The 50,963-nt window shown below is 38.6% G+C and carries 44 protein-coding genes and 1 riboswitch; of the genes, 30 read left to right on the top strand and 14 right to left on the bottom strand.

Going from position 1 to position 50,963, the window contains the following annotated elements:
• Positions 1–270: 270 nt before the first annotated feature.
• Positions 271–358: riboswitch (cyclic di-GMP riboswitch) on the bottom strand.
• A 235-nt stretch (positions 359–593) separates the two neighbouring features.
• On the bottom strand, positions 594–1,883 hold the full coding sequence (locus tag FBQ94_RS07810) for a porin family protein (protein WP_007221153.1): 1,290 nt from the start codon (positions 1,881–1,883) through the stop codon (positions 594–596).
• Between the two features lie 400 nt (positions 1,884–2,283).
• On the opposite strand from FBQ94_RS07810, the gene FBQ94_RS07805 reads away from it, so the two are divergent.
• Positions 2,284–4,293, top strand: a complete 2,010-nt coding sequence (locus FBQ94_RS07805) for a thioredoxin-like domain-containing protein (protein WP_007221154.1) — start codon at positions 2,284–2,286, stop codon at positions 4,291–4,293.
• 65 nt (positions 4,294–4,358) lie between these two features.
• Here the strand turns inward: FBQ94_RS07805 and FBQ94_RS07800 are convergent, their stop codons facing one another.
• A complete protein-coding gene (locus FBQ94_RS07800) occupies positions 4,359–6,167 on the bottom strand; it encodes an ABC transporter ATP-binding protein (RefSeq protein ID WP_007221155.1) in 1,809 nt (602 codons plus the stop codon).
• 62 nt (positions 6,168–6,229) lie between these two features.
• Positions 6,230–7,996: an ABC transporter ATP-binding protein gene (locus tag FBQ94_RS07795; RefSeq protein ID WP_007221156.1), complete on the bottom strand. Its 1,767-nt coding sequence runs from the start codon at positions 7,994–7,996 to the stop codon at positions 6,230–6,232.
• 145 nt (positions 7,997–8,141) lie between these two features.
• On the opposite strand from FBQ94_RS07795, the gene FBQ94_RS07790 reads away from it, so the two are divergent.
• The 4 genes from FBQ94_RS07790 (at position 8,142) to FBQ94_RS07775 (ending at position 13,391) form a co-directional block, all read left to right on the top strand.
• Positions 8,142–8,882, top strand: a complete 741-nt coding sequence (locus tag FBQ94_RS07790; RefSeq protein WP_007221157.1) for a class I SAM-dependent methyltransferase — start codon at positions 8,142–8,144, stop codon at positions 8,880–8,882.
• Entirely contained in the window at positions 8,879–10,834 is a 1,956-nt protein-coding gene (locus tag FBQ94_RS07785; protein ID WP_007221158.1) for an ABC-F family ATP-binding cassette domain-containing protein, read from the top strand. Before FBQ94_RS07790 ends, FBQ94_RS07785 begins: the two co-directional genes overlap by 4 nt.
• A 314-nt stretch (positions 10,835–11,148) precedes the next feature.
• A complete protein-coding gene (locus FBQ94_RS07780) occupies positions 11,149–11,925 on the top strand; it encodes a tetratricopeptide repeat protein (protein WP_007221159.1) in 777 nt (258 codons plus the stop codon).
• 41 nt (positions 11,926–11,966) lie between these two features.
• Complete coding sequence (locus FBQ94_RS07775; protein WP_007221160.1) at positions 11,967–13,391, top strand: hypothetical protein; 1,425 nt, start codon at positions 11,967–11,969, stop codon at positions 13,389–13,391.
• Positions 13,392–13,400: 9 nt separating this feature from the next.
• Here FBQ94_RS07775 and FBQ94_RS07770 read toward each other — a convergent pair whose 3' ends face one another.
• The 3 genes from FBQ94_RS07770 to FBQ94_RS07760 all read right to left on the bottom strand — a co-directional run bounded on the left by FBQ94_RS07770 (position 13,401) and on the right by FBQ94_RS07760 (position 17,693).
• On the bottom strand, positions 13,401–14,174 hold the full coding sequence (locus FBQ94_RS07770) for a transglutaminase domain-containing protein (RefSeq protein ID WP_007221161.1): 774 nt from the start codon (positions 14,172–14,174) through the stop codon (positions 13,401–13,403).
• Positions 14,175–14,471: 297 nt separating this feature from the next.
• Positions 14,472–15,443, bottom strand: a complete 972-nt coding sequence (locus FBQ94_RS07765; protein WP_007221162.1) for an ABC transporter substrate-binding protein — start codon at positions 15,441–15,443, stop codon at positions 14,472–14,474.
• Positions 15,444–15,488: 45 nt separating this feature from the next.
• Positions 15,489–17,693, bottom strand: a complete 2,205-nt coding sequence (locus FBQ94_RS07760) for a TonB-dependent receptor plug domain-containing protein (protein ID WP_007221163.1) — start codon at positions 17,691–17,693, stop codon at positions 15,489–15,491.
• A gap of 343 nt (positions 17,694–18,036) precedes the next feature.
• On the opposite strand from FBQ94_RS07760, the gene FBQ94_RS07755 reads away from it, so the two are divergent.
• The 6 genes from FBQ94_RS07755 (at position 18,037) to FBQ94_RS07730 (ending at position 23,767) form a co-directional block, all read left to right on the top strand.
• Entirely contained in the window at positions 18,037–19,191 is a 1,155-nt protein-coding gene (locus FBQ94_RS07755) for a GNAT family N-acetyltransferase (protein WP_007221164.1), read from the top strand.
• Positions 19,169–20,026 carry a fumarate hydratase gene (locus FBQ94_RS07750; RefSeq protein ID WP_007221165.1) on the top strand — a complete coding sequence of 286 codons (858 nt, stop codon included), beginning with the start codon at positions 19,169–19,171 and terminating at the stop codon, positions 20,024–20,026. The genes FBQ94_RS07755 and FBQ94_RS07750 overlap by 23 nt, the downstream gene beginning before the upstream one ends.
• Position 20,027: 1 nt before the next feature.
• A complete protein-coding gene (locus FBQ94_RS07745; protein WP_007221166.1) occupies positions 20,028–20,585 on the top strand; it encodes a Fe-S-containing hydro-lyase in 558 nt (185 codons plus the stop codon).
• 207 nt (positions 20,586–20,792) lie between these two features.
• Positions 20,793–22,091 (top strand): BPG-independent phosphoglycerate mutase family protein, encoded by a 1,299-nt coding sequence (locus tag FBQ94_RS07740; RefSeq protein ID WP_007221167.1) that lies wholly within the window; start codon positions 20,793–20,795, stop codon positions 22,089–22,091.
• Entirely contained in the window at positions 22,078–23,193 is a 1,116-nt protein-coding gene (locus FBQ94_RS07735) for an AsmA-like C-terminal region-containing protein (RefSeq protein ID WP_007221168.1), read from the top strand. The genes FBQ94_RS07740 and FBQ94_RS07735 overlap by 14 nt, the downstream gene beginning before the upstream one ends.
• Positions 23,194–23,200: 7 nt before the next feature.
• Positions 23,201–23,767 (top strand): CvpA family protein, encoded by a 567-nt coding sequence (locus tag FBQ94_RS07730; protein WP_007221169.1) that lies wholly within the window; start codon positions 23,201–23,203, stop codon positions 23,765–23,767.
• A 169-nt stretch (positions 23,768–23,936) separates the two neighbouring features.
• On the opposite strand, the gene FBQ94_RS07725 is transcribed toward FBQ94_RS07730, so the two are convergent.
• Positions 23,937–24,404, bottom strand: coding sequence for a hypothetical protein (locus FBQ94_RS07725; RefSeq protein ID WP_007221170.1), 468 nt, complete (start codon positions 24,402–24,404; stop codon positions 23,937–23,939).
• Between the two features lie 227 nt (positions 24,405–24,631).
• Here FBQ94_RS07725 and FBQ94_RS07720 point away from each other — a divergent pair, with 227 nt between their 5' ends.
• The 3 genes from FBQ94_RS07720 to FBQ94_RS07710 are packed head-to-tail and all read left to right on the top strand — an operon-like array spanning position 24,632 to position 28,313.
• On the top strand, positions 24,632–25,021 hold the full coding sequence (locus FBQ94_RS07720) for a heme-copper oxidase family protein (protein ID WP_051006163.1): 390 nt from the start codon (positions 24,632–24,634) through the stop codon (positions 25,019–25,021).
• A 28-nt stretch (positions 25,022–25,049) separates the two neighbouring features.
• Positions 25,050–26,957, top strand: coding sequence for an acyl-CoA dehydratase activase (locus FBQ94_RS07715; RefSeq protein WP_007221172.1), 1,908 nt, complete (start codon positions 25,050–25,052; stop codon positions 26,955–26,957).
• A gap of 15 nt (positions 26,958–26,972) precedes the next feature.
• Complete coding sequence (locus tag FBQ94_RS07710) at positions 26,973–28,313, top strand: 2-hydroxyacyl-CoA dehydratase subunit D (RefSeq protein ID WP_040543600.1); 1,341 nt, start codon at positions 26,973–26,975, stop codon at positions 28,311–28,313.
• A gap of 39 nt (positions 28,314–28,352) precedes the next feature.
• Here the strand turns inward: FBQ94_RS07710 and FBQ94_RS07705 are convergent, their stop codons facing one another.
• Complete coding sequence (locus tag FBQ94_RS07705; protein WP_007221174.1) at positions 28,353–29,258, bottom strand: polysaccharide deacetylase family protein; 906 nt, start codon at positions 29,256–29,258, stop codon at positions 28,353–28,355.
• Between the two features lies 1 nt (position 29,259).
• On the bottom strand, positions 29,260–30,690 hold the full coding sequence (gene lysS, locus FBQ94_RS07700; RefSeq protein WP_007221175.1) for a lysine--tRNA ligase: 1,431 nt from the start codon (positions 30,688–30,690) through the stop codon (positions 29,260–29,262).
• Positions 30,691–30,994: 304 nt separating this feature from the next.
• Here lysS and FBQ94_RS07695 point away from each other — a divergent pair, with 304 nt between their 5' ends.
• The gene (locus FBQ94_RS07695) at positions 30,995–31,297 is read left to right on the top strand and encodes a Dabb family protein (protein ID WP_040543986.1); all 303 of its coding nucleotides are present in this window, start codon (positions 30,995–30,997) and stop codon (positions 31,295–31,297) included.
• On the opposite strand, the gene rnr is transcribed toward FBQ94_RS07695, so the two are convergent.
• Positions 31,285–33,453: a ribonuclease R gene (gene rnr, locus FBQ94_RS07690; protein WP_007221177.1), complete on the bottom strand. Its 2,169-nt coding sequence runs from the start codon at positions 33,451–33,453 to the stop codon at positions 31,285–31,287. The genes FBQ94_RS07695 and rnr overlap by 13 nt on opposite strands.
• A 122-nt stretch (positions 33,454–33,575) precedes the next feature.
• Positions 33,576–34,520, bottom strand: a complete 945-nt coding sequence (locus tag FBQ94_RS07685) for a 3'-5' exoribonuclease YhaM family protein (protein WP_007221178.1) — start codon at positions 34,518–34,520, stop codon at positions 33,576–33,578.
• A 169-nt stretch (positions 34,521–34,689) separates the two neighbouring features.
• Here FBQ94_RS07685 and FBQ94_RS07680 point away from each other — a divergent pair, with 169 nt between their 5' ends.
• The 7 genes from FBQ94_RS07680 (at position 34,690) to FBQ94_RS07650 (ending at position 42,040) form a co-directional block, all read left to right on the top strand.
• Complete coding sequence (locus tag FBQ94_RS07680) at positions 34,690–34,857, top strand: hypothetical protein (protein WP_007221179.1); 168 nt, start codon at positions 34,690–34,692, stop codon at positions 34,855–34,857.
• A 7-nt stretch (positions 34,858–34,864) separates the two neighbouring features.
• Positions 34,865–36,988, top strand: coding sequence for a glycine--tRNA ligase subunit beta (glyS, locus tag FBQ94_RS07675; protein WP_007221180.1), 2,124 nt, complete (start codon positions 34,865–34,867; stop codon positions 36,986–36,988).
• Between the two features lie 352 nt (positions 36,989–37,340).
• Positions 37,341–37,517, top strand: a complete 177-nt coding sequence (locus tag FBQ94_RS07670) for a hypothetical protein (RefSeq protein ID WP_007221182.1) — start codon at positions 37,341–37,343, stop codon at positions 37,515–37,517.
• Between the two features lie 10 nt (positions 37,518–37,527).
• Positions 37,528–39,417, top strand: coding sequence for an ATP-dependent zinc metalloprotease FtsH (gene ftsH / locus FBQ94_RS07665; RefSeq protein WP_040543602.1), 1,890 nt, complete (start codon positions 37,528–37,530; stop codon positions 39,415–39,417).
• Between the two features lie 259 nt (positions 39,418–39,676).
• On the top strand, positions 39,677–39,904 hold the full coding sequence (locus tag FBQ94_RS07660; protein ID WP_007221184.1) for a hypothetical protein: 228 nt from the start codon (positions 39,677–39,679) through the stop codon (positions 39,902–39,904).
• Positions 39,905–40,056: 152 nt separating this feature from the next.
• On the top strand, positions 40,057–41,010 hold the full coding sequence (locus FBQ94_RS07655; RefSeq protein WP_007221185.1) for a carbohydrate kinase family protein: 954 nt from the start codon (positions 40,057–40,059) through the stop codon (positions 41,008–41,010).
• A gap of 94 nt (positions 41,011–41,104) precedes the next feature.
• Positions 41,105–42,040, top strand: coding sequence for a DNA adenine methylase (locus tag FBQ94_RS07650; RefSeq protein WP_007221186.1), 936 nt, complete (start codon positions 41,105–41,107; stop codon positions 42,038–42,040).
• On the opposite strand, the gene FBQ94_RS07645 is transcribed toward FBQ94_RS07650, so the two are convergent.
• Together FBQ94_RS07645 and FBQ94_RS07640 are read right to left on the bottom strand one after the other, a co-directional pair.
• A complete protein-coding gene (locus FBQ94_RS07645; protein ID WP_007221187.1) occupies positions 42,037–42,804 on the bottom strand; it encodes a hypothetical protein in 768 nt (255 codons plus the stop codon). The two genes, FBQ94_RS07650 and FBQ94_RS07645, sit on opposite strands and share 4 nt — an antisense overlap.
• The gene (locus FBQ94_RS07640) at positions 42,797–43,033 is read right to left on the bottom strand and encodes a helix-turn-helix domain-containing protein (protein ID WP_007221188.1); all 237 of its coding nucleotides are present in this window, start codon (positions 43,031–43,033) and stop codon (positions 42,797–42,799) included. Before FBQ94_RS07640 ends, FBQ94_RS07645 begins: the two co-directional genes overlap by 8 nt.
• A 315-nt stretch (positions 43,034–43,348) precedes the next feature.
• On the opposite strand from FBQ94_RS07640, the gene ettA reads away from it, so the two are divergent.
• Positions 43,349–45,034, top strand: a complete 1,686-nt coding sequence (gene ettA / locus FBQ94_RS07635) for an energy-dependent translational throttle protein EttA (RefSeq protein WP_007221190.1) — start codon at positions 43,349–43,351, stop codon at positions 45,032–45,034.
• A gap of 21 nt (positions 45,035–45,055) precedes the next feature.
• Here ettA and FBQ94_RS07630 read toward each other — a convergent pair whose 3' ends face one another.
• On the bottom strand, positions 45,056–45,778 hold the full coding sequence (locus FBQ94_RS07630) for an LOG family protein (RefSeq protein ID WP_007221191.1): 723 nt from the start codon (positions 45,776–45,778) through the stop codon (positions 45,056–45,058).
• 862 nt (positions 45,779–46,640) lie between these two features.
• Between FBQ94_RS07630 and FBQ94_RS07625 the strand changes: the two genes are divergently transcribed.
• The 7 genes from FBQ94_RS07625 to FBQ94_RS07595 all read left to right on the top strand — a co-directional run.
• Positions 46,641–47,444: a hypothetical protein gene (locus FBQ94_RS07625; RefSeq protein WP_040543606.1), complete on the top strand. Its 804-nt coding sequence runs from the start codon at positions 46,641–46,643 to the stop codon at positions 47,442–47,444.
• A 722-nt stretch (positions 47,445–48,166) separates the two neighbouring features.
• Entirely contained in the window at positions 48,167–48,427 is a 261-nt protein-coding gene (locus tag FBQ94_RS07620; RefSeq protein WP_007221195.1) for a DUF2024 family protein, read from the top strand.
• A 34-nt stretch (positions 48,428–48,461) separates the two neighbouring features.
• Positions 48,462–49,313, top strand: a complete 852-nt coding sequence (locus FBQ94_RS07615) for an aldo/keto reductase (RefSeq protein WP_007221196.1) — start codon at positions 48,462–48,464, stop codon at positions 49,311–49,313.
• A 114-nt stretch (positions 49,314–49,427) separates the two neighbouring features.
• The gene (locus FBQ94_RS07610; RefSeq protein WP_007221197.1) at positions 49,428–49,607 is read left to right on the top strand and encodes a hypothetical protein; all 180 of its coding nucleotides are present in this window, start codon (positions 49,428–49,430) and stop codon (positions 49,605–49,607) included.
• A 209-nt stretch (positions 49,608–49,816) separates the two neighbouring features.
• Complete coding sequence (locus FBQ94_RS07605) at positions 49,817–50,299, top strand: hemerythrin domain-containing protein (RefSeq protein ID WP_285442079.1); 483 nt, start codon at positions 49,817–49,819, stop codon at positions 50,297–50,299.
• A gap of 5 nt (positions 50,300–50,304) precedes the next feature.
• Positions 50,305–50,718 carry a DsrE/DsrF/DrsH-like family protein gene (locus FBQ94_RS07600; protein WP_007221199.1) on the top strand — a complete coding sequence of 138 codons (414 nt, stop codon included), beginning with the start codon at positions 50,305–50,307 and terminating at the stop codon, positions 50,716–50,718.
• A 14-nt stretch (positions 50,719–50,732) separates the two neighbouring features.
• Positions 50,733–50,963: hemerythrin domain-containing protein (locus tag FBQ94_RS07595; protein ID WP_285442078.1), on the top strand; the 231-nt coding region annotated here is incomplete at its 3' end.

The raw sequence follows: 50,963 nt of genomic DNA, 5'->3' as shown, positions 1-50,963 counted from the left end.
TTTGCCCTTATCAGGTTCGTACTAAACAACTTTACTACAGAAGAATGCTTAAAATTACTTTATATGAGGGATTTGCTGCCTCCTTTCTTAAAGAGTTCAGGGCAAAATAAATAGTGTTTAAAATTGAAAAAATTATAGAGAGGATAAAAATGGAAAGAAAAAATGGATGCTTTTTAAATGATTTTGAGATATGGAATAGTAACATACCAGCACCTCCATATAGAATTGGGCCGCAACAAACACAGCGGCCTATGTGAAGTGCTGTATTCGCCCGGCAACCCTGCTACCATGTCCTTATGAAGGATTTAGGCCAGTGGCTTTGCGTCCCATCCTTTCGAATGGTTTGCCCTTATCAGGTTTCTAAAAATTAATTTTATTATTTCAAAACATGTAAATTGTTCAATGCAAAATTAGCAGTTCATATACCAACAAATTATATAATTACTACAAAAATAGTAATATCAGATGTACTTAGTATTTACGATATTTTTTATCTTAAAATGAATATGATATGGAGCATGTCAAAAAATTTTTAAATGAACAAAAATGTATTTTATGGTACATGAATGCACTTTAGTTATCCTGTTCTTAAATTAAAAATTTAATCCGGCGCTTAGAGATATTGTATTTTTCGTGAGGTCACCCAAATTAATAGTATTATCTCTGCGGTTATAGCCATAATCAAATTCAGCAAACCACCAATCTTGAGGATTGTATATTATATTCAAGTTAGCGCTAATGCCATTAACCTCTTCAACAATGCCCAATGCATCGTTGCGTTCAAAAAATTCGAGATTGAAATAATTAACTTCAACGGATGCCTCAAATCGATCAAGTTCCCAGGTATATCTTAGTCCAATAGCAGTAAAAAAATAGGAATTATTATCGGTAGAACGCTGTTCTTTTACACTTCTCTCCGCAAATACCTCAATTGATGAAACTGGAGTAACAAAGTATCGATTTCCTAAGATAGTCTCGAATCCTTCAAAATTTTCAAGAGTACTGTGGTTTCCATAGTTACTGGTCCTATAATGAGTTTTTAAATATAATTCATTTTTTGGAGTGATTTTCCACTCTATATCAAAAGGAATATTTTTCTTTATACTATCCCTGTTTGGGCTTGAATCGTATCGCACAATACTATAAAGAAATCCAGAAGAAATCTTAATTGGCAAAAAAGGATATTGGTACTCAACAATTGCACTTAGAGTATCAACATTCGAATCGGAATCTTCAAACTCCTCTTCTTGATAACTCACATCACGGTTGGTATAATGAATCGAGAAATCGAGATTAGGAAAAAAAACAGGAAAATCAAGATCAAAACTTGCGGTGTTCGTTATAATAGTTCTTCGGTCTACAAAGACATTAGGTCCTTGATCTTCAATTGGAATCTCATCATCAATAATAGCTCCAAAAAATCTTCTCTGTACCCCAGGGGGAATCACACTTCTTTTTATCCTGTCACTGAAACTGAGTTTGAAATCATTAGCAAAGTTGAAATCTATGGCTCCTTCTAATGATTGATTAACATGGTTGTTGTCTTGTATACGCATATACTCATAAATTGCGGCGTTGTAATCGAGGTGAACAAGTGAATAATCAGAAAGAGGTGATAAAAGTCCTATATTAAACTGGTGAAGAGTGTAAAAATCCGCTGTCTCATCTTCTGAAGTGTTGAATACATTGTCATCATAAGTTTCAATTAGCTCATATGATGGTTTTATTTCGAGCGTACCTATATGCAAGTTATTATAAAGCATATCGATTTCTTCCATAATATGGAAACCCGGCTGGTCCGGAAGTCCATCTATTTCGAGATTTTGAGAGAGCGCCTCTTCGCATAATGCGCAAGAAGGTCTAAAAAATATAAAAAAGATCATCAGAAAAACAATGCTCAATAAAACAAATTGCCTACAATAGTTAGTTTTCATGAATAATATAAGTATTTTTTTATTGATTATAGAGATGCAATTTTCCATTTTATCTGAGGATTCTATTCTAAACAGGAAAGATTTTCAAATATAATCTGGAAAATTATTTAGAGGGGGAATTAAAGAAATGAATTTTCTTGTATAAAGATTAAAGATATCGGTAGAATCGGAGAGGGGAAAATATAAAAATACCTAAGGGGATATAAAAAACTTCTCCATGAAAATTTACAGTATAAAAAATTAGGAAAAAGAACATGGAATTAGCATATTTTATTATTAGTGTAGTATCATTGATTGTAGTTTGTCTTCTATTTTATGGAAAATATCTTTTCAAGCGTAAGAGAAAAAAATGACTATAAGAAAGATACGATTTTGTGCGTGGTTTTTTTTCCGAACTACGATATTCTTTATCTTAATGTTTACCTTTTTTTATCCTGGAGGATTATCTGTGGCATCGGCACAGAGAAAAAAGATTCCTGCTCCTGAATTGACAGGCGGTACCGCCTGGCTTAATGTCGCAAGGCCACTTACCCTTGCTGATGTAAAGGGAAAGGTTGTACTCCTTGATTTTTGGACATATTGTTGTATTAACTGTATGCATATTATTCCAGATCTCAAAAAATTAGAGACAAAGTACCCAAATGAATTCGTGGTTATAGGAGTACATTCTGCAAAGTTTAAAAACGAACGGGAATCAGAGAATATCCGGCAGGCCATTCTCCGATATGAAATTGAGCATCCTGTAGTTAATGATAGCAATTTTGCAATTTGGCAGGCCTACGGAGCCAAAGCATGGCCTACGCTTGTATTAATCGACCCTGAGGGAAATGTGGTTGGGAGAGATACAGGAGAAGGGCATTATGATGTCCTGGATAAAATAATTGGGGATGTAATCTCTGAGTATCGTTCTAAAAATCTTCTGAGCGAAAAACCCTTACCTATTTTATTAGAAAAAGGCAAAAAGGGTCCAAGTCTTTTTTCCTTTCCGGGTAAGGTGTTAGCGGATGAGATATCAAATCGCTTATTTATTGCTGATTCCAATCATAATCGAATTGTTATTGCTACCTTAGATGGCAAAGTTCTTGATGTTGTTGGTAATGGTAAAATAGGCAAGGATGATGGTACCTTTACAGAAGCCAGCTTTAATCATCCGCAAGGGATGGCATTCCACCGTGATTATTTATATGTAGCAGATACCGAAAACCATCTTATTCGCAAACTAGACTTAAAGACAAAAACGGTTAAGACAATTGCCGGTACCGGTAAACAGGCAAATTTCATGGCTGCTGGTGGAATGGGTACATCATCTCCTCTTAATTCACCCTGGGATCTGGTCTTTTTAAAAGGGCAGTTATATATAGCCATGGCTGGGGCTCACCAGATATGGAAGATGAATTTGGAGACTACGGTTTTTGAGCCTTATGCTGGTAGTGGCAGAGAGGGTTGCATCGACGGTCCATTAGATACGTGTGCTCTGGCGCAACCCAGTGGCATTACCATCGCTGATAAAAAGCTTTATTTTGCCGACAGCGAGGTAAGTGCTGTTCGTTATGTAGATATGGAAAAAAAGGAGGTAAAGACGGTTATTGGACGAGATCTTTTTGTTTTTGGGGATGTGGATGGTCAAGGTGAGGAGGTACGTTTACAGCACCCCCTTGGTGTATGGAATTATAATGGACTTATTTATATTGCTGATACTTATAATCATAAAATTAAGGTATTAAACCCGCTGGACAAGACATGCCGGACAATCTTAGGAAGTGGACAGTTCGGTCACGATGATGGTAAAGATGCTCAGTTTTATGAACCTGGTGGTCTCAGCATTGCTAATAATAAATTGTACATTGCTGATACTAATAATCATGCTATCCGGGTAATGGATATAAGGACAAAAGAAGTGAATACTCTACAAGTTACGGGATTAAAGGTAGAAGTCTCAGAGAGCAAACCACTCACGATTACATTACCTTTTGCAAAGGTATTAGAATTACCGTTAAAAACCCTGAAAGCAGAATCCTGCATACAGTTAACATTAAACATCGACCTTCCTAAAGGGTATCATTTGAATCCTAATGTCCTATTAGTATATAGTATTGAAGCGGGAAATGGTGTTCAGGTAGAGCAGGGTAGCCAGGAGATAAGACTTGAAAAACCTGTATTACCTATAAAAACATCTTTTAAAACTGAGACTGAGATACAAATTACCGATTTAAAAATTTCTGCAGGTTTTTACTATTGCAGAGAAGATAATCAGGGAGCATGTTATGCTGATGCAGTGATCTGGCATTATCCACTCAAAATTGATAAAGATTCTGGCGATAGTGTGGTAACAGTAAATTATTCAGCAGTCTTACCCTAGTATTCCTTATTAGGATATAAACTGTATCCTTGCATATATTTTGAAAATTTGCAGGGGTGTAACAATTATGCATGGCTCATCAACTCTTCTCTCTTGTATATTTTGTATAATTGGCTATAGAGACCACCAAGTCGGAGTAGTTCTTCATGACTCCCTTCTTCTGCTTTTTCTCCTTTGTTTATTACGATGATCTTATCGCAGTGAAGGATAGTAGAGAGCCGGTGTGCGATGAAGATGGATGTTCTGCTTTGAGAAATTTTCTGAATAGCGTTTTGGATTAATATCTCTGATATGGGGTCCATGCTTGATGTTGCCTCATCAAAGATTAATACCCGTGGGTCGTAGATTATGATTCTGGAAAGAGAGATAAATTGGCGTTCACCTACGGAGAGATTTGCGCCTCGCTCCAGGATTTCCATATCGAGCTCCTTTGGCATCCGTTTTATAAACGGCATCAATCCCAATTCCTCGATGGTGCCTAATATCTCAGAGTCTGATATGGGTTTAAATAAAGTAATATTGTCTCGTAACGTACCTGCAAATAAAAAGACATCTTGACTTACTAATCCAATAACGTGCCGTAATCCAATTTTTTCTAATTTTCGTATATCAATCTGATCCAGACAGATTATACCCTTTTGGATCTCATAAAGCCGTGTTAATACATTTACAATAGATGTTTTTCCACTACCCGTTACACCTACCAAAGCGGCAGATTGACCTGGTTCTATTTGAAATGAGATATCCTTTAATACATAACTATGACCATTATAGCTAAACCAAACATGGTCAAATTTTATTGCTCCTTTGAAGTCACTTTTGGAAATTTCTCTGCTGGGATTCGGGATGATGTAATCGGCCTCAGATGGTTCTTTCATAAGAGAAAAGATGCGCTCCAGTGATGCCATAGCACCTTGAAAGATATTATACTTTTCCACGATATCCCTGATTGGTTCGAATAAGCTGTGAATATATGAGAGAAATGCTACCAATACTCCCAAAGTGAGAAGATTATTTGCATATCGTATAGCGCCGTACCAGAGGATTAGACCAACAGTTAATGCACTCACGATATTAATCGAGGGTTGAAATACAGCAAAATAACGAATGTATTTAACTTGTTCTTTCAAATAGTCATTGTTGATCTCATTAAATTTATCATAATTCTTTTTCTCCCGGTTAAAGAGCTGGATAACCTTCATCCCGGTAAGATTTTCATTGAGATAGGCATTGATACGTGCCAACTTGCGCCGGATTTCTCGAAATGAATTTTTCATACGGGTGCCAAACCAGAGGGCGATTATGATAATAACAGGGAGAAGGGCGAGTGTGATAAGTGCAAGTTCCGGTTTTAACATAAACATGGCCACAAAGATACCGATGATGATGCAAATATCCGCAATTACCACAATAACACCAGCCGAAAAGAGTTCTCCAACGGCTGCAATATCATTCGTTAAACGTGTAATGGTCCTTCCAACAGGATTTTTATCGAAAAAAGAAATAGGAAGTGATTGGACATGGTTAAAAAGTTCCATGCGCATATCGAGCATAACCTTTTGTCCAATGGCTTGGATATTATAACTCTGCGCTATTACCAGGAGTAATCGCACTGTTTCAATTCCTAGCAAGGCTAATGCTAGCTTGTATAGTAATAATGTGTCTCCTTTGTTTATACCATTATCAATGGCATATCCAAAAAGATAAGGGCCTAGCAAAAATAAGACAGTGGTAATCATCACCATAAGAACGGATAAAATGCCGGATACCTTATAACGCAGAATATAAGATAATAACTGTCGTATAACCGTTCTCTCGTATAATTTACCCGATAAAATATCTTCACTAAAAAACTCTTCTTTTTTCATAACCATGGTTTTACCACAAAGATGTTGAGAACACAGAGAAAGATTCTTCTTCTAGACCTGAGATGAACCTATTGGATTAATTTTTCTTCCAACGCTTCTTTGCTGTATAAGGAGGTATATAAACCGTTGATTTTAATAAGTTGCTCATGTGTTCCCTTTTCGACTATCATACCATTTTCCATAACTACAATCATATCAAAGTTTCTGATAGCAGGGAGTCTGTGCGTTACGACCAGGAGGGTTTTACCAGCAAAATATTTTTGTATATTTTTCAGTATTGCACCCTCTACTCGCGCATCCACGGCGGAAAGGCAATCATCGAGTATGATAATATCCGGATGCATAGCCAATGCACGGGCAATGGTAATACGTTGCTTTTGTCCACCTGATAGGTTAACCCCGCGTTCACCCAAATAGCTGTCAAATTGGTTCGGGAGTTGCTGAATTTCTTTCTCAATCACTGCCATTTGAGCAATTTTTTGAGCACTATAGGAAATGCTTTTCTCATCCTCTACACCAAATAATATGTTATCCACAACTCTTTCCGAAAAAAGGAATGTATCTTGTGGAACGAAGCCGATAATTTTCCGCAAGGCCTTAATATGTATCGTATTGATATCCATACCGCCGATAAAAAGACTTTTATCCGGTACCGGGATTATACGGGGAATCAGGTTTACCAATGTCGATTTTCCACTCCCTATTGGTCCCACAATAGCGATTCTTTGTCCCGCAGGAATTTTCAGGTTTACACCCTTGAGAATCCATTCCTTGTTACTATCATATTGAATATGGATATCCCTAAATTCGATTTCGCCATGAGGTATGTATGTTACATTATTTTTTGAAATAATTTCAGGCTTTTCATTCATTACCTCATCAATACGCTTCATAGAGGCGTTTCCACGCTGCAAGAGGGATAGACTCCATCCAACGGCGGTCATGGGCCAGACCATCATTGAGATATAACGCTGGAAGGCAACCAGAGTACCCAGGGTAATAACTCCTTCAATAACCATCCTCCCACCGATGAGAAGTAAAATAATAACACCCATATAGGTTGTATATTCGAATACCGGCCCCAGGAGAGACTGAGGAATAGCGAGCTTAAGGTTTTTCTTCATAAAATTCTTACCTAGTTTCAAGAGGGTTTTTTCTTCCTGTTGAGACATATTAAAGGATTTTACAATACGGATACCTGATATGTTCTCTTGCACCTTTTCACTAATTCTCGAAAACTGTTCCTGGACACTCCGAAATCGTTTATCGATAACATCCTTAATTTTATATGCAATGAAGGGTATTAATGGCATTAATAAAAATGTATAGAAAGATAATTTGGGAGACAAATACAGAATAATCGGTGGTATTACAAAAAAATAAAATATTGCATCCAGCCCTACCAATAATCCGGGGCCTACAGCCATACGAACGGCGCTCATGTCATTCGTAGCCCTTGACATAAGATCACCTGTTTTATATTTTTGGAAAAATTTTTCGGAAAGTGTTTCGATATGCCCAAAGAAGGCCATGCGGAGATCGTAATCACAACGAAAGGATGTTCCAATAAAATACATTCTCCAGACATACCGACATATTCCCTGAAAGAAGCTCAACAGGATGTATAAGGCGGAAAGGATTACAATCTTTGTAAGACTTACCTCTTTAGAAAGGATATCAAGTGCCTTTTTTATAATAAGTGGCGGGAAGATGTTAATTATATCTACAGCGATAAGCGATAGAGTTCCTATAATAAAATAGCGTTTATACTTTTTTACAAACACCCTATAGATAAGGTTCTTTTCCCAAAATTCCCGAAACTTCTTTATCAGCATATTGGATTGATAGTCTTTTAGAAAACACAAAAATTCTAAAATTATCTCTGTATTTTTATGAATTTATTTATAAAATATTTACATTATCATATATATCCTGAATTGTATATAATTAATTATTAAATAAAAAACCAGGAGTATTTAGATGAAAAAAAATATGTTAAGAGAAACGGTTTATGCTTTTAATAATACCGATATTGTTGCCACCTATGATTTTGATATGGATGTGTGGCATCCTAATCGTACAAAAATGGCGTTGGTTGTATGTGAGATACTGCCTTTTTATACGAACGATAATTTGAGGATATTAGACCTTGGTGTAGGAACGGGTTATCTTACTCACAAGATTATTGAAACATTTCCCAATGCAAGGGTTGTTGCGGTAGATGCTGCTGAACTTATGATAGAGAAGGCTAAATTAAGGCTAAAAGATCACCTCAAACAAATAACGTTTCAAACCTCTACTTTTCAGGAGTTGCCAGATAAAGAAGCTACTCTTTCTCCTCTGGATGTTGTAGTCTCCTCTTTTGCTCTTCATCATTTATATAAAGAAGAAAAACTTATACTATTCAAGTATATACATTCAATATTAAAACCAAATGGCTGGTTTATAAATTGTGACATCTTTAAGGCAACTGATACGGTACTTGAAGATCGATTCCGGTATTTACACCGTTTGGGAATACAACAAAGGATAAAAAGGATTAAACATCAAGAGAAGTCTATTGATCAAATCTCTTCAGAATTGATAGAAAAGGAGAAAAAGGACGGAGACCATCCTTTATTTCTTATGGAGGACATGGAGCTTCTGAAAAAGGCTGGATTTCGTACAACAGAGTGCTTCTGGAAAGAATACCGGGAAGCAGTGTATGGTGGTATAAAATGATTCGCCTGAACACTGTCAACCTGGTTTTTGGTAGTAAGGTTATTTTAGATACCGTTTCTCTGCACATTCAGAGAAATGATAGAATTGGTCTCATTGGCCCTAATGGTACAGGGAAATCGACCCTGTTCAAAATTGTTTGTAGATGTATCGAACCTAGTGCAGGCACGATTATTTTTGCAAAAAATACCAGCATTGGCTATCTGCCTCAGGAGGGTTTTGTCTTTAAGAAAAAAACTATTTTTGAAGAAGCGAGTTCCGCCTTTGAAGACATCCTTTCCTTGAAAAATCAGATTAATAAAATTCATACTCAATTGGAGGATTCTTCTCTGCAGGATGAAGATCGCCAAGCGCTCCTTGATCACTATGTACACCTGCAACATCAACTCGAGGTTGTCAATGGTGCCAAGGTTAATGCAGAGACAGGCAAGGTCTTAAAAGGTATGGGTTTTAAAGAAGCAGATTTTGAAAGGAGTATCAATACCTTTAGCGGTGGATGGCAGATGCGAGTAGCTCTCTCGAAACTATTACTCCAGGAGCCCAATCTACTCCTCTTAGATGAACCAACAAACCATTTAGATATCGATTCTATCCTTTGGCTGGAAGAATACCTGAAAGAATTTAAAGGAGGATTGATTATCATATCACACGATCGGGCCTTTCTGGACAGGAATGTTAGTAAGATTTGGGAGTTAGAAAAGGGAGATATTTCTGAATACTATGGTAATTATTCCTTTTATGAAGCTGAGAAAGAAAAGCGTAAAGAGTTGCAGATTGCACGATATACCAATCAGCAGAAAAGGATTAAAGAGGTTGAGCGATTTATAGAAAGGTTCAGGGCTAAGAATACTAAGGCTTCTCAGGTGCAAAGCCGGATACATATGCTTGAAAAGATGGAGAGAGAAGAACTGCCCGAAGATACGGTAGAACAAGTAAAATTTAGATTTCGTACATCGAAACAAAGTGGTGTAACAGTACTTGATGTTAAAGATGTCTCACACATATATGACGGACGTTTCATCTTTCAGGATATTTGTTTTTCGATTGAAAGAGGGGAGAAGGTAGCTCTTGTAGGACAAAACGGATCAGGAAAATCTACGCTGTCACGTATCATAGCAGGTATTGAACAGCCATACTCCGGGACTATCAAGATGGGGCATAATGTCCTTTCTGAGTATTTTGCCCAGGAGCATGCGGAAAAATTAAACAACAATAATACCTTATTACAAGAAATCGAATCTGTTGCTCCCTTTTCCATGATTCCTCATGTTCGGCACATATTAGGTGCTTTTCTCTTTTCGGGCGATGATGTTTTCAAGACAGTTAATGTCTTAAGCGGTGGTGAGAAGTCCCGTTTATCCCTTGCCAAGATGCTTCTAAAATCTGCAAATTTTTTAATCCTGGACGAGCCGACCAATCATATTGATATTACTACCAAGAAGATTCTCAAGGATGCATTGTTGGATTATACAGGAAGTGTGTTGATTGTATCCCATGATAGAGACTTTTTGGATGGTTTAGTCTCCAAGGTTTATGAATTGCGAAATGGCAAGATTCATATTCATTTAGGAAGTTTTAAGGATTTTCTTGAAAAGAAGGCGTCTGCATTGCATATGGAAATTGCAGAGACTGAGATGAGGGATACATCCTCTTCAAAATCAGAGGATTGTGGTTCTCAAAAACAACAGTACTTGCAAAAAAAGGAGCAAAATGCCAGAAAACGTAAGCTCACAAAGGAGGTCCAAACCGTTGAAGAACATATTGCTCTTCTTGAGGTGCAAAAAAAGGAATTCGATCATGTTTTTTCAGATGTAACATTATACAATGATAAAGAAAGGTCTGTAGAAATCAATAAACAGTATAAAGTTCTCACGGAGGAATTGAACTCCCTTTATAAGAGATGGGAGATAGCTCATACTGAATTAGAATCTCTCCATAATAAATATATTATATGAATTCAAACCATATGGTTCAAAATCAAAAATGATTGAACCTGCGAACTGCAATCAAAGGCGATTGAAGAAATCCTGTATACCATATGGCTTTATTTAATTTGATTTTATAGAGCGATTTTTATAAGATTTTAAAATATTGTGTTGATTTTTAATTTCTCATAGGGTAATAACTCATACGTTATCTTATGTATCATAACATTACTCCTTCGTCTTCTATGTTTACAAGCTACGTATATAAATACTTTTCTAAGATATTGTTTATTCTCTTGATAGTTTCTGCTTTCTTTTTTTGCCAAATCACATCAGCCGTTACTATGCAGGGAAATATTTATAAAACCTCCAAAAAAAAGTACAGCGCAAAAAAGTGGATTAAAAATGGGCAATCAAAATATAAACAAGCTAAATATGAACTTGCTGTTAAGGCATTCAATAAGTCCGTTGCCTGTTATCCTGATTATTTTGAGGCATGGGATGGCTTAGGAAGTGCATTATATTGTTTAGGCAATTATGATATGGCTATTCAAGCTTATGATAAGGCATTAACTATCAAACCTGACAATTATACAACATGGGTAAATAAAGGGATCGCTTTATATAAAAAAGGCAATCATGAAGAGGCCTTAAAATTATACAACAAGGCTATTGAATCAGATCCTAAACTTTCAAGCGCCTGGTATAATAAGGGTGTCATCTTCATTGCATTAGGTAGGAATACGGAGGCAATGTGGGCGTTTGAGAAGGCCATTGCGATTAGTCCTCAGGATGATCTGGCATGGCATGGGAAGGGTTATCTTTTAATTCTCTTGGAGAGATACGAAGAGGCTCTTCAGCTCTTTACGAAAGCAGCTCAGGGAAATCCAAATAGGGGATGGGCTTGGAATAATATGGGTATTACCCTCGATAAATTACATATGTATGATGAAGCAATCAAGGCATTTGATAAGGCAATCGATATTAATCCGAAAAGTGCAAGGGCATGGCATAATAAGGCTAATACACTGTATAGTCAGGGGAAATATGAAGAATCTATGAGAACTTATAATAAAGCAGTGGCGCTGGACCCGCTTCTCTATGCAAATAGTAAAAATTAGTTATTTTTGGAATAGAATAAAAGGTTAGGAGTATTTTTCAGGTGAAGATTGTAAGAAAAACATTTCAAATAATATCTACGTATACAGTACTCGGTTTTTTAACTACGGTGAGTTTACAGCAAATTAGCATAGCTGCATGGTCATCTTTTGCAAAAGAAAATACTGCTATTTGTATGGCGCCAGGTCAGCAAAGTCTTCCACAGATCGTAAGCGATGGTGCTGGTGGAGCAATTATTACCTGGGAAGATGCCCGAGACGTGCACTTTGATATTTATGCCCAGCGGATCGACGCTCATGGAAATGTTTTATGGAATAAGGATGGTGTTCCTGTTTGTACTGTACCAGAAAACCAAAACCGGCCAAAAATTATTAGTGATGGTGCTGGGGGAGCTATTATTACCTGGCATGATGTGCGAAGTGGCAGCGGCAACTATGATATTTACGCTCAGCGTATTGACGCAGATGGTAAACCCCAATGGGCATCCAATGGTATGCCGATTTGTACCGAAGTAAATGCGCAAAATAGTCCCTGTATTGTAATGGATGGCGCAGGCGGGACTATCATTATCTGGCAGGATTTTCGGACTAACTATGCAGACCTCTATGCTCAGCGTATTCGTAAAGACGGAGAATTATTGTGGAAAGAGAATGGGGTGCTTATCTGCGGATCTTCAGGAGCGCAAAGCGCACCAATAGCGGTGGATGATACTACGGGAGGTGCTATTGTAATATGGCAGGATTTCAGAAGAAGTTATGCAGATATCTATGCACAACGAGTTGATGGAGGTGGTAACATATTATGGGACAGAGGTGGAGTGCCTCTCTGTACTGCATCAGGGCACGAGAGTTTCCAGGTTGTTATCAATAATGGAGCTGAGGGTGCAATTATAGCATGGGTTGACACCCGTAATGGAAATAACGATATCTTTGCACAGCAGATTGACGGAAATGGCGCCGTATACTGGCAAACGAATGGTATTCCCCTGTGTATTGCAAAGGGTAACCAAAATTATCCTGTAATTACTGGTGACGGGGCAGGGGGCGCTATTCTTGCATGGTGGGATATGCGAAGTGGTGTATTCGATATCTATGCGCAACGTATTGAACTTACTGGCAATATCCCTTGGATGGAAAATGGTATTCCCATATGTGTTGAATCCGGTATCCAGAACAATGTGAGTATAACTAGTAACGGTTCTGGTGGCGCAATAGTAACCTGGAATGACAACCGTGCTGATATGTTTGATGTATACGCTCAGCAAATCGATTCAAAAGGGCTTGCACAGTGGAGCGGAAAAGGGGTCCCGTGTAGTACAGCATCCGATACTCAATGTTTTCCCGTCCTTGTTCGTGATGGTGCCGGCGGTGTTATTATTACCTGGCAGGATGGCCGCAATAAGGATAAGAGTTATTGGGATATTTATGCCCAAAAGATCAATAGTCAGGGCTTTTTGGGAGATGAATAAGGGTTAGAATTATAGCCCTTTAGATAATTCATGTGTCTGTTGTCTATATCGGCTAAACATATCTTGAAGTTTTTGAAAAATTTCCTTAATAATCGTAGTATTCTTAAAGTACAAATTCCAGGAAAGTTCTTCACCTTCAAAGGATTCTGTAAATCGGGGAATCATTTCATCTACTACATGGCTTATCTGACTGTGCCTTAATAATAACGTCGGTATACGCTCTTCTGCCTCATGTATTGTCTCTGCCGGAATAATTCCATTCCATTCCTTGGAGAAACCCTCGACAATGTAAAGCTTGCCATGCTTATCAAACAACTGATACCATACATGGGCAAAAGAGATGGAATTTCCTTTATCTACCACCCATCCCCATACAATATCCCCATCTATAGCTAACTCGGAGAGTTTGGAAAAGAACAAAAAAACAGAGTCTTCACAATCACCTCGTTTACTCTGTATTGTTTCGAAAGGGGTTTGCCAATAATCTGTTTTCGGAGGTTCGGCACGGTAATCAATATCAAAGGCAATTTCCCTATAAGCCTCGTAAATTTGCTCGCCGTTATCGAAGGTATCAATACACCAATCTCTATAAAGCAGGTTCTCCGGAATGGCATTTTCCTCTTGCGGGTATGCTATGAAAGACTTTGCTGAGTAGATATCCTCAACGGGCTTATAGCCCTTTCCACTCAGAAATATATCTGCATATGAAACATCCGCAATTGCTTCTATATAATATGTTCCAGATAAAACAATGAGGGTTATAACGATTAAGAAATATTTCATAAATAAATAACATTGTCTACTTGTCTGCTGCTTAAGAGGTAAACGGAACGAGACCTGAGAAATGTTTCCCCATACCATGGGATTCATTATTCATAAATATGCGATGAGAGATGAATTTTTCATAACCATATTGAAAAATTTAGTAATTACAAAATTTTAAAGAACACAACATAATTTTACTTTGCATTCCCTATATTGTCAAACGTGAGCATCAGAATTTCTTAAAGAAGATAGCTAATCTTTCATCCATAGATGGAAGAAAAATGAGAAATATAATCTGTTTACCGCTATGTCATGCTATGGGTAAAGAATCACATCAGAGCGAGATTGCATGGACGAAAGATTTATTCCAAGTATGTCTGCCGTTTGAGTATTTAAGGTTAATGTTAACTTTTCTGGTTGTTGAACGCCCAATGAAGTAGTTTGCGGGCTGTTTAATAATGTTTGAGCTATCTCAGATGCTTGAATACCTGTATGAGTATAATCTGTCGAAACAGATATCAATGCCCCTGCCTTTACAATTGCACTTGATGTGCAGAATGTAGGTAAGTTATATTTCAGTGTCCCTTTGAGGATAGTGTCTAATGAATTTTTGGTAATTACAGTGCCATCGGGGATTATCCATAAAATATCTATTTTACGAATAATAGTGTTTAATACTGATGTTGCTTTATTTTCTGAGTCAACTTCTTTTGTAATGAGATTGAATTCAAACTTTTTTGCGATATGGGTTGCTTCCGAGATTATTTTCCCTGTTTTCGTAGGATCATAAATAACCCCTATATTCTTATGGGCGCCGAAGAACTCTTTGAGAACAGCAAATTGATCTTCTACCGATGCTTCAGAGGATATACCAGTAACATTGACTCCCTGGAGATTAAAGCGTTCGTGATTAATAACCATACAAAATATAATAGGTATGTTCGTAAATTGATCTTTTACGATCGTTGCGGCAAGAATTCCTACTGCTAAGATAAGATCGGGTTTGGATTTCTTACCCTTGATATTTTGGATAATTCTTTTACCCTCCTCTGCATCTCCGTTCAGGTTATACGTTGCCCGTATGGAGATGTTTTTCCCTTTACATCCTTCTTGAAAGCCCTTAACAGCTTCATTGTAAGCTACAATTTGTTGACTTTGAATAATAATAACCGTGTTTTCTTTTGCAATCGATGGGGAGGTATGGAATGAGATTTGGAAAAGAAGGATGATGATATACCAAAATACTATGAGTATTCGAATACTAAGGTATTTGTTATATTTTTGCATCGTTCTTTGGTATTGTTCAATAGGTAATAATTATATTCTGCCGTGCTAAAATTGATAACTCAACTCAACAAAAAATGTCCTTCCCGGCCGGGGTAAATCTTCTGGTATGGAAATAGGTCCTGGATCATTATAATCTTTATCCAGCAAGTTGAATACCGTACCCTGTATCTGCATAGTTTTGAAGAATTTTTTCCCAATGACGGAAAGATTCAGCAATGCATAAGCAGGCAGATCATCTCTGTGGTCGCCATCTTCTCTGGAACGTTTTCCGCTAACGAAGGTGTACAAGTTTGTGTTAATGTAGTTCCAATAATGCACATTTACACCAAAATTACCCTTATGCTGAGCAACAAATGGTAAATCATTTCCATTATCATCTTCTGGATTTTGAAAGGTATAATTCATAAAAATGTAATTATCTTTGTAAATATCCACCTTAGTTTCCATCTCGATACCCTGGATATGTGCATCTCCAAAATTCTCAAATTGTGAAGTCGTTGTGGTGGTACGCAAAGATATAAGATTACTGATGTCATTGTAAAAATAATTGATAGAGCTTGTAACATGTTTATTGAACCTGTAACTTAATCCAATTTCGTAGGTTTTAATAGTTTCCGGGTTTAAATCCTCATTTCCCTGAATAGCAGGTTGATTTGTAGTAAACATCTCTTGAAAACTTGGCGCTCGGAATGCTTTACCGTAAAGGACTTTTAATGATGCATCTTTCATAAATAACCATGTTATTCCAATGCGCGGACTCGTTGCACCTCCAAAATCGTTGTACTGATCATGCCGTACCCCAAGGGTAAGATTTACGGTATCAATAATGTCCCATGTATCCTGCAGATAAACTGACCATATCCTGCGTGTGGTCTCTTTTAAGAAGGGAAATGAATCTGAAAAATCCTGGATAGAAGGCAATGGCTCCAGTGTTAATGGATGAAAGTTACTAAAAAAATGAACATTCGTTTGGTTAATTAAACGATATTCCAGACCCAGAGTAATAATATTGCCATCGAACAACTCATAATCAAATGGAATCTCTGTGCCAACAATCTTTTCAATTACCTTGCCGTTACCGATAAGTCCGTCAGGATAAAGAGTATCGGGCACACCGTCTCCATTCCTATCTAGAGTTCCACCCTCTGGCAATGATTCGATAAAGAGATTATCGTCAAATTGATCGTAATAAACTCTGGGCTTCATGGTAAATTTTTCCTCGAAAGTTTTCCTATACCCTGCTTCGGCAAAGACATAGTTTGTTTCCATATCAGATTCGTCAGTTAAGGCAAATTGAGGACCAATAAAAGGCCCTTTGTTTTTATTTATGTACAATCCCTCAACATAAAAATCTTTGTAAACTGCTTTAAGGTTTAAATCATATTCCCGCCTCCAGTCATCAACCCTTCCCGGTGCCTGTGAGGCTGGCGGGAAATTGAAGGGTGGGGGCATAGGAGAACTGATGTTATCGTTTATTGTTTGACTATCGCTTGTAACAATACCATCAAAACCATTGGTTTCCCTATAACGAACCGATCCGGAGATGCTGACTTTCCCATAGAGTTTTCCAAATACAATATTTCCTTCTTTGGTATCGAAACTTCCGTAACCACTGCTAACTATTACACCATCAACATCTTTTGCATCGAAGGTAATAATATTTATTACTGCCAAAAATGCATTTTCACCATACATGGCAGAACCCGGCCCTCGGATGATTTCTATCCTTTTTATATTTTCCACAGGAAAATCATCAAAGAGGGTAAAAGCTCCACCGGAGAAAGGATTATTCACCAGATGTCCATTGAGCATAACCCTTACTTTCTCTGAGCCTGTAAGACCTCGTACGGCAGGAGACACAGCTCCAAAGGCTTCGTCCTTTAAAAGTTCAAAACCAGGTATTATCCTCAAGATTTCGACGAAGGTACGGAATCCTGAGTTCTTGATCTCTTCGCCAGTAATTACAGTAATAATACTGGGTGCTTTGCTAATTTGGGTTTCATGTCTTGTTGCAATAGTTACTTCTTCATCAAATCCAAACCAGATAGCTTCCGTTTCAAGACCTTCTGCTACGGCAGTATCTATAAAAGAGATGTTTTCGCTGGCGTAAGAATTCGCCTCTGGCATTTGAGATGTTTCAGTATCTTTGGCGAGAGTTATGGAAGAATCTAAGGCAGCAAGGTTTAACAAACTCCAAAGGTTGAAGAAGAAAAACAACAATCCCTTTTTGTTGCTTAACCTCTCAGACAAGGAAAGTCTCCTACTAACCCATAAAATGTTTACTACATGGATTTTTATTAGATTTGCTATTAATTCATAACTGGAGACAATAAATGCATTTCCTAATTACCAAATTTGTTATTCTATGTCAAGTATTCTTTCACATAATGTATGAAAACGGTATTACTTCTTTCCTGTAAAAGTATTATGATGAAAATTAAGATAAACAAAGACTGAATTTATCTTACAGTAAATTTACCTTGCATTTTTATTCATGTTGGGATAATTTAAATAAATCTCATGAAATGTTTATTACCGGGATGGTAAATTACCTATTCAGTTTATAAGATTTAGCATCAGCAAGAGTACTTGGTTGATTACTGAATACCATGTAATTCGTATTCAACCAACCACCAACCTGCCTGTGCTTTGTACCTGTAATGTATTTTATCTTTACAAGCAGATTTCGATACGGAGAAATTTTTCTAATAATCAAAATTGGTCCTTTTTCTTTATGGTTTTTGTCATTGAGAATCTCAAAGAATCCGATGTAGAAACAACTATAGGCCTTTTCCATAGCAGTATAAATGAATTACATGCTGAGAGCCAGGAGGTTGAACGCCTGCACTTTAAGGATAGGTATCCTGTGGAAGAGGTTAAGAAGCGACTCAATAATAAAGACTGTATTTATCTCATTGGCAAAGAAGATGGAAAGATCGTAGGGTTTCTGTTTGCCTGGGTCTCAGAAGGTGTGGGTAATATTCATTGGATGGGCATAGGCCCGGGATATAGAAAGAAGGGATACGGGGATAAAATCTTACAGGAGACCCTGAGGCTCTTTATGGAAAGAGGTTGTTATGAGGCAAAGCTATTTACCTATCCCTCTGAGAAAGCAGCGTATCATCTTTTTCAAAAGCACGGATTTAAAGAGATAGCTTTTATTGATGATCGATTTTTTGGTGTGAATATTATTCTTATGGTGCGGAAGGTTGCCAGGGTACCAGAGGAGCATCGTTCAAAAAAGATTGTACTGGCAGGTGAGGCAGGTCAGGGAATTAAGCTTATGGCTCATGTACTGGCCAGTATTTTAGCGAAATTGGGAAAAGAGGTCTCCCTGAACCTTATCTATGATGCCACGGTACGTGGCGGCAATATTCGGGCAGAGATTGTATATTCAGATGATAAGATCGATGTTCCCTTTTTTGAAGAGGCAGATATTGGGCTTCAGCTTTCAAAAATACTCGATCCTTCAGTTAAGGCAAAACTTGTACTCATCGAATCATCTGCCTGTGATGCGGAATGTAAAAAGTGTGAACTCCGTTGTCCTGCAAGTGATCGTATTCCATTCGAGAGACTTGCCATAGAGCAATTTAACAGCCCTATCTTTGTTAATATGATTGCCCTTGGCAGGGTACTCAGCAAGATTGGTATTAATATTGAGACAGTAAACTTTGCTTCCGAATTTCCATCACAATTTTTCGATGAGAATATAAAGGCAGTACGCTATGGCTATACGTACCAGGATTAGCGCATCCGAAATAATTGAAAAGGTGGCTCAGCTTTGCATAGATGCCAACTTCAATTTAAATGGCGATGTTTCTACTGCCCTGGAAGATTCATATGAGGCGGAAGGATCTCCTGTTGCAAAAGAGATACTTGCAGAGTTATTAGAGAACGCGAGAATTGCCCGTACATGCCAGATGCCAATATGCCAGGATACCGGAGTTGCAGTTGTTTTTGTAGAATTGGGCGAGCATGTAGAGGTTACCGGGGGACGTCTTTATAATGCCATTCATGAAGGTGTCCGTAAAGGATATACGGAAGGTTTCCTGCGAAAATCGATTGTTACAGACCCTCTCAACCGAATCAATACGGGCGATAATACACCGGCTATTATCCATACAGAGCTTATACCTGAAGATTATCTAAAGATTACTCTTATGGCTAAAGGTGGCGGATGTGAGAATATGAGCCGTATTGCTATGCTAACACCATCTGATGGCAAAGAAGGTGTAATCAATTTTGTAGGAGAAACCGTAAAGATAGCACAAGCTAATCCGTGTCCACCTATTATTGTAGGTGTTGGGATTGGTGGTACATTTGATTATGCCGCCCTCTTGGCCAAGAAGGCACTATTGAGAGATCTGGGGACGAAGCATAGTGATCCTGATACTGTTGCGTTGGAACAAGAGATGTTGGGGCGGATAAACAATTTGGGCATTGGTGCACAAGGACTTGGCGGCTGGATTACGGCTATGGCTGTCCATGTGGAGCGCTACCCATGTCATATTGCAAGTTTACCGGTAGCTGTGAATATCGAATGCCATGCTCATCGGGTTAAAACCGTATTATTAGGAAAATAGTATGTCAGAGATACTGTATCTAAAAACATCTATGATAGAGAATGATATTCCCCTTCTCAGGATTGGGGATAAGGTTATGATTAGCGGAGTTATTTATACCGCCAGGGATGCAGCACATAAACGGCTTGTGGAGCTTATTGATCAGGGTAAAGAACTGCCTTTTGATGTGCGGAATCAAATTATCTATTATGTCGGCCCAAGCCCCTCCCGCCCTGGCAATCCTATTGGTTCTTGTGGTCCAACCACGAGCTACCGAATGGACGTATATACACCTCAATTATTGTCAAAAGGTCTCAAGGCAACCATAGGGAAAGGTAATCGCTCTCAGCGTGTTATTGAGGCTATGGTACATTACAAAGCTGTTTATTTTGCTGCTACAGGCGGTGCGGCTGCTTTGCTGGCAAAAGCCATAAAAAAGGCAGATGTTATTGCCTACAAAGACTTGGGTGCTGAAGCTATCATGAGACTTGAAGTTGAGAATTTTCCCGTAGTAGTTGCTAATGACATATATGGGAATGATTTGTACAAAGAAGGGGTTACAAAATATGTTAGGATATAATACGGCTATAGATACCTTAAAGAGAAACACCCCTGGTTGTTGTTCTTTTACTCTGTAGTTACATAGATCATTATGTATAGGGCGAGGCTTTAGCCTTGCTTCCCGCCTGAATGTGCACGTGGGATAACAATCCTTTGGTCTCATTTACTTTATAATTTGTGAAGTTTGTAGTTGCACGAGAGAAAGGCTATGAGGAGATTATTAGCTATGAAAAAAATTTTATATATTGTATTGGATGGACTCGGGGATGGAAAGTATCCTTGTAAAGAGCTTGATAATCGTACACCTTTGGAGGCAGCATCTACCCCTACTATGGATACGCTGGCAAAAGAAGGGCAGACCGGGGTGATGTATACGGTAGGAAAAGGCATCGCACCTGAATCTGACATTGCGGTGATTAGTATCCTGGGATATGATGCCATGAAATATTATACCGGGCGAGGCCCTTTAGAAGCGCTTGCTGCAGGAATAAAAATCAGCGATGGTGATCTTGCCTTTCGGGCAAATTTTGCTACAAGAGGAAGCGGAAGGGCTATAAAGGATCGTCGTGTCGGAAGAAATCTTTCTACAGAAGAGGCAGCGCAACTCTGTAAAGAAATTAACAAAAAAGTAAAATTGACTTCCGCTCCTTCTACCTTTCAATTAAAAAATACCCTTGAATATAGAGCTGTATTAGTCATCCGCGGTGTAAAGAAGAAGCTTTCCGGATATGTTACCAATACGGATCCTGCATATACAAAACATGGTCTCCTGGGAGTTGCAAGAGAAACGGGGAGTTTTGAGAATATTGTTGAGTATTGTACGCCGACAAAAGACTGTCCGGACACCGGGGCTGCATATCGTTCTGCATTACTGGTAAATGAATTTACCCTTAAAAGTTGTGAGGTGTTGGATCAATCCGAAATTAATAAAGAGCGTATAAAAAAGGGGTTTCTTCCCGCAAATCTTGTTCTTCTGAGAGATGCCGGTGATCACCTTCCGAAACTTCCTGCTATGAAGAGTAAATTTAAGAAGAATTTTGGATGTTTTGTAGAGATGCCGACCGAGGAGGGTATTGCGTTATTGACGGGTATGAAGATAGTTCCTCTTCCTCCTCCCACACAAGATCTGGAAAAAGATTATACTTTACGCTCCGAGATGACGATAAAACATATGAAAAAGTACGATGGGCTTTACATTCATATTAAGGGACCAGATGTGCCTGGGCATGATGGTGATGCATTGAAGAAAAAAACGGTGATTGAGACGATTGATCAGTATTACCTTGCACCCTTAATTAATCATATAGACCTTGATAAAACTATTGTTGCAATCACCGCCGACCATTCAACTCCTTGCAAACTAAAATCACACTCAGATGATCCCGTTCCTTTACTTATTTGTGGTGGGGGCATTAAACCAGATAATACAAAATCCTTTTCAGAAAAGGTTTGCAGTACAGGGAAGATTGGGAAAATACTCGGTGTTCAGCTTTTGCCATTGCTGGTCAAATATGCAAATAAGTAATGAAGGAACTTTATTAAAATGGATTGTAATCTCTTTCGGCACGGTATTTTGTATCGCTTTCATTACGATCTTAACAGTTCCGCTCGGTATTTCTGAAAGTTTTGTAAGACGAAAGGTTGCTCAGGCATTGGGAGATAGATTTGAATCTATCCATGAAGTCGGACCGATCTCCTTTCATTGGCCTAATCAAATTACTATCTCATATCTTATTATTCAAAAACAAGAGATAAAAGAAACGTCTCCCATACGATTAGAGGAGATACATGGTAAGGTAAAATTGCTCTCGCTTCTTACAAAAGAACTTTTTCTGAAGAAAATTTCTATACAGCAGATCAACTATGAAAATCAATTCCTGATAGAAGATCTCGTTACAGACAAATTTTCATTCAAAAACAATATTGTCTTTATCCATGCAAGATTGCGTGTGAATGATGGTCCTACTACGATAAAGGGAACAATTGACCTCCATGAAAAAGAACCAGTATTCGATATTTTTATTGATGCGAAGGATGTGTATATTACTCAGGATATACAGGTTGTTCGCCTCCTTCCGTTATTTACTATGAAAGAGGGTGAAATAGGCGGTATTTTGAGTTTGAGCGGTTACCTAAAAGGTAAAGGTCTGAACAAAAAAGTAGTCAATGAAGAATTGGCTGCAGATATACATATTAAAGTAAGGGATGGGTATGTCCGGGGAAATAAACTATTTTCTTCCTTATTAGGGATTGCAGGGATAAAGGATACGTATTCATTTGATTTCGTGGAAGCATCAATACGGATCAAAGATGGTAAAATATATACTCAAAAAATGGAGATGAAAGGCCCATTGATGAGCATGAATGCATCTGGTATGGCTGAGCTTGAAGGTGCGATATCGTATGATATTGCTGTTACCTTTCATAAAGAACATTTGGGTAAGGATATTGAAAAAATTGCAAGTGTGGTTTTAGGACAAAATGCATTGCCGGTAGAAATACGGGGTACAACAAAAGATCCGGAGGTTTCGGTTAAATTACCCAGGAATAATTTAGAGCATCTTCTTCATGATCTGGTGAATGATTTTTTGGCTACTTCAAAGAAGAAACAGAAAAAGGAAAAATAATTCAGGAATGAATTGGATTGATTATACAATCTTTACGCTCGTATTTTTTGCCGCTATCTTTGGGCTTTCCAATGGACCTGTTATCCAATGTATAAGGATTGTGTGTTTGCTAATCTCCTTCTTTACAGCCGTTTTCTTTTATGGTATTTTGAGTAATATCTTAAGAGGTGTTTTTGTTCCACCGACAGCAAATATGTTAAGTTACTTTATCATTTTTGGGACGGCGCTTATTATTACCTACATCATCACCGATATTATAAAGAGAGCCTTAGATGCATGGAGTATGGGAATTGGGCTCCGATTGTTTGGCGGACTATTAGGAATTATCAAAGGAATTATCTTTTGTGGTGTAATTATTTTTGGAGTCTTGTCATTTTGCAGTAAGCCAACGAGTGACACGATTGCTACATCAAAGATTGCAACTCAGATAGGGAAAGGCATGCAGACGACGGTCTCTCTCATTCCTGAGAGTATTCCAAACAAGATAAGGGGTGATGAAGAAGAGGCAAGGGGAAATAAGGCGCCAAAAGAGACGGAATCAACAAACGATGAGGATTTTAAGGTAGCGCAATAAGCAGACTATCATTGTTAGGTTCACGAGACCTTTTCATCTTGGAAGCTTCTTGTTACTCAGATAAATAAAAACTTCCAGAGTATAGTAAACTATCTCTTCAGGTTCATGCAACTATTTATTTTTTATTATCTGAGTATGGTTATGATATAGTATAAACCTCTAGCTTTACCTATCTGATCAGTTTTTTCATTATATCTCCTAATCGATAGTAAAAACCTGCTGTATGTAAACTTGATGGTAATTTGAGCACTTCATAATCGTAATGATGCATAAACTCATGAATCAGGGTATCGAGAAATGTTTTAGGGGCGACGACTGTTTGCCGTATTGCTGTCTTATTATTGATCGTAATATTTCCTGCTTTATAAGTTCCGTACGTCTTCTTCATGAGCTTACCATCTTTCAAAGAGTGATTCTGACGCTTATCGTATACGTTAAGTTGTGGAGGAGGAATTGATAAAGATTGCGATATCTCATTAAGTAATTTTTGACCCAGAACTTGCCGTTCTGCAGCGTCTGCTGAAATTAAGAGTCTTTTTGCATACATCATGGTAGTTTTATTTGGTTTGAATAACGTATCTTTTATGCTATTGGATTTTTTATAAACGGCCTTATTCTTACTTTGCTGCCAAGTCATGTGCATCTCCAAATATTTTATAAATTAAGCACAACAAGAGATATTTTTGAAATGGATATAAGTTAATAAATATCTCATATTACTCTTTTTGACATTGTATCATGATAATTTTTTGTTTGACAATCCATATTTTTAATATATTCTAATTTTTTCGATATTTTTGTGCTTGTATATTTTTAAGGTATTTATTAAGCCGGTCGGGGGTATTAAAAAGGAGCCTTTAACGTATGAGTCCGCTTTCTAAAAATTTTGTGCGTGCAAGCCTGATTTATTTTTTCATCGCGGCTATTCTTGGTATTATTATGGTCTCTATGAGAAGCTATCCAGCACAACTCCTGTTCGTCCATGTACATTTAAACCTTTTAGGGTGGATGTCGATGATGATTTATGGAGTTGGATATCATATCTTGCCTAGATTTTCAGGAACACCGCTTGCCTATCCCAAAATAGGTACTCTTCAATTCTATCTTGCAAATATCGGTCTTGTAGGCTTGGTATGTTTCCGCCCAATACATCCGGTTGCAGAAATCTTCGCTGGTCTGGTAGTGATTTCTGTAGGTTTGTTTATATTCAATATCTGGATGAGTATGATACCACCCAAGCCCGAGCCTGAATAACCACTGTAAATAAAGGAGATTTCGTAGAATGTATACGATAGGAATCGATATTGGTTCGATGTCGACGAACGGGATTTTGTTAAATGAAAAAAAAGAGATTCTTTCTTCTGTAATTATTCCAACTGGTGCCAGCAGTAAAAAAGCAGCAGATAAAACATATCATCAGATACTTACGGAAAATAAATTATCAGAAAAGGATATTGATTATATTATTGCTACAGGATACGGACGTATAAAAGTACCATTTGCTCATGAAGTTGTAACGGAGATTACCTGCCACGCCAAGGGGGCTAATTATTATTTTCCCAAGGCCCGGACTATTATTGACATCGGGGGGCAGGATAGTAAGGTTATTAAGGTTGATGCAAATGGAAACGTCCTTGATTTTGTTATGAATGATAAGTGTGCTGCAGGAACGGGCCGGTTCCTGGAGGTTATGGCCAGGACATTAGAAATAGATCTGGAAGATATGGGCGGGCTTTCACTCAACGGAAAAGAGAATGTTTCTGTTAGCAGTCTCTGTACGGTTTTTGCGGAATCTGAAGTAGTATCTCTTATTGGCGCTGACCATAAAGCAGCAGACATCTGCCGGGGATTACATATTTCTATTGCTAAACGTATCACTGCACAGGTCAAGAGAATTGGCCTGGAAGAAGAAATTGTTATGACGGGTGGAGTTGCAAAAAATATTGGTGTTGTAGCGGAGTTAGAGAGAAATCTTGGTTGTAAGATCAGGATATCGGAAGAACCTCAAATCAATGGGGCGCTTGGGGCTGCATTGATCGCCCTGGAAAAGGCACGATCAAAAGTCAGTACCTCCACATCCGTTTCCGGAAACACCTCAACGGAAATATCCATTGCGGAGTTTTCGGTAGAAGATCATAATTTGCCTAAGATTGGATATTTTTGTTCTTATACCCCGGTAGAACTTATTCGTGCTGCAGGATTTCATCCCGTCAGGATTAAGGGCGCTGAAAAGGAATCGTGTGCTGCTAATGAAGTGCTTTGTGGCAATATTTGCCCCTATATCAAAGCGGTTGTTGATCAAAAAATCAACGGTAATCTGGAAGATTTTAAAGGCATGGTATTCGTTAATTCATGTGATGGAATGCGCAGGCTCTATGATGCATGGATTCGATTGGACGAAGGGAAAAAGACATTTAACTATATCCTGGATATTCCAAAAAATACCGATGATGCCGCAGTTTATTACTATGCAAACCTGCTAAAAAATTTAAAGGAAAAGCTCGAATCGTATTTTACCTTGAAAATTCACCATGATGATATAAATCATAGTATTTCCCTGTATAATGCAGCCCGGGAAAGGGTACGGTTGTTTTTACAAAAGTACTGGAGCGGATACATCGGACAATCTGGATATGAAATATTTTCCTTATTAAAGAAGGGTGTTAACGTCCTTCCAGAGAAATTCAATGTATACCTGAATCATGTTATGAAGCAGAAAGGTGATGTTCGCGATACACGGGATATACCCCGGCTCTTTATCTGGGGTAGTATCATGGAGAACGAAAAAATTATGAAGGTCATTGAAGATGCTGGCGCCAAGGTCGTTGCCGAGGATTTATGTAACGGCAGCAGATACTTTGATGCCCAAATTAGCATGGGCAATGACCCCATTTTCTCTATTGCCAAAAGATACATCACGCGCGCTCCATGTTCCCGTATGGTAAACATCTTCGAGAGAATTAACAATGTATTAGCGATAATGCAGGAAAAATCGATTCATGGGGCAATTTACCATACCCTGAAGTTTTGCGATCATAATCTCTTGGATTATCCGGTGATTAAAAAGACATTCCACGAGAAAAATATTCCGCTCCTTCATCTTAATTGTGATTATACTGCAAGCAGTGAAGGGCAAATCAAGACACGTGTCGAGGCATTTCTCGAACAATTAACCAGCACTCCTAAGTAAAGAGTAAGTGAAACTATGATATCAATTCGTAAATTTAAAGTATTAATAGACCCGTTTCTACGCCGTATTTCTCCCATATTATTTAAAGAACTTTTACGGTTTCTTATGATATATCATTTCTTTTATCGGGGAAATAAGAAGAAGGGGCTAATCTCTCTGAATGTTCAGACCCGTGTCGGCGTGAAGCATCTTTATAACACATTTACCCACCCAAAGCGAACGATCTGGACGACAATGTTTGTCCCTTCAGAAATTCTTTTCGCTATGGGGCTGTATCCATTTTGTCTTGAAATCGGTGCAGCGCTCTTTGCAGGTATTGGACAAAGTTCACGAGGGCTCTTAGAGGCAGAATCATACGGAGTTCCTACTGATATTTGTTCCTTTCACCGGTCTGCAATCGGGCATGTATCCAGAAATCTATTTCCTAAAAACATCCTTCAGGCTGCAACTACAACACTATGCGACAATAATACAAAGACGACAAAGATATGTGAGTCTATGACGGGGAAAGAAACTATTGTCCTTGATGTTCCGTACGAGGCAGATGATTATTCTGTTAACTATCTTGCGAAGCAACTTGAGGATTTCACGAAACGGCTAGAAATCGTAACAGGTCAGAAGATGAGACAAGAGGCATTTGAAAGGGCGATAGAGTACTCAAATCAAACGCGAGAGAAAATGCTTGAAATCAATGAATTGAGAAAGGACCCGCATAGTCCTCTTCCCGGTAGTAATGCCCTGGGTTTTATGTTTCCCGGATACTTATTAATCGGTTCGCCTCTTTCAGTAGAGTTTTTTGCCAGCCTTGCCGCCGAGCTACGTGAAAAGATTGAAGAAAGCAAAAGAAATAACAGAATACCACCAAAAGATATTATAAGAATTCTCTGGCTAGAGCTAAAACCTTATTTTAATGTTGATTTTTTGACAAAATTAGAGAGAGACCAAGGGGTAAGGATCGTCTTTGAAGAAACGAATTACGTTTATTGGGATGCGTTAGACCCTCAAAAACCTTACGAGAGTTTGGCAAAGAAACTCATTACCAGCCATTATAATGGGCCATTGGAACGGCGTATTGAGGTTACCAAGAGGCTTGCCAGGGAATATGAGGTGGATGGTGTGATTGTTTTCTCAACATGGGGTTGTAGAAGAAATAACGCTGCTGTGCCTGCTCTAAAAAGAGAACTGAACAAAATGGGTTATCCACTGCTCAGCCTTGATGGAGATTGTGTGGATGATCATAACTATATGCCAGGACAGTTTTCTACAAGAATAGAAGGTTTTCTGGAAATGTTACGTGGAAGAAAAGCTACTACCACCAGTCCACACTATGAGACCTGTGCTGCTGGTGTGGCTTAAAGCAAATGTAATACGATACAAAAAATTGGTAGACTCTTTCTATTGTTTTGTTTCCTTAACTGACTTGTTTAATTTCAGCCAGTTTTCCAGATATGTATCCTGTCTAATTACTTGAACTCCTTGCATCTGTTTTATCTGGGAGAGTATATACTCGAAATTTTTCAAATTCTTATTTACCTGCTCCTTACGAAACGGACTTCCCTGAGAATTTACGTATAAATGCCATGGGTGGATCGCAAACAGAAAGAGACCTCCTTTTGCTAGCTCTCTTGCCCATAAAACTGCATCGATATATTCATGAGAGCTTCTTTTATCTTCAAAGATAGTCCATAAATAGGATGACATCTTTTTCCCTTTTCTATCAAGAAAAGAAGGAAGGGCTAGTTCTAAAAGATTCGAACCAAATGTATTCAGCGAAAATGGTTTGCCTGCCCATGTAGCACCGAGAGATACTGTTTCAGAGGAATCATACTGGAATCCCGCGTGTTCTAAAGCTTTTATCACCGTATGATTGACCCTTGTATAAGGCGCACGAAATCCCCTGATATTTCGCGCAAATATTTTTTCCAGAATTCCCTTTGCTTCCTTAATTATCTCTTCAACGATACCTTCTTCCATAGGCATTCCGGATATCTTTCCCAGAAAATCCTCATGCTTCAGAGAATGGCAAGCTACTTCGTGTCTTTCAGATAATTTGGGTAAATTTATTCCTTCAGCGCCGAGTATCTGTGCCGTTCGCGCCTCATAAAATAAAGTCGACTCTATGGTATATATATCCAGCAACTCAAATATCTTTTGCAGCCCTTTTTTACATGCATCTGTACTTATCTTACCGTGGCGTACCGGGGAGGAGAGGGCATCATATTGCCCTTTAACAGCAGCATTAGCATCGGGGTCAATATCGAGAGATATTGCAACATACAGGGGTTCGCCAGTATCTGTCATGCTATTTTGGCTTGAGCGTTGGGAAAAGAATGACCTCCCGTATAGATACATTATTTGTTAAGAGCATGATAAGCCTGTCTATACCGATTCCAAGACCGCCGGCCGGAGGCATACCATACTTTAAGGCGGTGAGAAAATCTTCATCTACTTTACCCGTAATATCAGCTTCTGTTCCCAATTGCTCATGGAATCGCTTATCTTGCTCAATAGCATCGTTTAGCTCAGAATATGAATTAGCCACCTCCATTGAAGAGATGTACAACTCAAATCGTTGGGCAAAACGATGATCATATTCACATACCTTTGTTAATGGACAGATTGAGGTTGGATAGTCTAATACAAAAGTTGGATTGATTAAAGCTCGTTCCACTACCTGCTCAAAGATATTGTTAGCCATAGTATCTCTGTCAACTCCTTGAGTCTCAAGTCCCAATTCCTTTGATTTCCTTATTAATCCTGATTCATCCTCAAGACTTACACCACTATATTCTTTCAATAATTCAGAAAAAGTAACGCGGTGCCAGGGTGGTGCCATATCAATCTTTTGTTCCCCAAAAGTGATCTCATATCCACCATACAGTTCCTTTACAAGCGATGTTATAAGGTTTTCTGTAAGCTCCATCATGCCATGATAGTCACTGTATGCCTGATACAACTCCATCATGGTGAATTCGGGATTATGCCGTGTAGAAATACCTTCATTTCTGAAGTTACGATTTATTTCATATACTCGCTCCATCCCGCCCACAAGTAACCTTTTTAGGTAAAGTTCCGGGGCAATCCTGAGATAGAGATCGATATCGAGGGCATTATGGTGCGTAATAAAAGGCCTTGCAACTGCTCCGCCCGGAATAGATTGCATCATAGGCGTCTCTACTTCTACAAAACCACGATCATCTAAGAATCTTCGTATAAATTTCATGATTCTGATACGTTTAAGGAATGTTTCCATTACTTCGGAATTGGTAAATAAATCGACATACCGTTGCCGATGTCTTAATTCAACATCTTTTAGTCCATGCCATTTTTCTGGCGGTGTTAGTAAGGATTTTGACAGGATAGTAACATCATCAGCATATATGGTAATTTCTCCGGTCCTTGTTTTAAAGAGGGTACCTTCCACCCCTACGATATCACCCAGATCCAGCAATTTAAACATTTCAAACTTTTCAGGGCCGACCTTATCGAGTTTTATATAAACCTGTATCTTCCCCGTCCAATCTTTAATATCTAAGAATGCGGTCTTTCCATGCGGACGCATGGTTGAAATACGCCCGGCAGTTTTGACTTGTATATCGTCTCGTTCGGCTACAAAGCTTTCTGTAATTGATTTTATAGATTGTGTATTATCGTAGCGTTTACCATAGGGATCTAGCCCTTTTTCACGCAATTTCTGAAGTTTATCAAAACGTTCTTGTTCGAATTTATCCATATATTCTGTATCCAGGAAAAACATACAACAGATGTGAGGTAAAATAAAAATCCAAAGTTAACTCATTTTATCAGCAATACAAAGACAGTCAAGGAAAATGGACAAGAGTGAATTCCTGTCCAATAATTTGACTTGACAATGTTATTTGTGTAAAGTACTTTGCTCTTATTATGAGAATCATAAAAATGAGGTAATAACGCAGATTTTTGAAAAGATTCAGGAGAAAAGAGAAAAAGTAGCAATAGTACTCCCTGAAAGGGCGATCTATTTGGAGAAATTTTGGAGAATAATAGGGTTGTTGCATATGATTAAACATATTGTGATGTGGAAACTAAAGGATGTTGCTGAAGGGTCTGGTAAGATGGTAAACGCTCGGAAGATGAAAGATCTTCTGGAATCATTGAAGGGAAAAATAGGGGAAGTCAAACACATAGAGGTTGGCATCAATAGTGTTAAGACTGATGCTTCTGCTGATGTTGTATTGTATTCTGAATTTGCCTGTATGAAAGATTTGGACATCTATCAAAACCATCCGGAACATGTAAAAATTGTACAGTTTGTCAGGGAAGTATGTATGGAGCGAAGGGTGGTTGATTATGAAATATAGTCTTGTTCTCCTTTTTGATTATTGCAGTGGATAAAATCAACTTCTCGTTTTAAAAAGTCGATTTTATAGATCTTTACTTTTACAACTTCTCCGATCCGATACATTCGTTTCCGTCGGGTACCGATGAGCGCCATATTCTTTTTATCTATTCGATAGATATCGTCTGCCAGGGTGCGAATGTGAACAAGTCCTTCCAGGAGGTATTTATTGAGTTGAACAAAAAATCCAAATTCCTGAATGCCCGTAATGACACCCTCAAAGGTGTTTCCAACCTGATTTTCAAAGAACCGGAGTAATCGTAATTTAACAATTTCCCTCTCGGCGTCATCCGCCCTCCGTTCAGTCATAGAGCAATGTTTTGCCCATTCAGTTAAATGAGTCAACCATAAGTTCTGTATCACTGCAGACGACAGCTCGCCTGAAAAATATTGATCTAAAATTCTATGAACAATTAAATCTGGATAGCGGCGTATAGGCGAGGTAAAGTGAGTATAGTGATCCAGCGCAAGTGCAAAATGCCTGCCTTCTCCTGCCGCATAAATTGCTTGTTTCATAGATTTCAAAAGTACCAGATTGATCGTATAAGCCTCAGGTTTCCCCCGTATTTTATCTAATAATTTTTGTAATTGCTTACTTTTAAAGGGGTCTATTTTTGTCTGTTCCAATCCACGAATAAAACTTGCAAACTCCCACATATCTTCTTCGTCGGGTTCCGGATGAGTACGGCACAAGAGTGGCATCTTTTTTTCAAACATGAACGTTGCTACCGTCTCGTTTGCCAGGAGCATACATTCTTCTATCAATTTATGAGAGATATCTTTTTCAACCTTTTCTACATCTTTAACATAACCATGATCATCTAATTTGAGTGATACTTCAGGTAGATCTAGCTCTATGGCTCCTCGATTGAGTCTGTTTTCAAAAAGTAATTGAGCGAGGTGTGCCATATTGCGCAGCATGTCTGCAGCATCATCAGCTATGCGTATGGTATTTTCGTTATTAAGAATGGCAGTGGCTTGATTGTATGTTAATCGTTTGGTTACCTTAATGATGGAGTGTTTAATCTCAGCCTTTATAAGATGTCCCCTATGATCGAGTGTTATAAGAACACTTTTCGTGAGTCGGTCCTCTCCTTCTCTCAAACTACAGATATTGTTCGATAGCACTTCAGGAAGCATGGGGATCACCTCTCCTGGTAAATAGACGCTGGTGCCCCGATACCGGGCTTCGTCATCAATAGCTGTATCGGGTTTTACATAATGTGATACATCGGCAATGTGTACACCGAGTAACCAGTTTCCGTGCTTATTTTTTTCGAGCGATACTGCATCATCAAAATCTTTGGCATCTTCAGGATCGATCGTAATCATGAGATTTTTGCGTAAATCGAGCCTATCCCCGGTTTCTTCCTGAGAGACGTAATGAGGAATATGTTTTGTCTCCTGTAGTACCTTTTGGTTGAAGGTATGCGGTAGTTTGAATTGATAGATAATGGAACGGAGGTCAACCCTGGGATCGCCTTCTTTTCCCAGTACTTCAGTTATTTCTCCTTCGGGATTAAGGTGTCTGGACGGCCATTCGGTAATTTGAGCAACTACTTTGTCACCGGGTTCCGCACCCTTTGAAACATCTTCTGCAATATAAATATCTTTAAATAGCCTTGGGTTGTCAGGAGCAACAAACCGCATTCGTTTCGTTTTCTCGAAGGTGCCTACTACCAATTCATTTACACGCTTTAATATGTTAACGATTTGTCCTGATGTGCCTCTTTTTTTTTCAAATTTTTTTTTGGGAATCTGGGCGGTTGCGGGTAATCGTACTACCACGAGATCTCCATGCATAGCAGAACCCATATCTTCCTCATTGACGTAAACATCTTTACCAGTGCCAGCGCCCTTTTTAACCGGAACAACAAAACCAAATCCCCTTGGGTTGCATTCTAATGTGCCCACCATTAAATGTACCTTTTTGGGGTCAGCGTACTGTTTTTGTTTAATCTTTACAACTTCACCGGAAAATTCCAGATCATACAAAAGATTACAAAATGCTTGGTATTCTGTATCATCAATTTTAAAATGTTCTGCCAGCTCAGCGGCAGTCATAGGGCTGTATTTTTTGCTACGGATAAATTGAAGAATAGGGGTAGGATCGATCATCGTATTTTAGATTATTGAATTCTATTTCTGTAAGTTTTCAAGATATCTGGCGTAGACTTCAGTTTTCTGTATCCATATTGCCACAATTTCATCCTTTTTTAAAGATAAATTCTCTGGAAAAGCTACTTTTTGTAAAGCCTGCGTTCAAACATTTTAACGTAATCTGTCCACAGGCTATTGGTGTCTTTATGCTCGACTATTGCCCTTGTTGCAGCTTGTATCTTTGCATCTAGGTTATCCAGGTGGTGGAGTGCAATAGCCTCAGGGATACCGGGTTTCACTGGCGATCCCCATTCATACTCACCGTGATGGCTTAAGACAAGATGAAAAAGGATATTGAGCAGATCGGGTGGAAAGTTTTCTATTTTGAGAGCTTTTTCATAGATTATAACAATGCCTGATGCGAGGTGTCCTGTAAGCTGTCCTTCATCGGTATATTGGAAACTGCGTTCACAGGATAATTCCCGTGTTTTCCCAATATCGTGCAAAATGACCCCGGTAATTAATAAATCCCTTTTTATTTCAGGATAATGGTTTGAGAAGCTGATTGCCAGTTTAGTGACAGAGAGGGTGTGTTCCAATAAGCCGCCTAAAAATGCATGATGGTTTTGCATGGCAGCGGGTACTGTGGAAAATATTTTGCAAAAGGACTCATCTGAAAAAAGGGCATTTAATAGCCTCGAAAGATACGTATCTTGAATCGTTTTGATGACTTGTTTGAGCTCGTTCATCATACCTGGTATATCTTTTTCAGTGCTAGGGATAAACTCCCCCATGGTAACTTGCATTTCGGCAACAGGACAGAGTTCGTTAATTCGGATTTGCAAGGTATTATTAAAGGTCTCTACAACACCTTTTATTTTTATAAATTCATCCTTATGGAAGCTATCACAAAGTTGACGTGCTGCATCCCATTTTCTTGCTTCAATAAAGCCGGACTTGTCCGCCAATTGTAAATTAAGATACGGTTTTTTTTCCCGTGTCTCTCTTACCTCCTTCTTCAATACAAGAAATACCTCTTCTACCGTCTCACCACTCTTTAGGGTTGATATATATTTTCTGGACATCGTACCGTATACTCTATAAATATATTTTTAAGGAAATTTTTCCATATTATTACTGCCGAAAATATTTGTACGGATTTTACGTAAGGAAGGAATCAATGTCAAGGAGTATATATCTCTACTGATCCTGCATTTTTTTGTTGAAATCAAATATTGAACAGATTAATATCTTGTGTTTATTCTGAGCGATGGTAAGATACATCGCGGGAAAAGATTAAAGCAAAGAGGGTTAGGCATGCATCATGATGTGTATGTCTTTGTCAGGATGTGCATCTCTAAATTGATGGATGATGCCTGCGATATTTTAAGGGATATTCATAAGAAACATATACGAGTATAATTCTAACATGACCGATGATCTACTTTTTGAGATTGGTACTGAAGAGATTCCTGCCGGTTATATTATTCCGGCGCTAAATCAGATGGGAGCCTTATTTACAGAACGGGCAAAAAAATATCGTTTAGAAATACGCTCTGTTTATTGTACGGGCACGCCCAGAAGATTGGCCTTGTTTGTAGAGGGTTTACCACAAAAGCAGGAAAGTGTTACAGAAGAAGTTCTGGGGCCCTCCGCAGCAATTGCGTTTGATAAGGCAGGAAATCCTACAAAGGCAGGCATAGGTTTTGCCAAATCACAAGGTATAGATACCCATAACCTTCACATAAAAAAAATCTCCAAAGGTGAGTATTGTTTTGCAACAAAAAAAATAGAAGGCCAGGAGACGTTATACCTCTTACCGGATATTTTGGGTGAAATTATCAATGGTATTTCATTTCCTAAATCCATGAAATGGAAAGGGAATCATCTGTTTTTTGCCCGTCCCATACGTTCGCTTCTTGCGATCTTTGGGGATAAGGTTGTTCCTGTGGAAATCGATGGAATTAAGGCTAATAAATATACCTTTGGGCATCCTTTTTTATCGGGGAAGAAAATTGAAGTGCCAAAAGCGGATGGTAATTTATACAGACAGTTACTGAAGCAGGAAAAGGTTGTTGTTGATGTTACAGAGCGTCGTGAGGCAGTGCAAACAAAAATAACACAGCTTATGTCGCCGTATGATGCAAGTATTGATAATGACGATTTGTTGGATGAGGTAACGAACCTTATAGAATACCCCAATGCCATAGAATGCAGTTTTGATGAAGAATTCCTTGATATTCCAGCCGATGTTATAGAAACAGCGATGGAAGAGCATCAGAGGTATTTTCCCGTAAAAAAAAGAGATGGGAAATTACTCGCAAAATTTATAGCGGTACTCAATCGCAGTGAGAGCAGCGCTCATACTACTATTCGCGGGAATGAACGTGTGTTGAAAGCGCGTCTTTCAGATGCCAGGTTCTTCTGGAAAGAGGATAAAAAAATTCAACTTGAAAAGCGGGTAGAAGATTTAAAAAACCTTTCTTTCCTTGAGAAATTAGGGAGTTACTATGATAGAACAAACAGGATCATGGAACTTTCCAGTTGCATTGCTCATACATTAATTAATGTTAATGTGTTAACGATAGAAGATGCTGCGTTAGTGAAACGGGCTGCGTTCTTGTGTAAGGCAGATCTTTTAACACAAATGGTATCTGAATTCCCATCGCTGCAAGGAATTATGGGGAAGGAGTATGCCGGGTGGGATGGTGAAGAACCTGCTGTTGCTTTAGCAATTGCAGAGCATTATATGCCTCGTTATGCTACAGACAATATCCCTGCATCAAAGATTGGCGCAGTTGTAGGTTTATCTGATAAGTTTGATACCATATCGAGTTGTTTTGCCCTGGGTTTGATTCCAACAGGCTCACAAGATCCTTATTCCTTAAGAAGACATGCCTACGGTATTATCCGTATTTTGGAAGAACATGGGTTTACCTTAGAACTTAAGGATGTCCTTCATCGGTCTTTATCATTACTTCCTTTGTTCACAAAAGCAGATAGCGATTATATACTACACGAGAAATTAGTTCCTGATATAAAGGGATTTTTTAAGGATAGATTATTCCAGATAAACATAGAAAGAGGATATCGTTATGATTTGGTAAATGCTGCCTTGAATGCAGGGATAGAATTTGATGATATTTATAACTTTTTACAAAGGTTAAAGGCTATAGCAAATATATCTCGGGAAAAATGGTGGCCTGAATTAGTTACCGTGGTAGAAAGGACATTCAACATTGGTAAAAAGGCAAATACCACCGGGTCGGTAAATGAGAATTTGTTTCGGGATGCCGAGGAATATACTTTATGGGATATGTATAAAAAAGCTGAAGCAGATATCAGAAAACGGATAGATGAAAAAAAATACGAGGAAGCCTCTGAGACGTATTGTAATATCTTTGCTAAACCTGTTCATGCCTTCTTTGATAAGGTGTTTGTGAATGTTGAAGACGAAAGAGTGCGTAATAACAGACTGCTGCTCCTCAGGGAGATTAACGAGTTATATTCGAAAAAAATAGCTGATCTTTCCCAAATTATCATGCCCAGTTAAATGAAGCTGCTTTTGGCAGCACCTCATAAAAAACAGAGTTGATGTAGGGCAAGGCTTTAGCCTTGCTTCCCCCGCCTGAATACATGCGCGGGGATAGTCTCCTAAAGAATTGAAATGCCTATACATTATGTTAATGAAACATTGTTGAACCCCACATATCCCTTTATCCATACAAAACTAAGCCTGTTTGATACAGTGTATTTATCGCTATTACATTATTTTGTGGATGAGTTTCTCATTGACTGTTTCAGGAACATGGTATATATTCTTAACAGAGATGCTTGATAATAAGTAAAAGTATTGCCTCTTTTATGATTAGCAAATTAACATTTAAGAAAGCGAGGGCGTATACATGAAAAACGTGGAATTTTCTGTCGAGGGAGCTATACTCAATATAAAGATAGACTTATCAAAGGAATTTGGTCCTTCTTCATCAGGAAAAAATATTATTGTTGCATCAACGGAAGGAAACGTCACCATACCGAACCGTGAAGAAAAAATCGGTTTAAACGTCTACCGCAAAAAATAATCTTTACTATATGGAAAAAAAGCAAAGAGACAACTCCAAGGGCTCACAGTGGAGAGTATTCGTAAGCTTGGGGCTTTTTATTATTTTTTTTTATGGACTCATATACGGATGGCAATCCTTCTATCCTCAACAAACCCTCAATCAGCGTATCATAAGCTATAGTCAATTCATTGAACAGCTCGATGCTGATAACATCGATTCTGTTTCCATGAAGAATTTGCACATAAAGGGGGAATTTCGCAAAGAAGTAACCCTTCCGCTCCCGGATGAAAAGGAACCTGTTTCAGTAAAAAATTTTCAAACATTTTTACCTGTTTTTCAAGGAGAGGAGCTTATTGAAAAACTGAAAGAGAAAAATGTGATAATACATGTGGAACCACCCGAAGAACGATCCGTTTTCTGGCAGTTCCTTGTCGGGCTACTTCCGTGGATGTTTATTATCGGTATATGGATGATCATGATGAGACGAGCCCAGCAAATAGAGGGAGGACCTGGAGGACTTTTTTCCTTCGGGCAAAGCAAGGCGATACTCTACGATGTGAAAAAACCGCGCATTACTTTCAAGGATGTAGCTGGTATGGACAATGTAAAACAGGAATTGAAAGAGGCGATAGAATTTCTTAAAGACCCTGGTGTATTTAAGAGAATCGGTGCCAAAGTGCCCAAAGGTATGCTCCTTATCGGTGCTCCGGGAACCGGGAAAACACTTCTTGCGCGTGCAACGGCAGGAGAGGCTGGCGTCCCTTTCTATAGCATTAATGCATCAGAATTTATTGAGATGTTTGTAGGTGTAGGGGCCTCGCGTGTCAGGGATATGTTCCGGAAGGCTAAGGCATCTCACCCCAGCATAATCTTTATTGATGAAATTGATGCTGTTGGGCGCACACGAGGTGCAGGTCTGGGCGGGGGACATGATGAAAGGGAGCAAACGCTTAATCAGCTTTTAGCTGAAATGGATGGATTTCATCCAAACGAAGAAGTTGTTGTAATGGCGGCGACCAACAGGCCTGATGTGCTTGATCCGGCGCTTCTCAGACCAGGAAGGTTTGACAGGCAAGTTGTGCTGGATAAGCCCGGATGGAAAGAACGAAAAGCAATTCTTGAAATACATGTCAGGAATAAAAAATTGAAGGAAGACATCAACCTTGAAAGCATAGCGAAAGGGACCCCTGGCATGACAGGCGCTGACCTCGAAAATCTTGCAAATGAAGCTGCATTAATTGCAATTCGAAAAAAGAAAGATGTCATTGATCAGAGTGACTTCGATGAAGCGCGTGATAAGGTCCTTATGGGAACTATAAGGGAGGAAACTATTAGTGATCTGGAGAAACGGATAACAGCTTATCACGAGTCTGGACATGCCCTTGTTGCCCGCATGCTTCCGGGTACAGATCCTATCCATAAGGTTAGTATTGTACCTCGGGGAATGGCTATGGGGGTTACGCAACTTTTACCAGAAGAGGATAGACATTTTTATCCTAAGAATTACCTTATGAACAAACTTGCCGTAGCCCTTGCTGGTAGAGTTGCTGAGAAGCTTAATTTTAATGATGTTAGCACCGGGGCGCAGAATGACCTCAAGGAGGCAACTACCCTTGCTGAGAAAATGGTTGCACAATGGGGGATGAGTGATAAGGTGGGGCCTCTCAATCTTGGAAGGGGAGAAGAACATCCTTTTTTAGGGAGAGAGCTTGCACAACCGAAACGATACAGCGAGGATATGGCATGGCTTATGGACCAGGAAATACAAAAGTTAATTGTTGATGCTGAAATGAGAGCGGAAGAAATACTGAGGAATAATAAAAGCACCCTGGTTAATTTGGCAGAAACCCTTATAAAAGAGGAGTCTTTAGGCAGAGAAGAAATTGAGCGGATAATAAAGAATTTACCAAAAGGTTAGTATATCAAACCAATTTAATGTAGAGGAATTTCAAAGCGATTCTGTAGTGGCAAGGCGCGCCTTGCCACTACACGTCTTTACGATTGAAAAGTCGCTGAAGGCCTAATTAATCCTTGAATTACAAAACAAATTCACTTCCTCCAAAATAATATCACATTTAAACACCTTACCATCTTTTATTCTTTGCCTCTTAATTCTAATATCAATTTTTCCTCATACAGAATACAGATGATAGGAAGAAGCATGCACAGAAACAGGTGTGCAGGTACTTGTTGCACGAAGCGAAATTAACCTGGAAAGAGAAGAAATTCCAAAGAGCATACGGGAAGCCCTCAAATGTACCGATAGAGAGAAACAACAACAGTATCACACGGGTACGCCACCTATTTCAAACGAAACATCTGTTATAGGTGGTGACGGGCAGCTATATTTCATGGTCATGGGGAAGATATTGAGAGGCGAAGAAGTATATCCTGGAATACTTTAATAAACTCGATAAAGGTTTACATGAATTGCTTCGTGATGCAAGTTTTTAGATTTTTTTCTTTTGATTGTAGTTTTTCTATTCTATGATAGTAACAGTGCCCACTGTAGAACGTTATTCTTTATACACACCTATTCATGAGAGAAGGAGTGAAAATGAATATTCTTGTTTCTGGCTCATTGGCTTATGACAGGATTATGGACTTTCCGGGAAAATTCTCTGACCATATACTTCCCGATAAGGTACACGTATTAAATGTATGTTTTATGATAAATGGTTTAAGTGAAAATTTTGGAGGAACTGCAGGTAATATTGCTTACGCCCTCTCGCTTCTTGATGAAAACCCAACCATAATAGCTACGGCTGGACGTGATTTTGATCCTTATAGAAATTGGTTAACGAAGAATAAGATTTCCACAAACCATATTAAGATCATCGATGAAGAACTAACTGCGGGCGCCTATATAACTACTGATCAATCGGATAATCAGATAACGGCATTTAATCCGGGTGCAATGAAATGGAGCGCCGATTTTCATTTTGATTCTCTTGCATCTGAAAAAGCCCTTGCAATTGTTGCGCCGGGGAATTTGGACGATATGATAAGCCTTTCAACACTCTATAAAAAGAAGAAGGTTAATTATATTTTTGATCCGGGTCAGTCCCTTCCCGCCTGGAAGAAAGAGCTTTTGATTGATATGATACAAGGATCAAAGATATTTATTTGCAACGATTATGAGTTACAGTTAACTCAGGAAAAAACCTCCATGACGCTTAACGACATCCTGGAGAAGACTGAAATATTGATAGTAACAAAAGGTGAGTTTGGTTCTGTGGTAATGCAGAAAGAAAATACGGGAATAAAAAGTTTTGATATTCCGGCAGCGAAAGCGCATGAGATATGCGATCCTACCGGAGCTGGTGATGCTTACCGGGCTGGACTTATTAAGGGGCTTGCAATATCAAAAGATGATATCATTCATGCTGCAAAAATAGGATCCGTTTGTGCTGTTTATGCGGTAGAAGTATATGGCTCCCAAAATTTCCATTTTACCCCCGAATCGTTCAATAAACGCTTCAAGGATGTTTTTGGGGGAGAGGCTTTTTAGGGTATGGTTATTAATCATAACTACATATATTCTTTCTCCGCCGAAATTTAAAAATCCTTTTGATTCATAACAAAATGATCACTATAATCCTTATATGATCGACAAATGTATCAATAGTCCTTTTAGATATGCAGGTGGTAAGTTCTACGCAAGAAAACTAATTTTACAACATATACCGCCACATAAACATTACATAGAACCTTTTGCAGGTGGAGCAAGCATTTTTTTTGCAAAGAAAAAAGTTCTGCATAACCAATTAAATGATTTGGATAAAGAGTTAATTAATGTATATAAGGCAATACGAGATTATCCAGACAAACTCATTCTTTTTTTAACAAAACAACCTCCAGAAGTAAGTCGTATCCCACAAAATCTTATTACGAATATAAATATAGGAGACACTCTTCCGGCAACGAAAGAACTTCATTTTTTCTTTAAAAAAGAATTTAATCCTGTTGATGACATTGAAAGAGCTGGTCGTTGGTTTTATCTAAACAGAACTTCTTACAGTGGTATAATGAATATTCAAAATATGTATTGGGGATACGGAGATAAATATTCAATGCAACCTAAGAATTGGGCAGCCAATATCCATCGTACAAGTTACAAACTTCAAAATGTACAGCTTACTTCTCTAGATTTTGAAAAGATTATTGATAAAGCACCTGATGGAGCTTTTTTATTTATTGACCCACCTTATTTCAATGCAGATCAAGATAAATTCTATAGTTGCATATTCTCGAAGGCAGATCATTTCAGGCTTAAAAAATGTTTGCAGAGAAATACTCATCGCCTATTGATTTTTGTAACTTATGATAATTCACCGGAGATTAAGGAATTATATAGTTGGATGAAAGAAATTCACGATAAAGAATGGAATTATTGCATTCAGCGCACGGATGATCAAAGAACAAAAATTCCTCGTAAAGGCACACGTTATAAAGGTAAAGAGATCTTTATTTTAAATTATTCATCACATGGCCTTGGTTATAAAACTGTATACCAAAAAAAGTTGTTATTTACAAATTAACTTCTTCGTCGCAGATTATTACGTCTCATTTTTACTACTTCTGTCAATCTTTTCTCTATTTCATTTATAGGCCTCCAATGTGGATCGTTTATCAACTTAACATACGGAGTACGGGGAATAAAGCCATTTTCTGCGATATCCTCAGGAATGCAATATAGCCAATCGATTGAACATGCTTTAATTAAGTTTTCATCATTGTCAACACTATATCGTTTATAAAGCATTTCTTTTATTTTTATATCATTAATTATTTCAAAAGTTTCTCCTATTGTATTTCCTTCAAAAATTGCATTAAGTGGATTAGTTAAAACAATATCGAAACAACCGAGAGCGTATCTATCATTACTTGTTCCAGCAAGTTTGATATTACTTCTCGACCTGTGACATTTAACTTTAAAATGTGAACAATCAAGAATTCTTGATCGGCTACCATCACTAATACTTCCTCTTACAGCGCTTTTACTTTCAACTTTTAATATTACTCCACTTCTTCTATGAGTTATGCTTATATCCTCGTCATAAACGCCAGGTTGAGCATTCAAGTTTAATTTTTGTACACTCCATATACTTTTAGGTAAATTTTTATCTAAAAGCAAAAAAGCGTTATATTCCATTGCTTTTCCACGTATCATCGGAGTTACTTTTTGATCTTCCAGTATTGCAAAAAGGAAATTGCGAGGAATATCGAATTTGTTGCAATAATCAGTTATTCTCTTCTTAAGCTCTCGTAGTTCTTCAAGCTCTTGTAGTTCTTTTTCAGTCACATGGAATTCCTTTGGTTAATTGAGCAATATCACATGATAAACACTTAGCAATCGTAGACAGTGTTAAAAAACTTACATTACGCTCACCCCGCTCTATCCCTCCAATATATGAGCGATCAATACCAGTTTTAAAAGCTAAACTTTCTTGTGTAAACCTTTTCAGTTTTCTTAAGTTTCTAATATTTTGTCCCAATTGTATTAAATCGGGGTATTTTTTACGGTTTTTCATGTAGATATGATAATAAATGGGTATTTTAATTCCACAGACTATAATACCCATTTTATTAAAACTTATTGATATAGTTTATTGAATAATACAAAGGTTTTAGAATACGGTAGCCAGAGGATTTGAAATATTTTTGGTATCTTTGAAATTTCTCTGCCAATGTGATTGCTTTTATAATGCTGTAGTGCTATCATCTTCTGAAAGCAAATGATAGGCACTTTGAAAATATTGAAGACTTTTTGCTTTTTCCTGATGAGGGATTCATAAGGAAACAATGATTACAGGTATTTTCAAAATATTTTTTCGGAGACAAGTTGCATGAGTAATCAACCAAACAAAGTTATCTATTCCATGTTCAAGGTAAGCAAATATTATGATAAGAAGCCCGTGTTGAAGGATATTTCCCTTTCGTATTTTTACGGCGCAAAAATTGGTGTGCTGGGTTTAAATGGTTCAGGAAAGAGTTCTCTTTTGCGCATTCTTGCTGGAGTAGATAATGACTTTAACGGACAGGCAACCCTTTCCGCAGGCTACACAGTTGGATTTCTCGAACAAGAACCGTTCCTGGATGGAACAAAAACGGTGCGTGAGATTGTGGAGCAGGGTGTTCAGGAATTGGCAGACCTTCATAATGAGTACAACCAGATTAACGAGCAATTTGCCAGGCCGATGTCAGATGAAGATATGAATAAGCTGATAGAACGGCAGGGGGAAGTGCAGGAAAAAATTGATTCACTGGGAGCGTGGGATTTGGATTCTCGTCTGGAAATGGCTATGGATGCCTTACGTTGCCCTGAAGGGAGCACACCGGTAAAGGTATTATCCGGAGGAGAACGACGCCGTGTTGCACTTTGCCGGTTATTATTACAAAAGCCGGATATTCTGCTTTTAGACGAACCGACGAACCACCTTGATGCCGAATCAGTAGCCTGGTTAGAGCATCATTTGCAAAATTATGAGGGAACCGTAATTGCGGTAACCCATGATCGTTATTTTCTCGATAATGTAGCCGGTTGGATATTAGAGCTGGACCGGGGGTATGGAATTCCATGGAAGGGGAATTATACGTCGTGGCTTGAGCAAAAGCAAAAGAGATTGCAGCAGGAAGAAAAGCAGGAAACAGAACGACAGAAGACTTTACAGCGCGAGCTGGAATGGATCAGGATGACGCCGAAAGGCAGACATGCAAAATCAAAGGCGCGTATTAACTCTTATGAGGTACTTCTTGAACAACAAAATGAAAAACGAATAAAGGAGTTAGAGATCTACATTCCACCCGGCCCAAGATTGGGTAATTTAGTTATTGAGGCAGACCGGATCTCCAAGGCATACGGGGATTGTATTTTGGTGGAGGGGATGACGTTTTCTCTGCCGCGGGGAGGCATTATTGGAGTTATCGGCCCTAATGGTGCCGGGAAAACTACGCTATTCCGAATGATAACTGGTCAGGAGAAACCGGATACCGGCACAATTCGAGTGGGAGAGTCGGTTAAGCTTGCGTACGTTGACCAGAGCCGGGAAACCCTCGATCCGAATAAGACCGTATGGGAGATAATTTCCGGAGGCCGGGATACCATCCGGCTTGGCAGCAGAGAGGTTAATTCCCGTGCTTATGTAGCGCGTTTTAATTTTTTTGGGGCAGACCAGCAAAAACTGGTGGGAGCCCTATCCGGGGGAGAACGGAACAGGGTACACCTTGCCTGCATGTTGAACGATGGCGCCAATGTGCTTCTGTTGGACGAACCCACGAACGATCTTGATATAAACACTATGCGAGCCCTTGAAGACGCCCTGGAAAACTTCTCCGGCTGTGTCGTGGTAATTAGCCATGACCGATGGTTCCTGGATCGAATTGCTACCCACATTCTTGCTTTTGAGGGTGATAGTAAAGTTATCTGGTTTGAAGGAAATTATTCCGAATACGAGGCAGATCGAAAGAAACGTCTCGGCGCTGCAGGCGACCAACCTCATCGCATTAAATATCGACATTTGACAAGGGCTTAATTAATAGAGAATAAAGATTTATTATTTACTATTAGTTAGATTCTGAATTAACTGAAAAGCCTCATCTGCCGTGTTCACTAAATGGTAGATGTGCATATCTTCCGGATTTATAGCATTATTTTTTTTGTATATCTGATTTTCTATCCACTCTAAAAGCGGTGACCAATATTCTCTGTTTATTAAAATAATGGGAATTGGTTTGCTCTTTTTTGTTTGAACCAGGGTAATCAATTCAAAAAATTCATCGAGAGTTCCAAAGCCCCCTGGGAAAAAAATATAGACCTCTGAAGCAAATGACAACATTAATTTACGTATAAAAAAGTGATTAACTGCTATAGATTCTATGACATATGGATTGGTCTTTTGCTCAACAGCTAATTGGATATTAATCCCGACAGATTTGCCGCCTGCATCATATGCGCCTCGATTGGCCGCTTCCATTACACCCGGGCCTCCACCCGTAATTACGGCAAAACCAGCCTTGGCCAATTTATATCCTAATTTTCTTGCCTCTTTATAAATTTCATCTTTAAATCCGCGGCGAGCCGAACCAAATATACTGGCTGACAAAGGATAATTTCTTAGGAATTCATAGCCACTAACAAACTCACCTATAATCTTAAAAATTCGCCAGGATGAGGTTTCCTCAACATGGCCTTCTATAACTTTGTCTATTCGGTGGTCAGGGGTTATTGAAGCTTCTTTTGTCTTTCTTTTTGTTTTTTCCTTTTTTTTTGATGACATAGATTGTTCTTCCTTTATTATTATGTGCCTTACATGAGTTCAAGAAAGTGTAACTGAGAAGGAATATAAAATTACGATATAATGTGTTCTACATAGAGTATCCTCAGTATGAAACCGAACATACCGATTCAACCCCGAAGGGGTGAAATGATTATAGATTCTCCAAAAATTATGAAAATACTGCTTTGTTTAAGGGAAAAATAAACATCAGGAAGGGAGCCGTTAATGAGAAGGGTAGTAAATATCGAAGGGAAAATCAAGGTAAAAAAGAGAAGTTCGTTTTGTATTTTCATACGCAATTTCCTAATCGGACAACACTAACCTTATTTACCTTTTTTCCATGAAAAGCGCATCAAAAAGTGTGACATGACACACTTAGGGTATGACATGTCACGCTTAAAGTGTGACATGACACGCTTTTTGACTCATTCGTTTGAATGAATGCGTGGTCATTTATTTTTTTTATAGATATCTATTCCTAACTGTAATCACAACATACTATGAATTTTCTTCATACACTCGCTTTATTTTAATTTCTGGTATCTGTATTGCCCTTAATTTTTTAATTTATGGGAAAATAGAAAGATAATGACACTTACTGACATTATGGGTTTCCCGGTAGTCTATCTCTTTATTGTGGAAGCATCTGAGATAGAACGCCAGCTTTCCTGGGTTCCATTGCTGAATGCCGCACTACTCGTTTTTTTCATACTTTTTCAAAGAAGGAGGTGTAAAAATATGATATGAAATACAATCAAGATTTCTTGTGGTAAAAGGTGCATGAAATGAAAAGTAGTATGTATCGGAGTTATATCTGGAATAATTATAAATGTTAACAATTTTTATAACGGAGAATAATATTATGAGAATTGTTTCGAATTATTGGCGAGGTGCAACTGTTCTATTTGGAATTTTGTTTGCGCTTGTAGTTCTTGCGACTCCAACACTTGTACAAGGCAGAACTATACAACGGCCAATCCAGGATTTTGTAACTCAACAAGGAACCTTTTGCATTGATGATGGCGCGAGCGGATGTTTGCTCTTCGTTCCTCCCGACCCCAACTTCATTGGCTGGTCAAATGATTTTGATAAAGATAACGACGGCGTTCAGGATAAGGCAGCTCTATTCACAGGGATAGATTATGCAGGTTTGGTAGATGCCTATCCTGATGGAAAAGAACCTAAAATAACGGGAACTGTCACCGAGCGCAGATTAAAAGATGGTCGTGCAGAAGTTACTGTGTTACTCCATACAAAAAATGCGAATGTATGGGTAGTCGAATTAGATCTCGCAGGAGATGTTTCTGATCAGATTGCGAATAAAGCTACCCTGTTTGGCCACCGGCCTGTTGATGTACTTAACGGCGAGGGGCAGGCTTTAGCCGATACATTCCTGCATGTTGTCTTCATCAACACTGCACCGGGTGCTCCCCTGCCGGACTTGATCCGGTTCGTAGTCGGAGCTACTGAGCCTGGGCAGGAGTTGAAATTCCTTTCCTTCAGCGCGCATGCACAAGGTCCATTGACCACAGAATTTGGTGTCCCTGAGGGTACCCCGGGCAAATGTACGGTTATACAAACTGGTCTTTTCATGACGCAGGGGCAAGGTCTTATTCCGGATTCCTTTCCCGCAGAGGATATAAATCTTAATGTAATAGGACACTGAATAGTAGCTACTTCAGTCTTGTAGGTTGGAGTTGAGGAACGAAGCCCATCGGTTCCTTAAATGCTATGAGCGGTTGATGTTTGTTTTGCTCATGCTCGACCCCACCGACAAGACTGAAGTGTTTAAGAAACTTGTTTATAGTGAAATAAATCAGGTTTCCGAGATTTGAGTACCAGTTTTAAAAGCCTTGAGATACGAAATGCAATTTGTATGATAATAAGGGAGGTGATGAAATATGAGCAAATGAGATAAAAACGGACCTTTTATAAAATAGAAAGGGGGTGAAAATATGTGCCAAGTTTGCGGATGTACGCCATGTAATAAATGTGGCAAGCCTATTGAGAATGGCGTTTGCAGTGGATGTGGCAAAGAATCTGGTAATTGTACCTGTAAAAGGAAAGAATAACTCTGGCGAAAAAAAGATAGGTCACTATCGATAGTTAAAAAGAATGATAACCAGGGCATATTACTAAGGGGAGTATGTAATAGCTTGCACCGATCAATTGTAAAACAGTAAAATAAATCTGTAATTAAGCTTCTTTCTCAGATGAAACGAGAACTTAGGTATCAAATGTTATAAACTATTATATGCTTCCCTTGGCAATCCTTGTAATAATGGTTCACCAATTATCCATAACGGATAAGCAACCCTTTGGGTGATCCACATTCGTTCGGTCGTGTTAATGAAATGTTAGATCATATTAAAGAAGAAAGGGAAATCTATGAGAGTAGCCGTCTATGATACCTATGTCGTAAAGAAAAACGGGGTGACAATGCATTTTGATATTATCGTTCCAGGGGATCAGCCCCATGAAAAGGTCCTTCAATATGGTCATGAATACCTAAAAAGAGTGGGACAAGAGGGACAACCACTTACAACGAAAGAATGTCGCTTCTGTCATACGGAAGAGGCATCAGAGGATGTTGAAAAGGCCATTAAAGAGAGCGGTTATTACATTTACAAAATGGAAGGATGTAATTGAGAAACACCCCATCCGATTTTAATGAGAGGCTAACATGGAATTCAAGAAGCTGACAGATAGTATTACAATATCCGTTATAGGTCTTGGGACATGGACTATTGGTGGAGGGGATGAGGCAGATACCACGTATGATAAAGAAGATATTTCTGCAATAAAAACTGCAATCAAACTTGGAATAACACATATTGACATCGCTGAATCGTATGCCGAAGGCCATACAGAAGAACTGGTTGGAAGGGCAATCGGTGGTTTTGATAGAAAAAGTCTATTTATCACTTCGAAAGTTTCACCGGAGCATTTAAGCTGCGATGATCTCCTTGCTTCTGCAAAAGGAAGTCTGAGAAGATTAAATACGGATTATATTGATTTATATCTGATTCATGCACCAAATCCGGACATCCCCATACAGGAAACCATGAAGGCAATGGATTCTTTAGTTGAACAGAAACTGATTCGGTGTATGGGGGTAAGCAATTTTTCGGTTGAACAAATAAAAGAAGCTCAGAAATATACCAAGAATAAAATCGTTGCTAATCAAATTGAATACAACCTGCTTGTGAGAGATAAAGGTAGAGTTACGGAAAATATGGAATCTAAAATAATTCCCTATTGCCAGGAAAATAATATTCTCATTATCGCATGGAGACCCCTTGCAAAAGGTGAGCTTGCAAAACCCGGTTTAAGGATTTTAGATGAACTGGTTAAAAAATATAACAGGACGCAGTCTCAAATTGCGATAAATTGGTTAATTTCCAAGAGGGGGATTGTTACCATAACGAAATCAACAAAACTTGAACACCTTAAGGAAAACCTGGGTGCGATCGGCTGGAAATTACAGCAAGAAGATATTGAACGATTAAATAACGAATTTATAACTTCAAGCTAACACTCGGCTTAAAAATTGGCTAAAAAAGCAGAAGGGCACGACATGGATCAAGTATGATGGGTCCTGATTATACTCACTGGCATGGCATGTACGAGGTGGCAAAGCACTATTATTATGCAGGTTTTACCTGCCATAATTAAGGCCGCTGCCCAAAAGAGTGATGAGATAAAGACAAAATACGAACAAAAAATTGAGGAATTGTTGCAACAGGAAGAATATTTGTGGATGAAGGGTCTTCCTGAAGAAGAAATAAAAGTATTAAAGTCTGCATACGAAAATTGTTATAATGAATAAACAGGTTTTAACCGTATGATTCTATAAATATGAGTGCTTTTTATCCCATTACTCTTTGTGGTAATCTATGATTCCGATCAGGCTAGTTTGAGCAAAAGAAGGAGTATTGCCAAATGTTTGGAACAAAGTGGTGGAAGGGAAAGTTATCATTATTGATAATCAATTGAATATTGAAAGTAAAAAGGATTTAAGAAAGGGGGATGATCAGGATGGTAAAACTAGATCCCATTGCAGAATTCAGGGAAGACCACAGAAAGGTAAGGGACGGATTGCTTGAATTAATGGAAGCCTTGCAATCAAAGGATGTCGTCAGGGCAAGGACAATTCTTGGCAAGATAAACGTAGTTGTCGGTCCACATTTTCGATATGAAGAAGAGACCCTTTATCCCGCACTCCGTGTACTGTTGGGTGAATATGTAGACCAGTTACTCAAGGAGCATGATGGTGTAATAGCTACTGCACGTTCTTGTGCCGAGCTGTTAAAGAGGGATCGCCTGACAGATGAAGAGGCAAAGCAGGCCGTTTCGGCGGCAAGAGCACTCCTGATCCATGTCTCAAACTGTGACGGTCTGTCGATACTTTCTGAAAGATTAAATAAAAAAGAAATAGATACTTTAAGCGAGAAACTTACTACCGCGAGAAAGGCGGGTGTACCTTTATTAGATTGGGCTGATACTATAAGAAACAAATAAAATACATGGAAACAGATAAGAAAGGTTTGTCGATAATATTTCATAGCGGTTCTTACGACCGCATGTATCACGGGTTTTCCATTGTCCTTGTAGCCCTGGCATTAGGCAGAGAGGTAAGATGTTTTTTTACCTATTGGGCATTACAATATCTGGTAAAGGGAAAATCCGTGTTCCAACTTAATGAAGAGGGACAGATTCACAGGAAACTATTAGAAGATCATATGAAAAAAGGCCATATTCAGGAAATATCTGAAATTTTAACCCAAGCGAAGGCTATGGGCGCGAAGTTTTATGTCTGCACCAATTCTATGGGCTTGTTAAATATATCCCGGGACGAACTTGTAAATGAGGTTGATAAGAGTATGGGGTTGACCACATTTCTTGCGGAGACTGGCCATGATCAAATTTTATTTATCTAATAAGGAGATCAAGGATGACGAGCAACAACCCAATCCAGATGCTTGAGGGCGAACATCTTATTATTGCCAAAGTGATCAGCGTAGTTCCAGTGCTGGCAGACCGGCTGGAAGCGGGCCAGGTAGTGGACTTGAAAACGCTTCATGGAGTAATTGAATTCCTGCAAACCTTCGCCGATAAATGTCATCACGACAAAGAAGAGGATTTGCTATTCCCAGCTTTGGTTAATAAGGGTATCTCAAAACAA

Source organism: Candidatus Jettenia sp. AMX1, from assembly GCF_030263775.1.
Lineage (GTDB): Bacteria > Planctomycetota > Brocadiia > Brocadiales > Brocadiaceae > Jettenia > Jettenia caeni.
This window is presented reverse-complemented; position numbering and strand designations above follow the sequence as displayed.

What these genes read in the sequence shown, in the direction of transcription:
- FBQ94_RS07810 (WP_007221153.1), bottom strand. Translation starts at nt 1,883, where the DNA reads ATGATCTTTTTTATATTTTTTAGACCTTCTTGCGCATTATGCGAAGAG.
- FBQ94_RS07805 (WP_007221154.1), top strand. Translation starts at nt 2,284, where the DNA reads ATGACTATAAGAAAGATACGATTTTGTGCGTGGTTTTTTTTCCGAACT.
- FBQ94_RS07800 (WP_007221155.1), bottom strand. Translation starts at nt 6,167, where the DNA reads ATGGTTATGAAAAAAGAAGAGTTTTTTAGTGAAGATATTTTATCGGGT.
- FBQ94_RS07795 (WP_007221156.1), bottom strand. Translation starts at nt 7,996, where the DNA reads ATGCTGATAAAGAAGTTTCGGGAATTTTGGGAAAAGAACCTTATCTAT.
- FBQ94_RS07790 (WP_007221157.1), top strand. Translation starts at nt 8,142, where the DNA reads ATGAAAAAAAATATGTTAAGAGAAACGGTTTATGCTTTTAATAATACC.
- FBQ94_RS07785 (WP_007221158.1), top strand. Translation starts at nt 8,879, where the DNA reads ATGATTCGCCTGAACACTGTCAACCTGGTTTTTGGTAGTAAGGTTATT.
- FBQ94_RS07780 (WP_007221159.1), top strand. Translation starts at nt 11,149, where the DNA reads ATGCAGGGAAATATTTATAAAACCTCCAAAAAAAAGTACAGCGCAAAA.
- FBQ94_RS07770 (WP_007221161.1), bottom strand. Translation starts at nt 14,174, where the DNA reads ATGAAATATTTCTTAATCGTTATAACCCTCATTGTTTTATCTGGAACA.
- FBQ94_RS07765 (WP_007221162.1), bottom strand. Translation starts at nt 15,443, where the DNA reads ATGCAAAAATATAACAAATACCTTAGTATTCGAATACTCATAGTATTT.
- FBQ94_RS07750 (WP_007221165.1), top strand. Translation starts at nt 19,169, where the DNA reads ATGGCTATACGTACCAGGATTAGCGCATCCGAAATAATTGAAAAGGTG.
- FBQ94_RS07745 (WP_007221166.1), top strand. Translation starts at nt 20,028, where the DNA reads ATGTCAGAGATACTGTATCTAAAAACATCTATGATAGAGAATGATATT.
- FBQ94_RS07740 (WP_007221167.1), top strand. Translation starts at nt 20,793, where the DNA reads ATGAAAAAAATTTTATATATTGTATTGGATGGACTCGGGGATGGAAAG.
- FBQ94_RS07735 (WP_007221168.1), top strand. Translation starts at nt 22,078, where the DNA reads ATGCAAATAAGTAATGAAGGAACTTTATTAAAATGGATTGTAATCTCT.
- FBQ94_RS07730 (WP_007221169.1), top strand. Translation starts at nt 23,201, where the DNA reads ATGAATTGGATTGATTATACAATCTTTACGCTCGTATTTTTTGCCGCT.
- FBQ94_RS07725 (WP_007221170.1), bottom strand. Translation starts at nt 24,404, where the DNA reads ATGACTTGGCAGCAAAGTAAGAATAAGGCCGTTTATAAAAAATCCAAT.
- FBQ94_RS07720 (WP_051006163.1), top strand. Translation starts at nt 24,632, where the DNA reads ATGAGTCCGCTTTCTAAAAATTTTGTGCGTGCAAGCCTGATTTATTTT.
- FBQ94_RS07715 (WP_007221172.1), top strand. Translation starts at nt 25,050, where the DNA reads ATGTATACGATAGGAATCGATATTGGTTCGATGTCGACGAACGGGATT.
- FBQ94_RS07710 (WP_040543600.1), top strand. Translation starts at nt 26,973, where the DNA reads ATGATATCAATTCGTAAATTTAAAGTATTAATAGACCCGTTTCTACGC.
- FBQ94_RS07705 (WP_007221174.1), bottom strand. Translation starts at nt 29,258, where the DNA reads ATGACAGATACTGGCGAACCCCTGTATGTTGCAATATCTCTCGATATT.
- lysS (WP_007221175.1), bottom strand. Translation starts at nt 30,690, where the DNA reads ATGGATAAATTCGAACAAGAACGTTTTGATAAACTTCAGAAATTGCGT.
- FBQ94_RS07695 (WP_040543986.1), top strand. Translation starts at nt 30,995, where the DNA reads ATGATTAAACATATTGTGATGTGGAAACTAAAGGATGTTGCTGAAGGG.
- rnr (WP_007221177.1), bottom strand. Translation starts at nt 33,453, where the DNA reads ATGATCGATCCTACCCCTATTCTTCAATTTATCCGTAGCAAAAAATAC.
- FBQ94_RS07685 (WP_007221178.1), bottom strand. Translation starts at nt 34,520, where the DNA reads ATGTCCAGAAAATATATATCAACCCTAAAGAGTGGTGAGACGGTAGAA.
- glyS (WP_007221180.1), top strand. Translation starts at nt 34,865, where the DNA reads ATGACCGATGATCTACTTTTTGAGATTGGTACTGAAGAGATTCCTGCC.
- FBQ94_RS07670 (WP_007221182.1), top strand. Translation starts at nt 37,341, where the DNA reads ATGAAAAACGTGGAATTTTCTGTCGAGGGAGCTATACTCAATATAAAG.
- ftsH (WP_040543602.1), top strand. Translation starts at nt 37,528, where the DNA reads ATGGAAAAAAAGCAAAGAGACAACTCCAAGGGCTCACAGTGGAGAGTA.
- FBQ94_RS07655 (WP_007221185.1), top strand. Translation starts at nt 40,057, where the DNA reads ATGAATATTCTTGTTTCTGGCTCATTGGCTTATGACAGGATTATGGAC.
- FBQ94_RS07650 (WP_007221186.1), top strand. Translation starts at nt 41,105, where the DNA reads ATGATCGACAAATGTATCAATAGTCCTTTTAGATATGCAGGTGGTAAG.
- FBQ94_RS07640 (WP_007221188.1), bottom strand. Translation starts at nt 43,033, where the DNA reads ATGAAAAACCGTAAAAAATACCCCGATTTAATACAATTGGGACAAAAT.
- ettA (WP_007221190.1), top strand. Translation starts at nt 43,349, where the DNA reads ATGAGTAATCAACCAAACAAAGTTATCTATTCCATGTTCAAGGTAAGC.
- FBQ94_RS07630 (WP_007221191.1), bottom strand. Translation starts at nt 45,778, where the DNA reads ATGTCATCAAAAAAAAAGGAAAAAACAAAAAGAAAGACAAAAGAAGCT.
- FBQ94_RS07625 (WP_040543606.1), top strand. Translation starts at nt 46,641, where the DNA reads ATGAGAATTGTTTCGAATTATTGGCGAGGTGCAACTGTTCTATTTGGA.
- FBQ94_RS07620 (WP_007221195.1), top strand. Translation starts at nt 48,167, where the DNA reads ATGAGAGTAGCCGTCTATGATACCTATGTCGTAAAGAAAAACGGGGTG.
- FBQ94_RS07615 (WP_007221196.1), top strand. Translation starts at nt 48,462, where the DNA reads ATGGAATTCAAGAAGCTGACAGATAGTATTACAATATCCGTTATAGGT.
- FBQ94_RS07610 (WP_007221197.1), top strand. Translation starts at nt 49,428, where the DNA reads ATGCAGGTTTTACCTGCCATAATTAAGGCCGCTGCCCAAAAGAGTGAT.
- FBQ94_RS07605 (WP_285442079.1), top strand. Translation starts at nt 49,817, where the DNA reads ATGGTAAAACTAGATCCCATTGCAGAATTCAGGGAAGACCACAGAAAG.
- FBQ94_RS07600 (WP_007221199.1), top strand. Translation starts at nt 50,305, where the DNA reads ATGGAAACAGATAAGAAAGGTTTGTCGATAATATTTCATAGCGGTTCT.